The following is a 57671-nucleotide window of genomic DNA, read 5'->3' as shown; positions in this document are numbered from 1 at the left end:
TTCTAGCTTTTTTCTACAATCAGCTAGTATGTATTATTAACTGACAACCGGGTCTCGGCAGGAGTCTGGTTAGTCTGTGGTCAGCTGTTCACTTGTCGGGAGTTAAGGATGACTTACTCCGGGGGGGCTGGTGAATTGGTCGAAGACAGAAACGAAGGACTAAGAACTATGGTTCGCAAGCTTGTATTGGCTATGGCAGCAGCGGGAGCTTTGAGCTCTACGACAGCGCAGGCGCTAGGGTTGGGGGATATAACCCTGCGTTCTGGGCTTAACCAGCCACTGAGTGCAGAAATTGAACTGATCGAATTGAAAGGGCTCGGTCAAAGTGAGGTTTTACCCAGCCTGGCATCCCGAGAAGATTTTACGTTGGCGGGCGTTGAGCGTGACTTCTTCCTGACCAACTTAAAGTTCAAAACCATAGTGAGAGCCGATGGCTCAGCTTATGTTGAGGTGAGCAGCCGTAAACCGGTTCGTGAGCCTTACCTTAATTTCCTGCTTGAACTGCACTGGCCAAATGGTCGTTTGCTGCGTGAATATACGCTGCTACTCGACCCGCCTACGTTTACCGATGAGATTCCTGCACCAGTTGCACCGCCTGCAGCGAAACCTGTAGATCCGGTTGCATCCAGCAAACCAGCGATGCCAACAGCCAAGCCTGACTCCAAGCCAGCAATGAAGCCAGCGGAGCCCGCTAAGGCGATGACGCCCGAACAGCCTCGTGTTGATAGTGCGGATCTGGGTGGTGGAACCTACACAACATCTAGCAATGATACGTTGTGGGAGATTGCGGCAACGAATCGTCCTTCTAGAGACGTTAGTATTCAGCAGACAATGGTGGCGATTCAACAAATCAATCCGGATGCCTTTATTAAGCAGAATATAAACTTGCTTAAAAAGGGGCAGGTATTGCGTTTGCCGAACCTTGATGAGGTTGAGCGCTTAACGCAGCGCCAGGCAATTGCTGAAGTGGCCGTGCAAAATCAGCAGTGGCGTGATCAGCGCAATCTTGGTGCGCCGCAGCTTGATGCGTCACGTCGCGATTCAGTTGAATCTGAAACACCCAAAGAAACCGATGATGGCAAGCTGTCTTTGGCTAGTGCCAGTCAAACGGGCGAGAACACTTCCGGTAGTGATAGTGACAGCGCCATGGCTGGTGCCGACACCGAAGCGCTTCAAAATGAACTGGCCATTACTCAGGAAAAACTCGATAAAGCACTTCGTGAAAGCGGCGAAACCAGTAGTCAGCTAGGTGAGCTTGAAGAGCAGATTGAAACCTTGCAGCGCCTGTTGTCGCTTAAAGACGAGCAGCTGGCGGCTCTTCAGGCCCAATTGGCTACACAGAGCGAAAGCCCTGAAGAGGTTGATTATAATTATGCGGAAGAGCCAGTAGATGCTGGGCAGCAGCCAGCTGTGACACCAGAGTCTGGTGATTCTTCTGTAGCCGTTCCAATGCCTAAGCCAGAACCTAAGGTGGAGGAGCCGACTCCAGAGCCCAAACCTGAGCCAGTACCTCCAAAACCCGAAGTTGCTAAACCAACCCCTGTAGTGGAAGAACCGTCATTGCTTGATCAGGTTCTTCAGAACCCCATTTACCTGGCCGCAGCCGGAGGGGTTGTTGTTTTGTTGGTGGGCCTTGGTTTGATGGCTCGTCGTCGCTCAGCTGGTGGGGATGATCAGTCGGACGACCTGTCCCAGCCTGTCGAACAAATTGATGAGGTCGCGCCTGAACTTGATATGGCGGCCGATTCGGATGCAAGTGTTGATGAGCGTGGTGCTGAAGAAGAACTTTCCCTTGATGGCGACCTTGATGATGTCTCTGAAACAACCACCGCTCAAACAGGTGATGCCATCGGTGAAGCCGATATTTATATCGCTTATGGGCGTTACAATCAGGCCGTTGAGCTGCTGACTAATGCTATTGTGAAGGAGCCTTCTCGCTCTGATTTGAGAGTAAAGCTGCTTGAAGCTTATGCCGAAATGAAGGACGCGCCTGCTTTTGTCAAGCAGGAAAATGAGCTAAGTGCTCTGGGTGATTCCATCGCAATGCAGGAGGCGGAATCACTGAAGGCCAAATTTCCAGCAGGTGCTCTAGAAGCCGCGGGATCTGGTGTTGCCGGCGCTGAGGGGCTTGATGTAGATGATCTCGACGAAGCCTTGTCCCTGGATGATTTGAGTGCCGGTGAGGATGCCGCGGAATTTTCTCTCGATGATCTTGAGGTCGATACGGCTGAAGATGACTTTATGCAACTGGCGGGATCTGATGCTGAAGACTCGCTGGATTTTGGCCTGGATTCCAAGGAAGAGTTGTCACTTGATGATCCTCTAGAATTGGATTCGTCGCTGGATGTCGACATCAATAACCTCGATGAAGTCGATGATAATGAGTTTACCCTGGATAATGAATTAACCCTCGACGCTGAAAATGATGAGTTTGATCTGGGAGATCTCGAGGCGGGTATAACTGAAGAGCCGGATGCCGAGCTTGATCTGTCCTTGGGTGGCGAGCCGGAGGCGGATGATCTTGAGGAGTTGGGTCTGGATCTGACGGAGGATCTAGCAGCAGAAGCTGAGGTTCCGGCTGAGCTTGATGATGAGTTTGACCTGTCGCTTGATGACCCCGAAGCTCCTGCAGAGGAATCTCTAGGGGAGGAGCTTTTCGATGCGTCGGATGATAAGGGGCTTCCCGATATTGAGTTTGAGCTTGGTGATGCTGAAGAGGATTTGGCTGCTGATCTTGAGTTGGAGGCGGAGCCTGATTTGGAAGTAGCTATGGATGCAGACGTATCTGTGGCTGAAAATGTGGCCGAGCCAGCGAAGGGTGACCTCGATCTCAGTGAGATTGATTCCGACAGTGCTGATGATTTTGATCAGTTAGCTGAAGGTTTGGCTTCCGGTTCCGACATGGCAGCCTTAGATGCGGCTACTGAAAGTCTGGCATCCGAATTTGAGGTTGAGGGTGAAGATTCAATGGATGAAGAGTTCGATTTCCTGGCCGGAACCAATGAAACTTCTACCAAGCTGGACTTGGCTCGAGCCTATGTAGATATGGGCGATGTTGATGGTGCCCGAGATATTCTGGAGGAGGTGCTGAAAGAGGGTGATGAAGCACAACTGAAAGAAGCTCAAGGTCTGTTAGATCAAATCGGATAATGATCAATGAAGTGAATGAAGGGGCAGGGTCTGTAGACTCTGCCCTTCGTCGTTATGCTGCAAGCGTTCAGTATGATGGGGCTGATTATCATGGCTGGCAGGCCCAGCGCTCAGGAATTGCTTCTGTTCAGCGTCATGTAGAGTCTGCTTTTGGTTCGGTGGCCAACCATGAGGTGTCAGTAGTCTGTGCAGGACGTACTGATAGTGGCGTGCATGCGAGTCATCAGGTTATTCATTTTGACTCTCCAGCCAAGCGGACACCAAGGGGGTGGGCTTTTGGTGCCAATGCTAATTTGCCAGACGATATTGCCATCAACTGGGTTCAGGAAGTGGATCCTGACTTTCATGCTCGCTTTTCTGCCGTTTATCGACGCTATCGCTATGTGATTCTTAATCAGCCTACACGATCTGCTATTTTGCCGAGAGGCGTGACCTGGAATTACCGGCCCTTGGATGTCGATAAGATGGAGGAGGCGTCCCGTTGTCTGTTGGGAGAGCACGACTTTTCTTCTTACAGAGCTGTCGGTTGTCAGGCCAAAAGCCCGGTGCGAACGATTACGGATCTGAAGGTTCAGCGGTTTGGTTCGCTGATTGTGATTGATGTTCAGGCGAACGCATTTCTACATCATATGATTCGAAATATAGCCGGTGTATTAATGGCCATTGGTTCCGGTAAAGAGCCGGTTAGCTGGGCGCAGGAAGTGCTTGACCACAAGGACAGGGCTCGAGGGGGAGTAACGGCGCCACCCTATGGGTTGTATTTCGTTGATGTAGGTTATCCGGAGCAGTTTAGTCTGCCCAGGCCGGGTATTTTAGGACCCATGTTTCTAGGTCCCCTGCTGGCATAATTGCAATACTCAAAGAGAAATCAATCTGTTACTATCGCATCATTTGAGGCATTTCAATGGACGTTACGCGGGTCAAGGTTTGCGGTATTACCCGCCTTGAGGATGCTGTTGCGGCAATAAAGGCTGGAGTGAATGCGCTTGGATTCGTTTTTTATCCTCCAAGCCCTCGATATATATCGCCAATCGATGCGGCGGCTGTGATCCAAAAGCTACCTCCTTTCGTAACAACTGTGGGTTTGTTTGTCGATACACCTGAATTGGAAGTGCAGGCAGTAATCGATCAAACCCGATTGGATCTGTTGCAGTTTCATGGCAACGAATCAGCAAGTTATTGTAATAGTTTCTCACGTCCTTTTATCAAGGCGTTGCGAGTTCGCAGTCATGATCAAATTGCTGCGGAGATGACTTTATATCCAGATGCTCTTGGATTGCTATTAGATACTTATAAGAAAGGAGTTCCGGGCGGCACAGGAGAGGTCTTTAATTGGGACCTGGTTCCCCCAAGTCTCCAGCCAATTATTCTTGCCGGTGGACTTGATGCTGCTAATGTGGGGCAAGCTATTGCCTCAGTACGGCCCTATGCTGTGGATGTGAGTGGTGGTGTTGAAGCCGCACCCGGCATAAAGGATCACCAAAAAATTCTGGCGTTTACAAGAGAGGTAGCCAGTGTCAGATATTAAAATGAGTACCGAAGAGTTGTTGAACATGCCTGATGCGGGGGGGCATTTTGGTCCCTATGGCGGTCGGTTTGTATCCGAAACCTTGATGGCTGCGCTGGATGAGCTGGCGCTAACCTACGAGAAGCTTGCAAAAGATTCTGCGTTTCAAGCTGAATTTGATCGCGATCTGGCTTTTTATGTGGGCCGCCCATCCCCTCTTTATCTGGCTCAGCGATGGTCGGATAAAATTGGTGGTGCTCGGATCTTTCTCAAGCGTGAAGATCTCAATCACACCGGCGCTCATAAGGTGAATAACACCATTGGGCAAGCGCTTCTGGCCAAGCATATGGGTAAAAAACGGGTTATTGCTGAGACCGGAGCCGGTCAGCACGGAGTGGCCAGTGCCACTGTTGCAGCCCGTTTGGGTATGCAGTGCACGGTATTTATGGGAGCAGAGGATATTCAGCGCCAGGCCCTGAATGTTTACCGCATGAAATTGCTGGGTGCCGAGGTGGTCTCTGTTGAATCCGGTTCTCGAACTCTCAAGGACGCCATGAACGAAGCTATGCGTCATTGGGTCACCCATGTGGATGACACCTTTTATATTATTGGTACGGTGGCAGGCCCTCATCCTTACCCTAAACTCGTACGTGATTTTCAGGCGGTGATCGGGCGTGAGGCTCGTGAGCAATGTCTGGAGCAAAATGGTCGTTTGCCAGACGCTCTGGTTGCTTGTGTTGGCGGTGGCTCTAATGCGATCGGCCTGTTCCATCCTTTTATCGCAGATGAAACAGTCAAAATGTATGGTGTAGAAGCAGGGGGTAATGGTCTGGATACAGGTCAGCATGCTGCTCCGCTATGCGCGGGAAAACCTGGAGTACTACACGGTAATCGGACCTATCTGATGGCAGATGCGGCTGGCCAGATCATCGAAACCCATTCGGTTTCAGCGGGTCTCGATTATCCGGGCGTAGGGCCTGAGCATTCTTTGCTCAAAGATGTCGGTCGTGTTGATTATGTTGCTGTAACCGATGAAGAGGCACTTACAGCGTTTCGTGATCTGACACAGTTGGAAGGCATAATGCCTGCTCTGGAGAGTAGTCATGCGCTAGCCTATGCTGAAAAGCTAGCTGCAACTATGAGTTCCAATCAGATAATTGTTGTCAATCTGTCGGGGCGGGGAGATAAAGATATCCATACCGTGGCGGCTATTGACGGTATTCAGGTGCTGGATTAATCGGGGTGGAATGTAATCGTTATGAGTCGAATTAAAGATTGTTTTCAGCGCCTTGAACAGGCAGGACGTAAAGCCCTTATTCCCTTTGTAACTGCAGGTGATAGTTCGCCCGAGCTAACGGTTCCACTGATGCATGCAATGGTTGCTGAGGGAGCGGATATTATCGAGTTAGGGATACCTTTTTCAGATCCGATGGCGGATGGTCCAACTATCCAGTTGGCCAGTGAGAGGGCTTTATCACATGGTGTTACATTAGCTGACGTTTTCGCCATGGTGTCAGAGTTTCGCACCAAGGATAATCAGACCCCGGTTGTGCTGATGGGGTACCTAAATCCTATCGAAATTATGGGTTATGAGCTGTTTGCCAATCGCGCTGCCGAAGCGGGTGTTGATGGCATACTGACGGTTGATCTTCCTCCTGAGGAAACGGATCGTCTGAGTGTTTATCTTCGCGATAAGCAGATCGATACAATTTTTCTGGTGGCACCAACCACTACGAAGGAGCGTATTCGTAGCATCTGTAGCAAGGCCAGTGGTTATGTTTACTACGTATCGCTTAAGGGTGTTACCGGCTCGGCTGCGCTGGATACAACGGCAGTGGCTGAACGTATCAATATGATGCGTGAGCTTACTGATCTGCCTTTAGGTGTTGGATTCGGCATTCGTGACGGTCAAGCAGCGGCCAGTGTCAGTCAGTGTGCCGATGGAGTAGTGGTTGGCAGCGTTTTGGTTGACCAGATAGCCAATAATCTGCAGCAACCGGATAAGGCTATTGCTGGTGTTTCCGCTATTCTGAAAGATATGCGGGCGGCAATGGATAAGCTGAACAGTTAGTAAACAGACTGGAACCACAGATGAGCAACTGGCTTGTTGATAAACTGAAATCATCCCTGAGCGGTCGTGAAGCCGATAAGCGCAGTAACGTGCCAGAAGGGTTGTGGAAGAAATGTGTCAAGTGTCATTCGGTACTCTACCGTCCAGAACTTGAAAAGAACCTGGATGTTTGCCCGAAGTGCGAGCATCACATGCGCATTACAGCTCGAACCCGGATCGATTATTTTCTGGATAAAGAGGGTCGTGAAGAGCTTGGTGCCGAGTTTGTGCCTGAAGACCGTTTGCGATTCAAAGACAGTAAAAAATACAAAGATCGTTTGGTGACTGCGCAAAAGAGCACGGGTGAAACGGATGCTCTGGTCGCCAGTCGCGGTACGGTTAATGGTGTTCCGGTAGTGGTCGTGGCTTTTGAGTTCTCTTTTATGGGAGGCTCAATGGGTTCCGTTGTAGGGGCTCGCTTTGTCAGGGCTGTCGATGAGTGTCTGGAGCATAAGTTGCCGCTGATTTGCTTTTCCGCCAGCGGCGGCGCCCGTATGCAAGAGGCGCTTTTTTCCTTGATGCAAATGGCTAAAACGTCAGCTGCACTGGAGAAGATGAAACAGCTTGGATTGCCTTACCTGTCAGTTCTCACCGATCCGGTTTATGGTGGCGTATCTGCTAGCCTGGCTATGTTGGGTGATGTGAACCTGGCTGAACCCAATGCCTTGATTGGCTTTGCAGGCCCGCGAGTGATTGAGCAAACCGTGCGTGAAAAGCTACCTGAAGGCTTCCAGCGCAGCGAATTTTTACTTGAGCATGGTGCGGTCGATATGATTATCAATCGCTCCGACATGCGCAACACACTGTCAGGCCTATTATCCAAAATGCAAGGACTTGAAGCACCGCTGCAAGAGCAGCCTGTCGTCCTTGAGGAGACTAAGCCGGAGCCGGAAGCGGCAGAAGTAGAGGTTGATGAAGTCTGATCAGCTATCGGTTTGGCTTGAATATCTTGAGCGGTTGCATCCGGTAGAGATTGATTTGGGTCTGGATCGGGTAGCGAAGGTCGCCCAATCAATGGGTTTGCTCACAACGCCAGCTACAGTTTTCACTGTAGCTGGCACTAATGGTAAGGGTAGCACCTGCGCTTTCCTCTCTTCGATTCTAGAGGCCTCTGATTATCGGGTTGGGGTCTATAGCTCTCCACACCTTTTGCGGTATAACGAGCGCATGGTCATTAATGGGGTTGAGGCGACAGACCAGCAAATTGTCTCCAGCTTCAAGCGTATAGAAAGCGCTCGTGACACGACCTCTCTGAGCTATTTTGAATTTTCTACTCTAGCTGTGCTGGATATCTTTCAGCGCTCGAATCTCGATGTGTGGTTGCTAGAAGTCGGCTTGGGTGGTCGCCTGGATGCGGTCAATATTATTGATGCCGATGTCGCAGTAGTTACGTCGATCGCGCTTGACCATGAGGATTGGCTGGGCTCCGACCTTGATGTGATCGGGAAGGAAAAAGCCGGGATCTTTCGTGCCGCAAAGCCGGCTATCTATGGTGGTCGTCAACTCAATTCGGGGGTCGTTGATGAAGCCCAGCGGACAGGGGCTTTTCTGTTGTCCAGAGGGGAGGCGTTTACGCAAACCTCAACAGGTCAAGGTTGGTGTTACGAAGGCATAGATTTACAGGGCACTGCCCATATTCTGGAAAATTTACCTGAGCCCGTTTTGCCATCTGATAACGCCGCTACCGCTATTTGTGCGCTTCATAACTCTTCTTTATCGATTCCTGATTCAGCGGTATATCAGGGGATCCAAAATGCCCGTCTGTCTGGACGCTATCAACAGTTTACGGTGACCAATAGCTGCGGTTACACCATACCGCTTGTGCTGGATGTCGCTCATAACCCACAGGCTTCAGAGGCCCTCTGTCAGCGTCTGGAGGATCACCCTGTGGAAGGCCAGACCCTGTGTGTTTTGGCCATGCTGGCAGATAAGGATATAGAAGGAGTAATACAGTCCTTGGCACCTGTCTGTGATGCTTGGTTGCTGTCTCAGGTAGCGGTGCCCAGAGCCTGTCCTGTGTTACGGTTAGAACAAGCTTTGGCAGGGATCGCATCTGCTTCGGTGTCCTTGTATAGTAGTGTCGAGAACGCATTGATTGAGGCTGTTGAGTCCTCGTCCGGTAGCGATAGAGTGTTGGTGGTAGGGTCTTTTTTTACCGTTGCACAAGCGATTGAAGTCATTGGGCGGCTAGATGCCGACCCGGCTTAGGATGTTATAGAGCGGATTATTCATGGAGCAAAACATTCGACAGCGCCTGATAGGTGCCTGCGTATTACTGGCGCTGGGTATTATATTTCTGAGCTGGCTGTATGAGCCAGTCCCTCATCGCAGCAAGGCCAGTATTATCCCTGAACCTCCTCAGATGCCCGAGGTGCCTGAGTTTATTGCTGGAGAGCAGGAACGCGCTCAGCAAGTAGACTTGCAGGTGGCGATGGAAACTCAGTATCAGGAGCCGAAACCAGAGCCGGAATCCCGATTAAAGGAAAGTTCCAAGCCTGAACTCGAAGCTTCAGGTGTGCCAAAGTCATGGACCCTTCAGATGGGGGTTTTTGCAAATCAAGACAATGCCAAAGCCCTCGTAGTCAAGCTGCAGAAGTTAGGCTATAAGGCTTATAGCCGAACCTGGGTGCGAGAAGGTGAGCAGAGGGTGGAGGGTGTTTATGTTGGCCCTATGGTCGACCGGGACGACCTGTTCCCCTTGCGCGATAAGCTTCAGAAACAGGTTAAATTAAAAGGTGTTGTCGTTCGCTATCATCCCTAGTGGATCGTATGGGCAAGCTACAACCTCTCTGCTACAATTCCCGCCTTTGACGGACGTAGAGCTAAAGCGAATCTGATTGTGTCATTTACCTGGGTAGACTGGGCCATTCTGGCGATCATTGCCATTTCGGCGCTAATCAGCATCAGTCGGGGTTTTTTCCGAGAAGCGCTCTCGTTGGCGACCTGGATTGCCGCCGTGGTTATTGCGTGGACCTTCGGTGGAAGCCTGTCGTTGATGTTTACCCATTATATCGAGATTCCATCTGTACGTATTATTGCCGCTTGCGTGCTCTTATTTATAGCCACCCTGATGGTAGGCGCCATGATTAATCACCTGATTGCAGAGTTGGTTAAAATGACTGGGCTATCTGGCACAGATCGCGCTCTGGGTGTGATTTTTGGTGCCTGTCGCGGTGTATTACTTGTTGTGATCCTGGTCGGTGTAGTGGGTTTCGCCCCGGTGCAGAAAGACCATTGGTGGCAACAGTCCCAGTTAATTCCCCATTTTCAGATATTGGCTGAGTGGTCCAAACACTCGGTAATGAGGGTGGTGGGGCCTTTTATTAATTCCTCCAGTTAACGAAGCATAGCTTCGGGCTGGTCCTCAGCAGAGTAACCGAGGTATACGATTGTGTGTGGCATTGTAGGTATCGCAGCAAAATCCCGGGTTAATCAGGAGCTTTACGACGCCCTGACGGTTCTTCAGCATCGGGGGCAGGACGCCGCAGGCATAGTTACCGGGGAAGGTGATCGCTTTTTCCTGCGCAAGGAAAATGGGCTGGTGCGCGATGTGTTCCGCACCAGTCATATGCAGCGTCTGGTAGGTAATATGGGGATCGGTCATGTTCGTTACCCAACCGCTGGATCCTCGAGTTCAGCTGAAGCTCAGCCTTTTTACGTTAACTCCCCCTATGGGATTACTCTGGCCCATAACGGTAATCTAACCAATGTGGAGGAGATCAAGGAACAGCTGTTCAAGAGCGATCTCAGGCACATTAATACCAATTCTGACTCAGAAGTATTGTTGAATGTATTTGCCCATGAGCTGTACAAGCAGCAGAAGTTGAAACCTGCGGCCGATGATATTTTTCGCGCTGTCGAGCGTGTGCACCAGCGTTGTCGAGGTGGCTATGCTGTGATTTCAATGATTCTTGGGCATGGGATTGTTGGTTTCCGCGACCCCAATGGCATTCGACCGATGGTCTTTGGCAAGCGCGAGTCCGATCTGGGTACCGAGTATATGATCGCCTCAGAGAGTGTCGCACTGGATTCGCAGGGCTACACATTGATTCGTGATGTGGCACCTGGTGAGGCGGTCTATATTGATGCCGATGGTGAGTTGCACACCCACCAATGTGCTGAGAATCCCAGACTGGTTCCTTGCATCTTTGAGTATGTCTATTTTGCCCGTCCGGACTCCCGCATGGATGGCAGCTCTGTTTACAAATCTCGCCTAAAGATGGGGGAGAAACTGGCTGAAAAAATACTTCGCGAGCGTCCAGAACATGATATTGACGTGGTTATTCCGATCCCCGATACCAGCCGTACCTCAGCCTTACAGCTGGCAAACCGTCTGGGCGTGAAATTCCGCGAAGGTTTTATTAAAAACCGTTACATCGGTAGAACCTTTATTATGCCGGGGCAGGGCGAGCGTAAAAAATCGGTTCGGCAGAAGCTGAATGCTATCGACCTTGAGTTCAAGGGCAAGAATGTACTGCTGGTCGATGACTCTATCGTGCGTGGGACGACTTGTAGTCAGATTATTGAGATGGCGCGTGACGCCGGTGCCAAGAAAGTTTACTTCTGCTCGGCGGCGCCGGAAGTTCGCTATCCGAATGTATATGGTATAGATATGCCGGCAGCCAAAGAGCTGATTGCCAATGGCCGCACCAGCCAGGAAATTTGTCAGCTTATTGGTGCTGACTGGATGGTTTACCAGGATCTGGACGACTTGATTGACTCGGTGCAGGAGGGCGTTGAAACACCCTTTGCCGGTTTCGAGTGCTCTGTGTTCAATCACGAATACGTCACTGGCGATATTGATGAAAACTATCTTAATCGCATCGAGCAAGCCCGAAATGACGGCGCCAAGAATCAGCAGGAGCTGCGCGAGAACGCGATCATCGACCTGCATAATGATGAGTGATACAGACAAGAGAAGCGATATGGCCGGTAGTAACGACGATAGACTGGATTCTGATCTCGAGGGTGCACATTTAGATACACTCGCTGTGCGTGCCGGACAGCTCCGTACCATGGAAACAGAGCATGGGGAGCCGATCTTTACGACTTCGAGTTATGTCTTTCGCAGTGCGGCAGATGCGGCTGCTCGCTTTTCCGGTGAAGATCCCGGCAATGTGTATTCCCGCTATACCAACCCAACGGTTCGTACACTTGAGGAGCGTATGGCTGCTCTAGAGGGTGCCGAACAGGCTGTCGCTATGGCTAGCGGCATGGCAGGTATTCTAGGGGTCTGTATGGCTCTGCTGACTTCTGGTGACCATGTTGTGGTTTCACGCAGTGTCTTTGGCACCACTACTACCATTTTTACCCGCTACCTGAAACGATTTGGGGTCGAAACTACCTTTGTTGACCTTACCGATATTGCAGGGTGGCAACAGGCGATGACGGCTCGTACGGCCATGCTTTTTGTTGAGACGCCTTCGAATCCTCTTAGTGAAGTAGCGGACCTCAAACAGCTGTCGCAATTGGCCAGGCAGCATGACGCCATGTTGGTGGTCGATAATACATTTTGTACCCCGATACTTCAGCGGCCCATGGAATTGGGGGCCGATATCGTTGTGTATTCGGCGACCAAATACCTTGATGGGCAGGGGCGCTGTATGGGAGGACTGGTCGTTGGCCGCGCTGAGCAGATGAAGGAGATGGTCGCTTATCTTCGGGCGGCGGGACCTACCCTTAGCCCTTTTAATGCCTGGGTTATCCTTAAGGGCTTGGAAACCCTGCGCTTGCGTATGCAGGCTCATTGCGACGCGGCTAAGCAGTTAGCGCTCTGGTTGCAGCAGCAACCCAAGGTAGAGCGGGTTCATTACAGTGGCTTACCCGAACATCCTCAGCATGAACTGGCAAGCCAGCAGCAGCGAGGTTACGGGGGCGTTATCGCTTTCGAGGTCGCAGGAGCAAAGGCTGAGGCTTGGCGTTTCATCGATGCCACCCGCATGATCTCTATTACTGCCAACCTGGGGGATACCAAGTCCACTATTACCCATCCAGCGACCACAACCCACGGGCGGCTCAGCCAGGAAGAACGTGACCGTTCCGGTATTCGCGATAACCTGATTCGTGTTGCCGTAGGGCTGGAAACGGTTGAGGATATCATTGCTGATCTTGAGCGTGGATTAGCGGCGGTCTAGGACATATTAGAAGCGTAAAAGTAAGCTCGGGCGTCGAATGGCTCCCGAGCTTTTTTGTTGACGATATTTCTTGCTAATGTCTCGTTTTAAGGTAAGAAATTCTGGGCGCGCTTGTCGGGTCTGATATGCTGTGCACTTACATGCTCAAAGGTACTCAAGCTGCAATGGAAACAGTAATCAAAAACTGCCTGACTGAACTGGAAAAGGTGATGGTAGGTAAGCCTCATCAGCTGCGTCTTGCTTTGTGTTGCTTGATAAGTCGCGGTCACTTATTGATAGAGGACCTGCCGGGCATGGGTAAAACCACATTGGCTCAGGGCTTGGCCAGGGTGATGGGGCTCAGTTACAACCGGGTGCAGTTTACCAGCGATCTGTTGCCCGCTGATATTCTTGGCGTGTCGGTTTATGATCGTGAGCGAAGCCTGTTTGAATTTCATCCAGGACCAATATTCTCCCAGGTAGTACTGGCCGATGAAATCAACCGCGCTACTCCCAAGAGTCAAAGTGCGCTGTTGGAAGCGATGGAAGAAAAGCAGGTAAGCATTGAAGGCGAAACACGTCCGTTACCGTCTCCTTTCTTTGTTATAGCCACCCAGAACCCGCAATCTCAAGCGGGCACTTTTCCTTTGCCGGAGTCGCAGTTAGATCGCTTTTTAATGCGGCTTCAACTCGGCTATCCTGATGCCGAAGCCGAACGTCATATTCTGTTGGGTGATAGTGGCCGGATTAACATGCAACATATACAACCTTGTCTTGATAGTGATCAATTAGCTGAATTGCAACAGCAGGTGGCGAGCGTGCGCCCGAGTAGTGCGCTTATTGATTATTTGCAGAGATTGATCGCCTATACCCGCACCAGTGACCAGTTCGCCTGGGGACTTTCACCAAGAGCGGCCCAGGCATTGCTGCAAAGTGCAAAAACCTGGGCTTGTATGGATGGTCGAAATCATCTTTTACCGGAGGATATTCAAGCGGTTCTACCTTCAGTCGTTGAGCATCGGTTACGTGAGCAGTCTGACCAGAGAGGTTATTCCGGAGAAGCTCTGGGCCAACGTTTGCTGGCAGAGGTCGATGTGGTCGGCTAGGACGATTCAATGCCAGGAATACGAAACAAACTCAGAACTCTTTTTAACGGCTGGATCAGTCGGCGTATTCCTGCACATTCTCGTGTCACTCTGAATCATCGACGCATCTTTATTGTTCCGACGCGCACAGGCTATCTGTTTTTATTGTTAATAGCCGCCGTGTTTTTGGCCGGGGTAAATTATCAGAACAGTATGAGTTTTGCTGTCGCCTTCTTGTTGACCAGTTTGTTTGTTGTAGCAATTCACCATACTTACAATAATCTGGCCGGATTAACATTAATCGGCGTTCGCGCCGGGGCAGGGCACCTGGGTGATGATCTGCCCTTTCGTCTGGAGCTCAATGCAGGCGGCAAGGTTGATCGGTACGCTATTGAGTTGGGCTGGCCGCAAGGTATTCAGCAGTCGGTTACGGTTGTTCCTGGGGAAGCGTTACCCTTAACGCTGTATTTGCCGGCGCCGCGAAGAGGCATATTTCGCCCCGGCCGGTTACGGGTTCAAACCCGGTACCCGCTAGGGTTACTGGTCGCCTGGAGCTGGGTGGATCTCGATCTGGCAGCGTTGGTTTACCCAAGACCCTTATCGGCTGTTCTACCTGCCGGGGTCAGCAGTCATGGTGAGGGTGAATTAATGGATGAGGTATCCGGTGTCGATGACTTTTCCTCGATTCGTGAATATCAGCCTGGCGATGCACTTAACCATCTGGCATGGAAGCAAAGTTCGAGGCACCAACAACTCTTTACCAAGGAATTTGTCAGTTCCCGTGAGCGGCGTTTATGGCTTGATTGGGAGGTAACGACTGGTCATGTTGAGATCAGACTTTCCCATCTTTGTTATTGGTGCTTGCAAGCAGAGCGTGAGCAAGAAGACTATGGTCTTCGCCTGCCGGGTATTGAGATCGCACCTTCCCATGGTCAGCATCACCTTGAACACTGCTTAAAAGCGCTGGCGCTATGTCAACTCTGAACCCTAACCAGATACCTCGCACGGCTCTGTTCTGGCTGCTTGCTTGTCAGTTGTTGGCGGTGCTGCCGCACTTCGGTCGATTACCCATTTGGGTGTTGCTGTTAGCCATCGTTTGCACGAGCTGGCGCTTAATGATCTTTACGGGGCGCTGGAGCTATCCACCGTTTTGGTTAAAATCCATGCTGTTGCTGTCGGCGGTGGCGGCCATTCAATGGCGGTATCATTCGCTGGTCGGGCTGGATGCTGGAGGCTGTCTGTTGGTTGCAGCCTTTATCCTCAAGCTGTTGGAAATGAAATCCCCACGCGATGCTTATCTGGTAATTTTTCTTAGTTGCTTTGTAGTGGTGATTGCCCTTTTGTACGATCAATCCCTGGTCAGTTCCAGTTTTGCCATGCTCAATTTCCTGGTGATTGTTGCGGCCGCTGTAGGCTTAAATCAAGGTGGTTTGCGCGAGCGTCCGCTAGCGGCGGCAAGAAAAGCTACGGTGATGTTGCTGCAGGCGATTCCATTAGCCATTATTTTGTTTGTGTTGGTGCCGCGAGTCCCGCCTTTGTGGTCCGTTGAACCTCCTGGCTCGCAAGCTCGCACTGGATTGAGTAATAGTATGGCGCCGGGTGATATAGCGCAGCTGACGCAGTCCGATGAATTGGTGTTCAGAGCGACCTTTGAGGGTGCGGTTCCTGAACAGCGAAATCTGTATTGGCGAGCGTTGAATTTATCCTACTTCGATGGGCGGCGCTGGTCGGAGCGGCCTGTCAATCAAGGTCAAATCGAATACCGGTTAAAGGCTCCCCCCAGTGCTGCTCGCGATCGAGTGGCGTTGGGCTCGGCTGTCGATTATCGAGTGATTCTAGAACCAACAGATCAGCGTTGGTTGTTTGCCCTGGATATGGTTTCTTCCTCCGTGCAAGGGGCCACATTGACGAGAGATTCAAGGTTGTTGACCCCGGATACAGTAGAGCGGCGGTTTAGTTATGCGGTGCAATCGGCGCTTGATTATCGGCTTGATTCTGAACTGGATAGCTGGATACGTGAATTTTATCTGCAACTACCAGATGCTGGCGATCCACGTACACGTGAGTTCGCCAGGGATTTGTACCGGTCTGTTAACGAAGACGGTTTGCAGTTTGTTCAAAGTTTGATGACTCGCTTCAGGGAGCAGGAGTATTTCTACACTTTGCGACCTCCCGTGTTACGAGACGATACGATTGATGGCTTTCTGTTTGAAAGTCGTCGGGGCTTCTGTGCTCATTATGCGGGGGCTTTTGTTTTCCTGGCCAGAGCGGCTGGTATACCTGCACGAGTAGTGGTTGGCTATCAGGGTGGGGAGGTGAATCCTGAATTGAGTGTTGTTCAGGTTCGCCAGTTTGATGCCCATGCCTGGGCTGAAGTCTGGTTGCCTGAACAGGGGTGGTTGCGTGTTGATCCTACAGCGGCGGTGGCTCCCGATCGAATCGAACAAAATCTCCAGCAAGCGGTAGCGGAAGAGGGCAGCTTTCTGGAAAATGAGCTTTTTTCGGCTCACCGATATCAAGGTATTCCTCTGTTAAGCCGCCTCCGGTTGCAACTTGATATGCTGGAGTATTATTGGCATCAGAATGTTCTGGATTTTGATCAGCAACGCCAGCAAGGCTTTTGGCAAGATTGGTTAGGTGGCGTGGATATTGGTCGAGTAGTGATTGCCTTATTGGTTGCGGCGGCTATCACTCTGGGCGCTTTAGGTGGCTGGGGGTGGTGGTCGCAACGTTTGCCAGCGAGGGACCCTATTGTCAGTGCCTACCTGTTATTTTGTCGTCGATTGGAGCGTTATGGCTTAACAAGAGAGCAGGGGGAGGGTCCCTTGGATTTCCTCAAGCGCATTCAAGATCAACAACCGGACATTGCCAAAAATGCCGAGCATCTCACCCGTTTGTATGTGAATGCCCAATATGTATCATCGGCTCAACATAAAGCTGGTTGGAAGAAGCAAAGGGTAAAGGCAATGAAGCGAATTATTCGACGCTTATAGTTCAATAGTTTGATTAACTCTGACTGAATTTGACGCATAAAAAACCCGCCGAAGCGGGTTTTTTATGCCGGGTCAGAATCTACTGAACCTGAACTGCAGCAATGCGCTGGCCTTCATCCGCCGCTTTCTGATAAGACTCCATTTCATTGAAGTTCAGGTAGCGATAGACATCGGCAGACATGCTGTCGAGATCCTTGGCATAGTTCATATACTCTTCCGGTGTTGGCAGTTTACCCAGAATCGCAGCAACCGAGGTCAGTTCTGCAGAGCCCAGATAAACGTTGGCACCGGTACCCAGACGGTTCGGGAAGTTTCGAGTAGAGGTCGAAATTACCGTAGAGCCCGGAGCAACCCGTGCCTGGTTACCCATGCACAGCGAACAGCCTGGCATCTCGGTGCGAACACCCTTGGTGCCGAAGATGTTGTAGTAACCCTCTTCCATCAATTGGTCTTCATCCATCTTGGTCGGCGGTGCCATCCAGAAACGAGTCGACAGGGTGTCATTGGTGGATTCCAGCAGCTTGCCCGCGGCACGGAAATGACCGATGTTGGTCATGCATGAACCAACAAAGACTTCGTCGATCTGGGTGCCAGCAACGTCGGACAGCAATTTAACATCATCCGGATCGTTCGGGCAGGCAACCAGGGGCTCGGTCACTTCAGCCAGGTCGATGTCGATCACCGCGGCGTACTCCGCGTCGTTGTCACCTTCCATCAGCTCAGGATTCTGCAGCCACTTTTCCATGTTCTGGGCGCGGCGTTCGATGGTACGAACATCGCCATAACCCTGCTCGATCATCCAGCGTAGCATGGTGATGTTGGAAGTCAGGTATTCACGAATCGGCGCTTCGTCCAGCTTGATGCTACAAGCAGCAGCGGAACGCTCGGCAGCGGAGTCGGACAGCTCGAAAGCCTGTTCGACTTTAAGGTCTGGCAACCCTTCAATCTCCAGGATGCGGCCTGAGAAGATATTGATCTTGCCTTTCTTCTCAACGGTCAGTAGGCCCTGCTGAATGGCGTAATAGGGGATCGCATTGACCAGGTCACGCAGAGTGATACCAGGCTGCAGTTCACCCTTGAACCGCACCAGAACAGATTCGGGCATGTCCAGAGGCATAACGCCGGTAGCGGCGGCGAAAGCCACCAGTCCGGAGCCTGCAGGGAAGGAGATACCAATCGGGAAACGGGTATGTGAGTCTCCACCGGTGCCGACGGTGTCAGGCAGCAGCATACGGTTCAACCAGCTATGGATAACACCATCACCGGGGCGCAGAGAAACGCCGCCACGGTTCATAATGAAATCGGGCATGGTGTGCTGCATCTGCACGTCTACAGGCTTGGGGTAGGCTGCGGTGTGACAGAACGATTGCATGGTCAGGTCGGCAGAAAAACCGAGGCAAGCCAGATCCTTCAGTTCATCACGGGTCATAGGGCCAGTGGTATCCTGGGAGCCAACCGTCGTCATCTTGGGCTCGCAATAGGTGCCAGGACGAACGCCTTCAACGCCGCAGGCCTTGCCGACCATCTTCTGGGCCAGGGAGAAACCTTTGCCGCTATCGGCGGGTTGAGTCGGGACGCGGAACAGATCGGTGGGGCTCAGGCCAAGTGCTTCACGGGCTTTATCGGTCAATCCACGACCGATGATCAGAGGGATACGACCTCCCGCCTGAACCTCATCGAGAATGACGTCGGATTTGAACGTGAACTCGGATAATACTTCACCGCTTTCGGAAAGGATCTTGCCGTCGTAAGGGCGGATTTCAATAACATCACCCATGCCGAGCTTATCGACCGGGGCTTCGAACACCAGCGCACCAGCATCTTCCATGGTGTTAAAGAAAATCGGGGCAACCTTTGAGCCGATGCAGATACCGCCAGCACGCTTGTTAGGTACACCTTCAACGTCTTCGCCGAAGAACCAAAGCACAGAGTTGGTGCCGGATTTACGTGAAGAGCCAGTGCCGACAACATCGCCTACAAAGGCAACGGGCAAGCCTTTGGCTTTAACTTCGTTGATCTGGGCGATAGGGCCTTTGACGCCGTGTTCTTCAGGGGTTAAACCATCACGTTCCATTTTGTACATGGCGTTAGCGTGGAGCGGAATGTCGGGGCGCGACCAGGCATCTGGCGCTGGGGAAAGGTCGTCGGTGTTGGTTTCGCCGGTCACCTTGAATACAGCAACCTTGATGCTTTCGGCAACTTTGTCACGGGTGGTGAACCATTCAGCGGCAGCCCAGGATTCAAGCACAGCCTTGGCGTTTGCGTTGCCTGCTTTGGACTTCTCTTCCACGTCGTGGAAGGCATCAAAGACGAGCAGGGTCTTTTTAAGTTGCTCGGCAGCGATCTCAGCAAGAGCTGCATCGTCAAGCAGAGCAATCAGGGTTTCAATGTTGTATCCACCGAGCATGCCACCCAGTAGTGTTACTGCTAGTTCTTGATTAATAAGGGGGGAGCTAGCTTCGCCCTTGGCGACGGCGGATAGAAAGCCTGCTTTTACGTAGGCGGCTTCATCAACTCCGGGAGGCACTCGGTTGGTGATCAGGTCGAGGATGATCTCTTCTTCACCAGCGGGTGGGCTTTTCAGCAGCTCGACCAAAGCAGCAACCTGTTCTGCGTCCAGAGGTTTGGGTGGAACACCCTCTTTGGCGCGCTCTTCTACGTGTTTACGATAAGCTTCTAGCACTTTGAAATACCCTCATCAGTTATTCTGTCGCCCAAGCTGGAATCTGGTGTGATTCAGCCTCCAACAGGTATGCGTCACGGGCTGGTAACCCCTCAAATTGGCGGCGAAATTATAACGGAGGCGTGCTTGGAAGTTAAGTAAGACGTTGGATTAGAAGGGTATATCGAGCATTCATGGAATGAATGAAGGCCCCTCGGTTGAGGGGCCTGGACGCTAGCTTTCAAGTTGTGGGGTCTAGCCTTGAGTGACTACGGTCTCGAGGTGTTCCATAATGTCAACTGGCTTTAACGTCAGTACGTCGCAGCTGATGCTGTCGAGTATCAGCTCGGCAGTGTTGCCGATAATGGCCCCGCTAATTCCGGTACGTGCCACGGTGCCCATTACAACCAGTGAGGCATCGATTTGCTCTGCAAGCTGTGGAATGTAGCTCTGGGCTGGACCTTCTCCAATATGAACGCACTCGTCGGCTACTTTGTGCTGGCTGGCGTAAGGCGTGCAAGCGTCGCGATACAACTTTTCCAGGCTCTCAATGTTCTGGTACACCGGGTCCGGGGAGGAAAGCATGGGGGCGGGGTGTGCCGCTCCAATATGGCATTCGGCGTCTGCCAGGCCTGCGATATCGTGGGCATGGGTCATAATTACTTCGTTAAGGATCTGGTGATCCTGATCGGTGGTGTCGGCATCGATCGAGGCAAGAATATTGCCATCTTTCCAGGGGCGATCATTTTTGACCAATAACACTGGGCAGGGGCAGCGGCGTAATAGCTTCCAGTCCGCAGGGGCAAAAACGGCACGCTTTAGTTCATTTTCTTCTCGGGCATCTTTAATGACCAGAGCGCAACCTTCGGCTTGCTGTACCTGAATGATGGTGGTGGTCAGGCTTTCGTGCCACTCTTCATGGCCCTCGGCCTTAATGCCGCTTGAGTGAACATTTTCAACCAGGGTGTTCATCGCGGCTTGTGAGGAGGTATCGGAATTTTTGTTGCATGCAAGAAGGTGCAGAGTTGCGCCTGTCACCTTGGCGATCAGTTTGCCGCGCTTGAGTGCTGTGTGCTCAGCTTTCCTGGTATCAACGACTACCAGAATGTTATTTATACTATGCATTTAGCTTCATCCCCTAGTGGGCATCTATGCCCTTTGTTTGCGAGAGAACCTGTCCCTTTGTTGCGACTTTGCCACCTCGTTCGACTCGATCTCGATGGGGTGCAGGGCTCTAGTTATGGTGTCCGTAGGGACATTTATAACACTTGTTTGAATCATATCAAGCGTTTTGCCCGTGCATAGTTATAATTGCTGAGCCATGTCATGCTCAATCGCTCTAAATGGTTAAAAACACTGATATCCTATCGTTTCAGGATCTAAATCGTTGTAAGGGTGGTGAGAATAATGGCGTCGAGTGATGCGGATGTTTTGAAGGAAATTAATGCTTTTTTGGCTTGTGAGACTCCTCAGGCCTGGTTGCAGAGAGCCCTGTGTGAGCCAGAAATATTGTTAATCGACCATGCCAATTGCGAGAAAAAGGCAGCATCAACGGCGCTGCGAATGATGTTTCGCTATGTGGAGCATACTGACCTGCTGAATAAAATGTCGCGACTGGCCCGTGAAGAACTCCGGCACTTCGAGCAAGTGCTAGCCATTATGCAAGCAAGAGGTGTTGAGTACCGTCATCTGTCAGCCTCAGGTTATGCTTCCAGGCTGCATCAGCACGTCAGGACTTGGGAGCCTGCACGACTTGTTGATCAGTTAATAATCGGTGCCTTTATTGAGGCGCGGTCCTGTGAGCGCTTTGCTGCGTTAGCGCCTCTGCTGGATGAGGAGTTAAGCGCCTTTTATCTTTCGCTATTGCGTTCAGAAGGTCGCCATTATCGCGGTTACCTGGAGCTTGCTCGTAACAGCTCAAGTGAGCCTGTCGAGGACCGAATCGTGTTTTTTCGTGAGCTTGAGAGGGCGGCAATTGAGGAGGAAGATCCTGACTTTCGCTTTCACAGCGGTGTGCCCATCAGCACCCAGGCTGAGGATTTGGATGCCAGTGGGCAGTTTGTTGTTAGCTGAGCATTTTATGCGCTAGCTTGCAGCCTTCTCGCTGGCATCTGGTTGAGTTTCTTCTATCTCGAAGCTTTCCAGTTCTAGAGAGTCCGGGGTGGCCCTAATTAGCCAGCCTTGCTGTTCCCAGTCCCCCAGTACAATCCGCTCTGCCGCTTCTCCCTGAATGTTCATAGGGTGACGGGCTGGTCGATGGGTGTGACCGTGGATTAACCGTTTGCAACGATTCTTGGCCATAATTCGCTCAACCTCAGCAGGGGTTACATCCATAATTTCACGGGACTTTGTCGGGCCCTGTTGCTGGCTGTTGGTGCGCAGTTTCTGAATGGATGAGGTGCGGTAGCTTAGCGGCAAATGCAAAATCAGCCAGCGCATTATCGGGTTGCGGGTGACCCTTCGAAAGCGTTGGTACGCAATGTCCAGGGTGCAGAGACTGTCGCCATGCATAAGCAGAGTCGGCTCGCCGTACAGGTCGACTACCGTAGGGTCGGGCAGAATCGTGCAACCTGCCTTTTTGGCGAACTCCTTGCCGATCAGCAGGTCTCTGTTGCCATGCATAAAATACACCGGGGCAACATTCTTGCTGAACTGCTTCAGGGCATCTGCAATGCGCCCCTGGAAAGGGGTAATGCCGTCGTCGCCGACCCAGTATTCAAAGAAGTCGCCAAGAATGTAGAGGGCTTCGATGTCCTCGCCGCAATTCTCCAGCAGCTGTAAAAAAGCCCGACCAATGGCCGGGCGCTCTTCCTGCAAGTGCAGGTCTGAAATGAACAGCGTAGTCAATGACTATTCCTCAATCACCTCAGCGCTTTCGATCACGACATCCTCAACGGGGACATCCTGGTGAAAGCCCGCATTGCCGGTGCGTACCGCTTTAATGGCTTCGACTACATCCATACCGTCAACGACTTTGCCGAAAACCGCATAGCCCCAGCCTTGTTCCGTTTTGGCGGTGTGGTTAAGGAAGCCGTTATCGCTGACGTTGATGAAAAACTGAGCGCTGGCAGAGTGCGGGTCATTTGTGCGGGCCATGGCAATGCTGCCGATCTCATTGCTTAATCCATTATCCGCTTCGTTTTCGATGGGGGCATTGGTCGCTTTTTCTTTCATGCCAGGTTCAAATCCCCCCCCTTGAACCATAAAGTTACCGATAACGCGATGAAAGATTGTGCCATTGTAGTGTCCCGAGCGGACATAGCTTTCGAAGTTGGCCGCTGTTTTCGGGGCTTTTTCGTGATTCAGTTCAATTTTGATATCGCCATGGTTGGTGTGCAAAACAATCATTGCCGGTTCCTTATGTTAGAGCGACCTTTCGGGGCGCGATGCTAATTTGGTCAAGCAGGGCGTAGGTGCTTACGCTACGGCTCGTTTGGTAGGTATAATACGTTTTTTACCTGTGCTGAGAAAGCGGCTTCCCGAACGGAAACTGTTTTAGCTGTCTCCCCAGAGTCGAGTTTTCGCCAGGTAACTATTGCAATGCCTTACCCAGGGGTGAGGCGGACTCCCTATCTGCCAATATTAAGGGCTGAAATGAGCAACAGCGAACAGACCTCTGCGTCGAACTTTTTGCAACAGATTATTCGTGATGACCTTGCCGCCGGTCTCAATGACGGGCGGGTGCAGACCCGGTTTCCTCCAGAGCCGAATGGCTACCTTCATATTGGCCATGCCAAATCGATTTGTGTCAATTTTGGCCTTGCGCAGCAGTTCGGTGGTCAGTGCAACTTGCGTTTCGATGACACCAACCCGGAGAAGGAGGAGCAGGAATACATCGATGCGATTCAGGAAGATGTTCGTTGGCTAGGGTTCGAGTGGTCCGGGGAGCCTCGTTTTGCCTCCTCCTATTTTGATCAGTTTTATGAGTGGGCCTTGCACCTGATTCGTGAGGGTAAAGCCTATGTTTGTGATCTCTCCGCTGAGCAAGCAAGCGAGTATCGTGGTTGGGCGACCAAGCCTGGCCGCGAAAGCCCTTATCGGGGGCGTAGCGTAGAAGAAAACCTTTCCCTGTTTGAAAAAATGAGAGCGGGGGAGTTTGATGAGGGTGCTTGTGTGTTGAGAGCCAACATCGATATGGCTTCACCCAATATGAATCTGCGTGACCCGATTTTGTATCGCATTCGCAAAGAATCTCATCATCAGACCGGCGATAAGTGGTGTATCTATCCAAGCTATGATTTTGCCCATGGTCAGGAAGATGCCATAGAACGTGTGACTCATTCGATATGTACCCTGGAATTTCAGGATCACAGGCCGTTGTATGAGTGGTTTCATGAGAATCTGCCGGTCCCTGCGACACCCAAGCAGTATGAGTTTGCACGCCTTAATCTCAATTACACCGTCACCAGCAAACGAAAACTTAAGCGTCTGGTTGATGATGCGGTTGTTGATGGTTGGGATGACCCGCGTATGCCGACCATTTCGGGTATGCGTCGGCGGGGTTATACGCCAGCGGCTTTGCGCAAGTTTTGCGACATGATTGGTACCAATCGCTCTGACGGTATTGTGGATGTGGGTATGCTTGAATTCGCGCTGCGCGAAGATTTGAATGAAAATGCGGCTCGTGCCATGTGCGTGTTGAACCCGCTCAAGATTGTTATTACCAATTTTGAAGCTGACGAAGTGGAGGTGATGAAGGCCCCGGTTCATCCCAATCGCGAAGAGCTTGGTAGCAGGGAGTTGCCCTTCACTCGAGAGCTGTACATCGATCGCTCCGATTTTACTGAGGATACATCGCTTTCTCGTAAAAAGTTTAAGCGGCTAGTGTTGGGTGAATACGTTCGGTTGCGCAGTGCCTATGTGATACGAGCCGATGAGGTTATACGCGATGATACGGGTGAAATTGTCGAGGTGAAGGCTTCTCTGGTACCGGATACCGTGGGTGAAAATCCTCCCGAAGGCATCCGTCCACGCGGCGTGATCCATTGGGTTTCTGTGTCCCGTGGCAAGCAGGCTAAGGTACGTCTGTACGATCGTTTGTTTGCACATGAAGCTCCTGATCGCGGTGAGCAGGATTTTATCGAGCATCTCAACCCGGACTCCTTACAAGTACTTGATGCTTGTTGGGTAGAGCCTTCCGTTGCCGAGGCGGCGCCGGAAACTCGTTTTCAGTTTGAGCGCGAAGGTTATTTCTGTATTGATCGTTATGACTCTTCCGGGGAAACACTGGTGATTAACAAGACAATCGGTTTGAAAGACACCTGGGTACGCAAGGGGAGCGCTTGATGGATCAGGATCAGAGTAGCAGTCAACATAGTCTTACTCTCTACAACACTCTGAGTCGAAGCAAAGAGTTGTTTAAACCCCAGCAACCCGGGGTTATTCGAATGTATGTGTGCGGTATGACGGTCTACGACTACTGCCATATCGGCCATGCTCGGGTTCTGGTCGCATTTGATGTGATTACTCGTTATCTAAGATCTCAGGGTTGGCAGGTCGAATATGTGCGCAATATCACCGATATAGATGACAAGATCATTCGCCGGGCAACCGAAAATGGCGAGCACTATACCGAGCTTACGGGCCGGTTTATTGATTGCATGCACGAAGACGAGCGTACGCTTGGTGTTTTGCGACCGGATCAGGAACCACGGGCAACAGCCCACATCGAAGATATTATCAAAATGGTTCAAACCCTGATCGACAAGGGGTATGCGTATGCGGCTGATAATGGTGATGTCTATTATCGGGTAGCCAAGTTTGAGACCTACGGTCAGTTGTCGAATAAAAACCCCGAAGAGTTATTGTCCGGGGCACGTATTGAGGTAGGGGAAAGCAAGGAGGATCCTCGTGACTTTGCGCTCTGGAAGTCGGCCAAGCCGGAAGAGGCTCATTGGGACTCTCCTTGGGGGGCAGGTCGCCCGGGCTGGCATATCGAGTGCTCGGCCATGACCAAGCACTGTCTTGGGGATACTTTTGATATTCATGGCGGTGGACCCGATTTGCCGTTTCCTCATCATGAGAATGAAATTGCTCAGAGCGAGGCGGCCAATGGTTGTCGATTCGTCAACTATTGGATGCATGCCGGCGCGGTAAGGGTTGATGGTGAAAAGATGTCCAAGTCGCTGGGTAACTTTTTCACGATCCGTGATGTGTTGAAAAAGTACCACCCTGAGGTGGTCCGGTATCTGTTAATCAGCAGTCATTATCGCAGCCCTATCAATTATTCCGAGGCCAATTTGATCGAGGCTCGTAGCGGATTAGAGCGATTCTATAAGGCGCTTCGACCCTACGGGCAAGTGGCTCCAGCATCGGTTTCATCCTTAGGCCAAAGCACCACTTATAAGCGTTTTGTGGATGCGATGAACGATGACTTTAATACTCGAGTGGCTTTGGCGTCGATGTATGATCTGGTTCGTGAATTGAACAGTGCGGAAGGTGAAGCAGCGCTAAAAATAGCTGCAGAGTTGAAAGCGCTAGGGGCGATAATGGGGATCTTGCAGGTCTCTGCTGATGATATTCTGCAATCGGGTTCGGATGTTGATGAGCAGCACATAGAGGCGATGATCGAGGCGCGAGCCGCCGCCAAGAAAGCCAGGGATTTTGCTGAAGCCGATCGCATTCGACAAGAACTGTTGGATAGTGGCGTAGTGCTGGAGGATTCGAGAGAAGGTACCAGTTGGCGCATTGACTAGCAGGGTTTATGCCTTGAATGTTAAAAAAAGGGGCAATCAGGCCCCTTTTTATCTTGGTTGCATGCTGAGATAGTCGAAGTAGGGGTTAGTCGTGCAGTTCGTTAGCTGCATAGAGGGTGTTCTCGATCAGGGTGGCAACGGTCATCGGTCCAACGCCGCCCGGAACCGGTGTGATCCAGCCGGCTCGTTCGGCAGCGCTATCAAACTCAATATCCCCGACCAGTTTTCCGCACTCCAGTCGGTTGATGCCGATATCGATTACGATCGCGCCCGGTTTGATCCACTCTCCTTTGACCAGTCCTGGCTTGCCAACGCCGACCACCAGGATATCGGCTTTGCGTACCTCAGCCTCCAGATCTTTGGTGAAACGATGGGTGGTAGTAGTGGTGCAGCCGGCGATTAACAGCTCCATTGTCATAGGACGGCCAACGATGTTAGAAGCGCCGACGATAGTGGCATTCATGCCGCGAATCTGGATGCCAGTGGATTGAAGCAGGGTCATGACTCCTTTGGGAGTGCATGGGCGGAGCAGGGGAAGACGTTGGCACAGACGGCCCACATTGTAGGGGTGGAAGCCATCCACATCCTTGTCGGGGCGAATTCTTTCTAATACTTTCTCTGATTGAATCTGCGCGGGAAGGGGGAGCTGTACCAGAATGCCGTCGACTTCGGGGTCGTCATTGAGTTCGTCAATCAGTTCCAACAAATTTTCTTCGCTAGTATCTGCCGGCCAATCGTAGGATTTTGAGATAAATCCGGCACGATCGCAGGCGCGCCTTTTATTGGCGACATAAACAGAGGAAGCCGGGTCTTCTCCGACCAGAATGACCGCCAGGCCGGGGGGGCGAAGCCCTTTGCGGGTTCTTTCTTGGACGCCTGCGGCCACTTCATCAATCAGGTTGGCGGCGATCTTTTTTCCGTCTATTAATTGTGCGCTCATTGTCTCGCTTTGGGGCTGGTATTTAAGGTGCGGGGATTTTCGCATGGAAATGATGGTAGGCAAAGAGCGCTGAGCAGAAATGGGTCAGGGGCTTTGATCCGTCATGCAGGGCAAAAAAAGCCATGTGAAGCGTTGACGAGGTAGGGTCCTGTGAGTATTATGCGCACCACTCGTTGAGCGGTGCCGCACACCTGTGTATGCAGGCTTGAGGCATAACCTGTGCCGACATTGAGCGCCCGTAGCTCAGTTGGATAGAGCAACGGCCTTCTAAGCCGTGGGTCGCAGGTTCGAATCCTGCCGGGCGCGCCATTTTCCGGTGGGTAGAGCTTTAACGATATTGTGGTGGGCGTAGCTCAGTTGGTAGAGCACAGGATTGTGACTCCTGTTGTCGAGGGTTCGATCCCCTTCGTCCACCCCATTCCCTCTCTCAATACGATGCCTATTTTGAGGGTTGGATTGGTTAGAAGAAAGCGAGTCGTAGCAGTGTTCTGCTCAATTCTCGTAGCGATGCGGAAGTGGTGAAATTGGTATACACGCCAGATTTAGGTTCTGGTGCCGAGAGGCGTGAGAGTTCGAGTCTCTCCTTCCGCACCATATTTTTAAAATGGGGATAAGGCAACTTATCCCCATTTTTGCGTTGAGCGCGTACAAACGTTGGGCGATAACGTTGGTTGTTGACCCTGGATATTGAATAAGCCTGTATAAAAGTTAGGTTTAGCGAGGAAACATCATGCAAGTCTCAGTAGAAGCGACTTCTGGTCTGGAGCGTCGGCTGACAATTACCGTCCCTGCAGAGCGTATCGATAGCGAAGTAAACAAGCGCTTGCAGGAAACTGCGCGCAAGGCGAAGATCGACGGTTTCCGTCCAGGTAAAGTGCCTATGAGCGTCATCAAGCGTCGCTTTGGCCCATCTGCACGCCAGGAAGTTGTGGGTGAAGTGATTCAGTCCACCTTCTTTGAGGCGGTACAGAAAGAATCCTTGAATCCAGCCGGGATGCCAGCGGTAGAGCCTAAGGAAGTCAAAGATGGCGAAGATTTTGAATATACCGCTACTTTTGAAGTCTATCCTGAGATTGCGTTGGGCGATTTTGGTGCGATCGAAGTTAAGAAGCCAGTAGCAGAGATTGCAGACGCCGATATCGAAGATATGCTGAACACTCTGCGCGATCAGAATAAGGCATTTACTGAAGAGGTAGAGCGCGGAGCCGAGGACGGTGATCAGCTGACGCTGAGCTTTGTGGGTACTATCGACGGTGAAGCATTCGAAGGTGGTGCGGGTGATGATATGGACCTGGTTCTGGGTTCAGGTCGTATGATCCCGGGCTTTGAAGACGGTTTGGTTGGAGTTAAAGCCGCCGAAGAGCGTACGATTGACGTGACTTTCCCGGAAGATTATCAGGCGGAAGCCCTGGCTGGTAAGGCGGCGAAGTTTGCTTGCACCGTAAGTAAGGTGCTCGCGCCCGAAGTTCCAGAGCTGGATGACGAGTTCTTTGCCAAGTTTGGTGTTGCTGAAGGTGGTATCGAGGCATTCCGCGCCGAAGTTACCAAAAACATGCAGCGCGAACTGGATCAGGCCATCAAGAATAGCGTTAAAAACCAGGTAATGGATGGACTGCGCAATGTGCACGATATCGAATTGCCCAAGGCCCTGATCACTAACGAAATTGATGTGTTGCGCCAGCAAGCTGTACAGCAGTTTGGTGGTGGTCAAAATATTGACCTGTCTATGCTACCGGCGGAAATGTTTGAAGAGCAGGCGCAGAAGCGAGTTAGCCTGGGTCTTGTGGTTGCAGAAATCGTCAAGGTCAAAGAGCTAAAAGCTGACGATGCTAGCGTTCGTGCCATGATCGAAGAGATGGCTGCAGCGTATCAAGAGCCCCAGCAAGTGATTGACTGGTACATGAGCAACGAGAAGCAGTTGCAGGAAGTTCGCTCTGTTGTGTTGGAAGAGCAAGTTGTAGATACTGTTCTTGCTGACGCTAAAATATCGGAGAAGCAGTGCACCTATAAGGAAGCGATCGCGCCTGAAGCGCCAGCGACCGAAGAGGACGCTGAATCCGATAAGTAATCAAGCGATACTTAGTAAAAGGCCGGCATAGATGCCGGCTTTTTTATCTCGGCTGTAGACACCAGGAGTTTAGAAGAATATGTCCAAGCTTATCGATCAGGGTAATAGCGGCGATATCATCACCAACAGCGGGCTTGTCCCCATGGTGGTTGAGCAGACAGCAAGGGGGGAGCGCTCTTACGACATCTACTCTCGTCTGCTTAAGGAGAGGGTTATTTTTCTGGTGGGTCCGGTTGAGGACCATATGGCAAATTTGCTGGTTGCCCAGCTTCTATTTCTTGAGTCTGAAAATCCAGACAAGGACATTCATCTTTATATCAACTCTCCCGGGGGATCTGTGACCGCGGGTATGTCGATCTATGACACCATGCAATTCATCAAGCCGGATATTAGTACCATGTGCATTGGCCAGGCCGCCAGCATGGGGGCCTTGTTACTGGCTGGTGGGGCTGCGGGTAAACGTTACTGCTTGCCTCATTCTCGAGTGATGATTCATCAGCCGTTGGGTGGATTCCAGGGGCAGGCATCGGATATTGAGATCCATGCCCGGGAGATTCTCTCAATTAAGGATAAACTCAATAAGGTGCTGGCAGATCATACCGGGCAGCCTTTGGATGTGATTGCCCGTGACACCGATCGTGACAACTTTATGAGTGGTGAGGAAGCGGTTGAGTACGGCTTGATTGATGCGGTAATGAACAAGCGCGGTACGCAAGAATAACCTAAGATATAGTATGCGGGGTTATGCGCCCCGTATCTTTGTAGATACCCTTGAAAATTACGGCAAATAGCTGCATCTTGTAATCTAGGGTTTAAGTAGTGGATTTGTCCGGTAAGGTAGGATTCGAATGACCGACCAAAGCAATGGGAAGGGTGATGACGGCGGTAAACTGCTGTATTGCTCCTTCTGTGGTAAAAGCCAGCACGAGGTCCGTAAGCTGATTGCCGGCCCCTCAGTGTTTATCTGTGATGAGTGCGTAGATCTCTGCAACGATATTATTCGCGAAGAGGTTCAGGATGCTCCTGCCGAGAGCAGTAGTGAGACACTGCCTTCTCCCAGGGAGATTAATACCATTCTGGATGACTACGTCATTGGCCAGCAACGAGCTAAAAAGGTTTTGTCGGTTGCGGTATACAACCACTACAAGCGCCTTCAGAAAGACGACAAGAAGGGCGATGTTGAGCTGGGTAAGAGCAACATCCTGCTTGTCGGGCCAACCGGCAGTGGTAAAACCCTGTTGGCAGAAACCCTGGCTCGCCTCTTGAATGTGCCTTTTACGATTGCCGATGCAACCACGCTGACCGAAGCGGGTTATGTGGGTGAGGATGTCGAAAACATCATCCAAAAGCTGCTGCAAAAGTGTGATTACGATGTCGATAAAGCCCAGCGGGGCATTGTCTATATCGATGAGATTGATAAGATTTCCCGTAAGTCAGATAACCCTTCGATCACTCGTGATGTATCGGGTGAGGGTGTTCAGCAGGCACTGTTGAAGCTGATTGAAGGCACGGTAGCCTCTGTGCCCCCACAGGGTGGTCGTAAGCATCCGCAGCAGGAGTTCCTGCAGGTCGATACCTCCAATATCCTGTTTATCTGTGGTGGCGCTTTTGCCGGGCTGGAGAAGGTGATTCGTGACCGTTCTGAAAAAGGCGGTATTGGTTTCTCCGCTGAGGTCAAGAGCAAGGACTCCAGCAAGAATGTGGGCGAGACCCTGAAGGATGTCGAGCCGGAAGATTTGGTGCGGTTTGGTTTGATTCCTGAGTTTGTGGGCCGTTTGCCGGTGATTGCCACGCTTGAGGAATTGGATGAGGAAGCCCTTATTCAGATCCTGACCGAGCCTAAGAATGCATTGACCAAGCAGTATTCCAAATTGTTTGAAATGGAAGATGTCGAAGTCGACTTCCGTGATGATGCGCTGAAGGCCGTTGCCAATAAGGCGATGGAACGTAAAACCGGTGCTCGCGGCTTGCGTTCAATTCTTGAATCTGTACTGCTGGATACCATGTACGAGATACCTTCTCAGGAAGGTATCAGTAAGGTGGTTATCGACGGATCGGTTATTCGTGGTGATTCAGAGCCTCTACTGATCTATGAAAACAGTGAACAGCCTCCTCGCGCACTCCCTGAAGAGTAGCTCAGTAGTGTGAAGCAACAAAAAAGGCCCCATAGGGGTCTTTTTTGTTGCTGATAAACATAATCGTTGTCGACGCTTGTATTTTGCCATCATCGACCCCATCTTAGGGGCATTAGCCTTGTTTCTGTTTTCCCGGCTGCTTCACAGTGGCTGTTACTAGGAGTTATTCATGGAGAATGATCGCATCTCTGGAGATCAGCCCTCTGGAGCATCGATTCCCCTGCTGCCGTTGCGGGATGTTGTTGTATACCCTCACATGGTGATCCCGCTGTTTGTGGGTCGTGAGAAGTCCATTCAGTCCCTTGAAGCGGCGATGGATTCTGACAAGCAAATTGTGTTGGTCGCCCAAAAGCATGCCGCAGAGGATGATCCAGAGCGTGAAGACCTCTTTGATGTGGGAACCCTGGCAAACGTCTTGCAATTACTGAAGCTGCCTGATGGCACCGTTAAGGTGCTGGTAGAGGGTGGCGAGCGAGTTCTGCTAAAGGGGTTGCATGAACAGGATGATGTCTTACGCGTAGAAGTAGAAGATTTTGTCGAAGAGCAGCCTAATGAGCGTGAGGCGGAAGTGCTGCTGCGTTCGGCAATGAATCAGTTTGAGCAGTATGTACAGCTCAGCAAAAAGGTGCCGTCTGACGTGCTGACGTCGATGGGCAGTATCGCTGAGCCGAGCCGGCTGGCCGATACTATGGCGGCTCATATGACGCTTAAGATCGATGAAAAACAGGCCATTCTCGAAATTGCCGGGGTTCAGGAACGCATCGAGCATCTGATGGGGATTATGGAGTCCGAAATTGACCTGATGCAGGTTGAGAAGCGGATTCGTGGGCGCGTTAAAAAACAGATGGAAAAGAGCCAGCGCGAGTATTACCTCAACGAGCAGATGAAAGCGATCCAAAAAGAGTTGGGTGACATGGAAGATGTCCCCAATGAGATTGAGGATTTGCAAAATAAGATTGATGACTCCGGTATGCCTAAAGAGGCCCAGGAAAAGACTCTGGCCGAATTGGGTAAGCTTAAAATGATGTCGCCCATGTCAGCCGAAGCCACCGTGGTGCGTGGTTATATCGACTGGATGGTTGGCCTACCCTGGAAGAAACGCAGCAAGATTCGTAATGATATCGGTAAAGCGGAAGAGATCCTGGATGAAGACCATTATGGTTTGGAAGAGGTCAAAGAGCGGATTCTTGAATATTTGGCTGTGCAGCAGCGGGTTCGTAAACTCAAGGGCCCTGTGCTCTGTCTGGTGGGGCCTCCTGGTGTAGGTAAGACCTCTCTGGGTGAGTCCATTGCTCGAGCAACCAACCGCAAATTTGTTCGAATGGCCTTGGGTGGCGTGCGCGATGAAGCTGAAATTCGCGGCCACAGACGGACCTATATTGGCTCTATGCCAGGCAAGCTAGTGCAGAAGATGTCCAAGGTGGGGGTGAAAAACCCGCTCTTCCTGCTGGATGAAATCGACAAGCTTGGCTCGGACATGCGTGGTGATCCCTCTTCGGCATTGCTGGAGGTACTGGATCCCGAACAGAACAACACCTTTAACGATCACTATCTGGAAGTGGATTATGATCTTTCTGATGTGATGTTTGTCTGTACTTCTAATTCGATGAATATTCCCGGTCCCTTGCTAGACCGTATGGAAGTCATACGCATTCCGGGGTATACCGAGGATGAGAAGGTCAATATCGCCAAGCGGTATCTGGTTCCCAAGCAGGTTAAGAACAATGGCCTGCGTGCTGACGAGCTCAAATTGGAAGACGATACCCTGCGGGATTTGATCCGCTACTATACCCGAGAGGCGGGTGTGCGAGGGCTTGAGCGAGAAATTGCCAAACTGTGCCGCAAAGTTGTCAAGGAGCATGCCACAGACAAAGAGGCTGGGCCTGTGGTGGTTTCTCCTGAACTGCTGGAAACCTACAGTGGTGTACGCAAGTTCAAATATGGCCTGGCCGAAGACGAGGATCAGATTGGTCAGGTGACCGGTCTGGCATGGACGCAGGTCGGTGGTGAACTGCTCACGATTGAGGCGGTATCGGTGCCTGGTAAGGGGCGTCATAGTAAAACCGGCTCGCTGGGCGATGTCATGCAGGAATCTATTCAGGCCGCCCTGACGGTGGTTCGTAGCCGATCGCAAGTGCTCGGTATTCCATCCAATTTCCATGAAAAGAATGATATCCATATACATGTTCCCGAGGGTGCTACGCCTAAAGATGGCCCAAGTGCGGGTATTGGTATGTGTACGGCTCTGGTCTCGGTGCTGACTGGTATTCCGGTTAAGGCCAACGTGGCCATGACCGGAGAAATCACCCTGCGGGGGCAAGTGCTACCGATCGGCGGGCTGAAAGAGAAGCTGCTAGCGGCTCATCGTGGAGGCATCACTGTGGTGCTAATTCCGGATGAAAATATGCGGGATCTGAAGGAGATTCCGGATAACATCAAAGAGGATCTCGAAATAATTCCGGTTAAATGGATTGACGATGTGCTGCAGGTCGCACTTCAGTATATGCCGGAGCCTTTAGATAAGGATGAAGGCTTGACCACTGAGGAGTCTCGCGAGGACAATAGCGAGAGAATAAACACGCATTAGCGTGTGATCTCCTTGACAGTGATCGAAGCGAGTTGGTATAAAACCGGTTCGCTGTGGCATTGTCAGGCCATGGCACAAGATTGAGTGGAATCGCCGTGGTAGCGGGGTTTTCTGCCTAAAAAATGTACAAGACTTCGATCTCCTTTTGAGTTGACCATTTGTTGGCCGAGGGTTGAAGTGTTTCTTTTTACGAGTATAAGGGGATAGATAGTGAACAAATCCGAGCTGATCGATGCGATCGCAGCATCTGCCGACCTTCCTAAGGCTGCTGCCGGTCGTGCACTGGACGCCATGGTAGATTCTGTTACTAATGCGCTCAAAGAGGGTGATCAGGTTGTCCTGGTTGGCTTTGGTACTTTCTCAGTGAAAGAGCGTGCTGCTCGCACTGGTCGTAACCCACAAACTGGCCAACCAATCCAAATTGCTGCAGCCAAGATTCCTAGCTTTAAAGCGGGTAAGGCTCTGAAGGACGCCGTTAACTAAAACGCGTCACGCAGAAGAGCAGTGATTCTTGCTGCTCTTTGCAGGCATGCTTCAGGAGCGGTAGTTCAGTTGGTTAGAATACCGGCCTGTCACGCCGGGGGTCGCGGGTTCGAGTCCCGTCCGCTCCGCCAAAGTTGTCTAAAAGGCGCATCCAATGAGGTGCGCCTTTTTATTATTTAAGGTTTAGCCGGGGTATTAAACACCGGCTTGCAGAGGCTTATCTATGCTGCAGAATATCCGAGAAAATGCACAGGGTGTTGTTGCCAAAATCATCGTTGGATTTATTATCCTCACGTTTGCAATTTTTGGTCTGGAAAGTATCAGTGGAGGGGGAAGTGGCAACACGGCTGCCAGTGTCAATGGTGAGGACATTACTCAGCAAGCCCTCTATCAGGCAATGCAGATGCGCCGACAGCAGCTTTCTCGCGAGATGGGTGAAAACTTTAACCCCGCATTGCTCGATGAGCAGCGTATTCAGCAGTCCAGCCTGCAGGGATTAATCGATCAGACTTTGTTGCTTCAGCAAGCAGCCGACCTAGGGCTCTATTTTCCAGATGAAGCCATTGACCAAATGATCGTCAATACTGAGAGTTTTCAGGTTGATGGCAAGTTTAATCCAGACCAGTTTCAGTTGGCTTTGCGCAGTATCAGTTTGTCGCCTATCCAGTTCCGGCAGATGATTCAAGGCGAAATGTTGATCAGCCAACTGAGCTCCGGATTTGCCGCTAGCAATTTTGTAACACCCGCGGAAATGGAGGCTATCTCAGCACTCGAGCGTCAGCAGCGTGATATTCGCTACATCACATTATCCGCCGAAACAGAGCGTGCAAAGGTAAGTGTTGAAGCTCAGGAAGTTCAGGATTATTACGATTCCAATCCCGGCGAGTTTATGGCTGAGGAACAGGTTCGTGTTGATTATCTGTTGTTGAATAAAAATGATTTGATGTCGTCTGTCGAAGTCTCTGAAGATGATGTCGCAAATGCTTATCAGGCCTATTCTGAGCAACTGACTGGCGCAGGAAATGAGCAGCGCCGTGCCGCCCATATCTTGTTGGAAGTTAATGAGGAAAATCCGGATGAGACTGTTAGCCAGTTAGCGAATGAGCTGAAGCAGCGTATCGACGCTGGTGAAGACTTTGCCGCACTGGCTAAGGAATATTCTGCCGATGCATTCTCTGCTCAGCAAGGTGGTGACCTTGGTGTGGTAGAAGACGGTTTTCTAGGTGAAACTTTTGATGACACCCTGTCATCACTTGAGCCTGGTGAGGTGTCGGCACCGGTTAAAACCGAATTTGGTTATCAGTTGATCAAGCTACTGACCGCTGAAAGTGTTGAGGTGCCTGCACTTGACGAGGTGCGTGAGCAGCTTGTTCGTGAAATTAAACTGGATCGTGTTGAGCCTATTTTTGTTGAACAATCTCAGTTGCTTGCCGATATCAGTTTTGAATCTGCTGACCTGCAACAACCGGCCGAAGAGCTGGGGCTTACCTCTCAATCTACGGATCTGTTTGGCCGCAATGGCAGTCAAGAAGGACTAAGTTCTAACCCTGCCTTTATTGCTGCTGCTTTTGCGGAAGATGTATTGAGTGAGGGGGCTAATAGCCAACTGATTGAGCTCGATGGTGACCGCGTCGCCGTGCTTAGGCTGGCTCAGCATATTAAACCTGAGCCCCGTGCGCTTGTGGATGTAGAGAGCCAGATTCGTACGACTTTGGTGGCGGTTAAGGCAGAAGAGATGCTACAAGATCAGGCGCTAGCGCTCAAAGAGAAAGCGCTTTCTTCGGGTCTCGATTCGATCGTTGAGCAGGAATGGGTTGATCAGCCAGCTGTCAGTCGCCAACAGCCAGGCAATCTGGCACAGCAAATATTGCTTGATACCTTTAAGGCGCCTCATCCATCCGAAGGGGTTCCCAGTCTGCTTATCAGCGGCCTGCCAAATGGTGACAAAGTGCTGCTTGCCGTTACTGCGGTGAATACACCGGAAGTTGCCGATGCTGAGCTGGAAACTACTCGTAACCAGTTCCTGTCTCGCATGCTCTCTCAGCAGAAAGGCCAAGCTATTTTCGAGGAGTATCGGCAGTCGTTGTTGAACTCTGCCGACATTGAAACCTTCTAATCAATCTGTGCGCTGTTAAGCGCATATATTGAGCATAAAAAAGGCCGCTAATGCGGCCTTTTTTATGGGTTGCTGGAAAGCACTGGTGGAGGCGGGTTATTCCGCCTCAGGCTCTTCCAGAGAGCCCATGGCTGTAGTGTTAAAGCCGCCATCGACATAGGTGATCTCTCCGCTGACACCGCTAGCGAGATCGGAGCACAGGAAGGCGGCTACATTGCCAACCTCATCGATAGTAACGTTACGCTTCATTGGGGTTTGAGCTGCGTTATGCGACAACATTTTTCGGAAGCTGGCGATACCGGAAGCGGCCAGAGTCCGAATGGGGCCAGCGCTTATGGCATTAACGCGAATGCCTTCGGGGCCCATGCTACGAGCCATGTAGCGGACACTGGACTCCAGGCTGGCCTTGGCCAGTCCCATCACGTTGTAGTTAGGCATGGTGCGTTCGGCACCCAGGTAGGTGAGAGTTAATAGGGAGCCGTTACGGCCTTTCATCAGTTCACGACCTTCGCGGGCAAGGGCAACAAAACTGTAAGCGCTGATGTCGTGGGCAATGCGGAACCCCTCTCGAGTAGTAACATCGACAAAATCGCCAGACAGCTGATCGCCAGGGGCAAAGCCTACAGAATGAACAATGCAGTCGATGCCATCCCACTTTTTACCCAGCTCTGAGAAAACATTGGCTATGTCATCATCGTTGGCGACATCGCAAGGGAAGCAAAGATCTTCGGAAGATCCCCAGTTCTCAGCAAACCCGATAACACGGCCTTTCAGTTTGTCATTTTGGTAAGTGAAGGCGAGTTCGGCACCCTCGCGATGCATGGCCGCTGCAATACCTGAGGCGATGGATAATTTACTGGCGACTCCGACAATCAGGACGCGTTTTCCGGCGAGAAATCCCATGACGTTTTCCTTTTGTTGTAAACGCTTGTTGTGATCAATGGGTTCAGTCAACACTGAACCTGAATCTTATATACGAACCGTCTGAGTATAGAGAAAGGGTCTGTATAGTTCGATATAGGGTTGTTTGTATTTGTGTAAGTGCTGTCCTGGCTTAACCCAGGGCAGCGTTTAGAAGCTGCTGTGTATAGGCTTGGGTCGGTTGCGAAAAAATCTGCTCGGCTTCACCATACTCGATGCTTTTCCCGCCTTGCATAACCAACACTCTGTGGCTAATGGATTTAACCACGGCCAGATCGTGACTGATGAAAATGTAGGCGATACCATATTTCAACTGCAGGGATCTCAATAACTCCAGCACCTGAATCTGCACGGTTCTATCAAGAGCGGATGTGGGTTCATCGAGAATTATTAATCGGGGGCGCAGTACTAATGCCCGTGCAATCGCCACCCGTTGTCGCTGTCCGCCTGAGAATTCGTGGGGGTATCGATTGGCAGCGTCAGGATCCAGGCCTACTTCCAGTAAGGCATCCGTCACTCGTTGCTGTTGTTCCTGTTCCGGCAAACCATGAACGCTCAAGCCTTCGCTGATCACCTGGCCAATCGACATGCGCGGGTTCAGGCTTCCGTAAGGGTCCTGAAAAACAATCTGCATGCTTTTACGAAGCGGGCGGAAACCTTTTTGGTCGAGTTGGTGGATGGCTTGCTGATCAAACAGTATTTCACCCTGGCTTTCGACCAGTTTCAAGATGGCAAAGCCTAACGTGGATTTACCCGAGCCACTTTCTCCGACGATACCCAAAGTTTCCCCGGCGGCCAAACCAAAAGAGATGCCATCGACGGCCTTGATATGGTCTACGGTGCGTTGCAGGACACCTTTACGGATTGGAAACCAGACGCGAATGTTATGAGCGTTGAGTAAGGGTTCCAGCTCGTTGTTAATGGCAGGAGCCTTGCCCCTTGGGATGGAGCCGATCAGTTCTTTGGTGTACTCCTGCTGAGGGTCGTCGAAAACGCTATTGGTGTCCGCTTGCTCAATACAGACCCCTTGGTGCATAACGCAAACATGGTCGGCAATCCGCCGTACGATATGCAGGTCATGGGTGATGAGCAGAATCGCCATGCCCATTTTGCGTTGCAGCTCCTGAAGCAGATCCAGAATTTGCTGTTGCACAGTGACATCCAGCGCAGTCGTAGGCTCGTCGGCAATCAGTAGGTCTGGCTCATTCGCCAGGGCCATGGCAATCATGACACGCTGTCGTTGTCCGCCCGACAGTTCATGAGGATAAGCGTTGAGTCGCTTGTCAGCTTGCTGGATACCCACCAGATTGAGTAACTCAAGCGTACGTTGCTTCACCGATGTGCGGTCACCGCCCCGATGCAGCTGAATTACTTCGCCAATTTGACGAGAAATCGTATGCAGGGGGTTAAGTGACGTCATGGGTTCCTGAAAGATGATGCTAATTCGATCCCCACGAATTCTTTGCATGATCGCCTCATCGGCACCAATGAGTTCCTGGCCATCCAGCTTAATACTGCCGCAAGGATGCTCGGCGGTGGGGTAGGGGAGTAATTGCAATATGGAGTGCGCTGTTACCGATTTTCCGGAGCCGCTTTCACCCACCAGCGCCAGGGTTTTACCCTTATCGAGAGTAAAACTGATCTCTTTTACGGCCGCGATTGAGTCATCGGCACTACGAAAATTGACCGCCAGTTTTTCAACCTGAAGAAGCGGGGATGTCATGCGATCTGTTTCCTTGGGTCGAATGCGTCTCGTGCGGCTTCTCCGATGAAAACCAACAGGGTTAACATCAGTGATAACGTAATAAACGCCGATAGTCCTAGCCATGGGGCTTCCAGATTGTTCTTCCCCTGGGCCACCAGTTCCCCTAATGAGGGCGAGCCGACCGGTAAACCGAAGCCGAGGAAGTCGAGCGAGGTGAGCGTGGTGATGGCGGCGGTTAAAATAAAGGGCATAAAGGTTAGGGTCGCGACCATAGCGTTTGGCAGTATGTGGCGAAATATAATGCCACTATTGCCAAGTCCTAGTGCTCGAGCTGCGCGTACATATTCAAAATTTCGAGCCCGGAAGAATTCGGCTCTGACCAGATCTACCAACTGCATCCAGCTGAACAGCAGCATAATACCCAGCAGCCACCAGAAACTGGGATTGACAAAGCTGGATAAAATAATCAGCAGGTAGAGCACGGGTAAACCTGAAAAAACCTCAATCAGTCGCTGCCCTATAAGATCAATCTTGCCCCCGTAATAGCCTTGAATTGCCCCTACGGCAACCCCAATCACTGAGCTCGAAAGGGTAAGGGCAAGGGCGAAAAGTACCGAAATTCTAAAGCCATAAATGACTCGAGCCAATACGTCTCGGGCCTGGTCGTCACTGCCGAGCCAATTGTTGCCCGTGGGTGGAGAGGGAGCGGGAGTGGGCAAGTTGTATATGATCGTATCGTAACTGTAGGGAATTAACGGCCATAGTATCCAGCCTTTGGCTTCGATCAGCTGCTTTACATAATCATCACGATAATCGGCCTCGGTTTCAAATTCGCCACCGAAATCCGTTTCCGGATAGGCCTTTATTGCAGGGAAAAACCATTCGTTGTTATAGCTAACAATCAGAGGTTTATCGTTGGCAATAAATTCCGCAAACAAGGTAACAAAGAACAGGAAGGCGAAAAACCAAAGCGAGTAGTACCCACGTTTGTTGGATGTGAATATTTGCCAGCGGCGCTGATTGATAGGGCTTAGGGTAAACGTCATGGATTAACCCTCCCTGCTATCAAAGTCGATACGAGGATCAACCAGTGTATAGGTGACGTCGCCGATAAGTTTTAACAAAAGCCCGATCAGGGTGAAAATAAACAAGGTTCCGAATACCACCGGGTAATCACGGTTAAGCGCCGATTCGAAACCCAATAAGCCGAGCCCATCGAGGGAGAAAATCACTTCAATCAATAGTGAGCTGGTAAAGAAAATTCCGATAAGCGCTGCGGGTAATCCTGCGATGATAAGTAGCATGGCATTGCGGAAGACATGGCCATACAGAACCTGTCTTTCTCCCAGCCCCTTGGCTCTGGCTGTTAGTACATACTGCTTGTGTATTTCATCAAGAAAAGAGTTTTTGGTCAGCATGGTGAGGGTGGCAAAGCCCCCGATGACCATGGCCGTTACCGGCAATACCATGTGCCACAAATAATCCAGAAGTTGCTCGAAGGTACTCATCTGATCAAATTCCGGTGATGTCAGGCCGCGTAAAGGGAACCAGTTCAGATAGCTGCCGCCGGCAAAATAGACGATTAATAAGATGGCAAAAAGGAAGCCCGGTATGGCGTAACCGATAATGATCAGAGTGCTGGTACCAACATCAAAGGGGGTGCCATGCTTTACGGCTTTTTTGATCCCCAGCGGAATGGATATTAAATAGACCAGTAATGTGGTCCATAAGCCCAGGGATATAGAAACCGGGAGCTTCTCGGTAATTAAACCAATAACCGATTCATCGCGGTAAAAACTGTCGCCAAAGTCCAGCACGACATAACTTTTCAGCATCAACCAAAATCGTTCATGTGCGGGTTTGTCAAAGCCGTATAATTTTTTGATATCCTCAACCAGGTCTGGGTCAAGGCCTTGGGCTCCTCGGTAGCTGCTGTCCGAGTTTGTCGTAGTGACTTCGCCGCCCCCCCCCATACGTGTACCAATACCTGTCTCCATGCCCTGTAACTTTGCCATCATCTGTTCCACTGGACCGCCAGGGGCGGCCTGAATGATGGTGAAGTTGATCAGCATAATGCCGAACAACGTGGGTATGATCAGCAATAATCGTCGAATAATATAGGCGAGCATGGCGAGCGCTTAGTTGTCCTTGGTTTTGTTCTTTTTCGCATTATTGATACGGGCTAGCTTGGCGTCATCAATCCACCAGGTATCAAGGCTCACACCATATTTTGGCATGATTTCCGGACGTCCGAATTTATTCCAGTAGGCCAGACGGTCGTTAGTGATATGCCAGTTGGGGATGACATAGAAGTTCCAGAGTAGAACGCGATCGAGGGCGCGGGTAGCGGTGATTAAATCCTCACGGCTATGGGCGCTGATTACCTTTTCGATCAGGTCATCAATGACCGGGTTTTTGATGCCGATTTGATTTCGGCTACCTTGACGGTCTGCCTGACTGGAATGCCAGAAATCCCTCTGTTCATTACCGGGGGAACTGGACTGGCCAAAACCCCCGACAATCATATCAAAATCAAAACTTCTAATACGCTGAATGTATTGTTGGGTATCGACCATACGCACATTCATGGTTATGCCCAAGCGTTCGAGGTTTTTCTTAAAGGGCAAAACGATGCGTTCAAAGGCAGGGCTAACCAGAAGGACTTCAAAATTAAAGAGCCGTCCACTGGCTGTATGGGTAAGACGCTTATTGCGTATTTCCCAGCCGGCTTCTTTCAACAGTTTCATTGCCACGCCAAGGTTGCGGCGAACATTGCCATCACCACTGTTCTTGGGTGGATGATATTCTTCTGTGAAGAGCCGAGGGGGAAGTTGATTACGAAAGGGTTCCAATAGGTTCAGTTCTGCACCGGAGGGTAAGCCTGAGGAGGCCATATCGGAATTGGAGAAGTAGCTCTCAGACCGAGTGTAGGTACCGTAGAAGAGATTTCGGTTGGTCCACTCAAAATCAAAAGCATAGGCGAGGGCTTCTCGTACTAGAGGATCCGCAAAGAGTTCGCGGCGAGTGTTATACACAAAGCCCTGCATCCCGGTGGGGTTCTTGTTTGGCAGGGCTTCTCGAATCATTAAGTTGTTGTCAAATTGAGAGCCTTTGTAGCGTGTGGCCCAGTTGCGGGCGCTATTTTCTGAACGATAATCGTATTCGCCAGCACGTAGTGCTTCTATTGCGACGGTGTCATCTCGGTAGTAATCGAAGCGGATGTGATCAAAGTTGTAGTGCCCACGGTTGATGGCTAAATCGGCTCCCCAATAATCATCAACTCGTTGGTAAGTGATCGAGCGTCCTGCGTCGACGCTTTGAATCCGGTAGGGGCCGCTTCCTAGTGGGGGTTCCAATCCGGTTTTATTAAAGTCACGATCTTGCCAGAAGTGCTTGGGGAGAATAGGCATCTGGCCGACAATCAGCGCCAGCTCCCTATTATCGCCCTGTTCAAAATCAAAGCGAATGCTCAGGGTTTCGAGTACGGTGATCTTTTTGACATTCTTGTAATAGGTTCTGTACAGGGGGTGCCCTTCGCTGGTGAGCAAATTAAAGGTGAAATGGACATCTTCTGCTGTGATGGGCTTGCCATCGTGAAACCGGGCCTTGGGGTTCAAATGATAGGTGACCCAGGAGCGGTCTTCTGGCCATTCTATACGTTCGGCTAGACGACCGTATTCCGTAAAGGCTTCATCGTCAGCTCTAGAGGTGAGGGATTCATACAAATAACTGGTGCCGAGATAGCCCATGCCGGCGGCTGAAATACCTTTGACAATAAAGGGGTTCAGGCTATCAAAGCCACCGCTGCTTATTACGGCAAGCCTCAATGTTCCGCCTTTGGGGGCATCCGGGTTGGCGTAATCAAAATGATCAAATCCTGCCGGGTACTTTGGCTCTCCATGCATGGCTATGGCGTGGCTGCTGTGATACTCGGTAGCCTTTGAAACTTCTGCGGCCCAGGCAGCAGGAATGCTTATGAACAAAAAAAGACCAAGCAGGGCTTGATTGAACGCTGTAGATCTCATTACAGGAGAGTTCCTTCTAAAATAATTGCTCAGGGTTCGATCCACCAGGTACTCAGGCCAAGATCGTATGCAGAGGTAGACTCTGGATAACCGAAGCGGTTCCAGTAGGCTACTCGATGATAATCAATATACCAGTTTGGAACCATGTAGAACTGCCAAAGCAAGACCCGGTCGAGCATTCGGGCCGAAAATATGGCTTCGTTGTTGGTGCTAGCCGAAATCACCTGACTGATCAGGGTATCGACGGCGGGGTTCACAATGCCGGCATAGTTAAGTCCGCCGTTGAGGTTTGCATTGGCCGAATGGAAGTATTGCCTCAGCTCATTACCTGGGGTCAGGGACTGCCCCAGCGCAATGGTCGTCATGTCAAAATCAAAGTTATCCATACGATTCTTATACTGGGCGCTATCAATCAATCGAAGGTCGAGCTGAATGCCTATTTTTTTCAGGCTTTGCTGGAAGGGCACCATCACCCGACTCAAGGATTGCTGGCGAATAAGGGCCTCAAAACGAAAGGGTGTCTTGGTGCTGGTGTTTCGTAAAATGCCTTTGTCGAGCTCCCATCCAGCCTGTCGAAGGAGTGTTAAGGCGCGCCGCATTTCTGCTCGTTGGTTACCGTCACCCTGGGTTATGGGCAATTTGTATTGTTCTGTGAGAATTCGTGGATCCAGGCCATCGAACTGAGCGAGTGCCGTTTGCTCTTCTGGGGTAGGTAAGCCGGTGGCAGCAAGTGGGCTGTTTGCAAAATAGGAGTTGCTGCGTTTGTACGCGTTATGGAACAGCGAGCGATTGATCCACTCGAAGTCGAACATCAATGTTAAGGCTTCTCGAACTTTCGGCTCAGAAAACAAGGCGTTGCGAGTATTGAAGACAAACCCCTGAAGATTGGCTGGGTTGCCATGAGGGATCTCTCTTTTTATCAGTTCGCCGGGTTTGGATTCGGCAAAGCGGTAACCGGTCGCCCAATTTTTGGAGATGTACTCCAGGTGGACATCGTATTGCTGAGCCTTGAACGCTTCGAAAGCAACGGTCAGGTCGCGATAGAAATCAAATCGTACTTGATCAAAGTTATGTCGCCCCTGGTTAACGGCGAGGTCTTTCCCCCAATAGTCCTGAACCCGGTCAAAAGTGATGGAACGTCCGGGGTTTACATTGCTGATTTTATAGGGGCCGCTTCCCATCGGAGGCGTTAAGGTTGTTGCACTGAAATCGCGATTGCGCCAAAAGTCTTGTGACATGACGGGCAATTCACCCAGGGAGATAGCCAGTCGCCGGCGACTGTCACCTCGCAGGCTGAATTTGACGCTGAGGGTATCGGTCACTTCAACATTGGTAACATTTCGGTATCTGGTTCGAAATCGAGGATGCCCTTGGTCGATCAGTGTTTCGAAGGAGAATTGCACGTCGCTGGCTTGAATCGGAGTGCCGTCGTGGAAGCGGGCCTCGGGGCGCAGGTGAAACTTCACCCAGCTGAAATCTTCGGGGTATTCAATGCTTCCGGCAATCAGACCATAGGCGGTCAGGGGTTCATCTCCGGAGCGATTGAGAGCGTCGGTACCCATCATCAGGGTTTCATTGCTTTCGGATACTGAGTAAAGGATGAAACCGGGACTGTTTACCGGGCTCTGGCCTTTCAATGTATAGGGGTTGAGGGTATCGAAGGTACCCGTTGCCATATAGCGAACACTGCCACCCTTGGGGGCATGAGGGTTGACGTAGTCGAAGTGTTCGAAATCGGCAGGGTATTTAGGGGCATCATAAAGCGACAAGGCGTGGCTTTTTATTGAGGACGCTTGCAGGAAACCGCAGATAGGCAGAAGCAGCAGGGACAGGGTGATTACGAGGGTTTTAAACAAGGACAAAATAGCAAGGTATCCCTATATCAATTATCAAAACATTGACCGTAACAGGAAGCGGCAGTGCCATAAAGTTATTATACTGGGTTCAGCCTGATAGTTATCATGTGTCATAAGAGGTGTACGGGCGTCGAATTGCGTTGTGGCAGCGGCGTGGAAGTATTGTCTCACTAAGGGGTGGATCTGTTTTGGTAGATCGGGACAAGGGGCGAGCCTATTGGCTGCAACGTTTTGAAGAACTGAAAATGCCGGCTATCTCCTCGGTCTTACATGAGTTCGAGCAGCTGACGGATCATAAAGATTTGGCCACCATACAACAGATGGCCGATGTGATCATGAAAGATGCTTCCTTGACCGCCAGCCTGCTCAAGGCCGCTAATACGGTCTATTACAACCCGAGTAGAACACCGATCAACACGGTTAGTAGAGCGATTGTTCTGTTGGGTTTGAAAGCGGTCAAAATGCTCTGTGTCTCGGTGATGGTGATTGAGCAGTTAATGGGGGATGATCCGTCCGATCGCCTTTATTACTGTCTGGCGCTTTCCTTCCATGCCGCGGTACAAGCCAAAAATATCGCCTCTGAAGTTGAGCCTAACCGGCAGGAAGAGGTCTTTATTGCCGCTTTATTGTACAACCTTGGGGAGCTTTGTTTTTGGGCTCTCAAGGACCGGGTTGGGGTTCACCTTTACAGTCAGCTGATTCATGAAACCAGTGGTAATGATGATGTGGTGGTTGAGCGCCTCGGCGTCAGCTTTATCGAACTTTCGCAAGGTTTGGCAAAGCAGTGGGGCCTGAGTGAACTGCTGACACAGAGTTTCGCTCCTGCTGCTCGTGTAGGAGGCTTAGGCCGCTGTGTTGTGTTGGGCAATCAGTTAAGCCGTTCGGCGCTGGACGGTTGGGACAGTGCCGGGGTGCAGAGTCTGGTTAAGGATATAACCCGTTACACCGGCGCAGAAAAGGAGGCGGTTGAAGAATTACTGTTAAAGAGTGCTGAAGAGTCACAAAAGGTTGTCGCCAGCTTTGGGGTTGAGAAACTGGTTGAGCTGATTCCGATTCCGGACGACCAGAGCATACGGGAAAAGCTACAAGAGCGGTGCGCCCCACTGTTGAAACCCAATTTGACGTTGCTCAGCAAAACACTGAACAGTATCAGTCGTATGAAGGATGAAACCGTTGATCTGAACAAGGTATCCGAGGCCTTGTTAACGGCTTTGAATGAGGGGGCAGGCATCGAACGAGTGGGTGTTTTCCTGAATCTCAGGGAAAATCAGCCTCTGATGCTTCATTTCTCTCGGTTGGCTGAAAAGGCTGATGCTTTGCCGAAAGAACTGGTGCGATGCGATGATCTGTTTGACTATGTGATGCGTTACCGGGAAACGCTTTGGCTGGGAATTCCTGGCAGCGTCGGATTGCGTGATCTTTACGATTCTGAGCAGGCCAGACTGATTACCGGCGGTGAGCAGTGTTTTTGCGGAGTGCTCTACTCGGTGCGTCGTGTGATTGGTGTGGTATACGCAGATAATCGTGTCAGTGGAATGGGCTTGGAGCCAGTGCAGTTCCAGAACTTTCAGGAAACTTTGCGCTGTACCAATCGAGCCTTGTCTATCTGATGAGTTTTCTGCTTCAGCTCTAGCCCGGGTAGGCGCAGGGCTTGGATCGAGAGTTGGCTCTCTCCAAACCCGTATCGTGGAAGTTGATTACCGACTACCCTTGGTGACATCCACGTAGAGAGTGAGCATCTGCCCAGGTTGCAAGTATTTTGCATTCAGGGTGTTCCAGCGCTTGATTTGTCCAACCCCGACATTAAACCGGCTGGCGATTCGCGATAAGGAATCCCCGTTGCGTACTCGGTAATTGACCTTGCGGATAATGCCCGAGCTAGATGGGCTGCTAACAGTTGCTTGGGATCCCCAGATCACCAGCTGTTTGCCGATCTTCAATGGGTCTCCCGGGGCCATGTTGTTCCACTTGGCCAGTTCCCTAACCGACACTTTGTGGCGGCGGGAAATTGTCCAAAAGCTATCTCCGGAACGAACCCGGTATGTGGTTTTTTGTTTACCGTTGCCTCCACGTTGTTGTCGGCTCAGGGTGCGTTGGTGTGCGCTTAGGCTATAGGTAGACAGGTTGGCGGAGGGCTGGGGGATGAGCAGTGTTTGGCCGGCTCGAATCATGCTGCCCCGAAGCTGATTGATCTCTTTAATCAGGGCTACGGTTGTGTTTTGCTGGCGAGCTATACGGTTTAGGGAATCACCCTGTGCCACCTTGTAACGTTGCCATTGTACGCGGTGCTCCGGGGCGACCATGGCCAGTTTTTGTTTAAAATCATTCGCCTTGTCGACGGGAAGCAGCAGGCGATGAGGGCCGTCTGGATCGGTAGCCCATTGATTAAAAGCCGGATTCAGCTGGTACAAGCCTTTCATGTCGAGGCCGGCCATTTGGGCGGCTTGCGCCAGATCAAGTTGGCCGTCGATATCGACGATTTCAAAGTAAGGGGCGTTGTCGATAGGCGGTAAGCTGACATTGTACTGGTTTGGGTTTTTAACCAGTTTGCTCAGGGCAATCAGTTTGGGGACGTAAGCACGGGTTTCGCGAGGCAGGCTCAATGACCAGAAATCTTCACCTTTACCGGCCTTGCGGTTTCGACGCAGCGCTTTGGCGACCGTGCCCCCTCCAGAATTATAAGCGGCCAGAGCCAGCTCCCAATCACCGAAGCGCTTGTGCAGTTGTTGCAGGTAATCCAGGGCGGCGCCGGTTGAGGCAACGATGTCTCGACGTCCGTCATACCACCAGTTTTGCTTCAGGCCGAAATGACGCCCTGTGGATGGGATGAACTGCCAGATTCCCGATGCGCGTCCATGTGAGTAGGCAAAGGGGTCGAAAGCACTTTCAACAATGGGGAGAAGCGCGAGTTCTCTGGGCATATCGCGTTTCTCGAGCTCTTCGACAATAAAAAACATGTAGCGACTGGCCCGATTGCTGACCCGGTTCAGATACGACTGATGCGTCGCGTACCAGCGAAGTTGAGCTTTGATACGGGAGTTGTTTTGGTCCAGGTCGAGCTGGAAACCTTCACGAGTTCGCTGCCAAAGGTTGGTTTCTCGGGCAGGGAGAGTCTCGGTGGCTTCGGGGCCAGCAAGAGTCGCCTGATTAACTTCAGCCGGATCGCTTTCAGAGCTGTTTAGTTTGCTGTCTTCACTTGAGGCGCCAGGCAGCAGGCTTTGCTCCTGATTGCCGGTGATGGAAGCCGCAGCGCTATCATCGGAGGCGGCCTTGTTAACGGCGATTGGCTGGCAACCGATAAGCAGACTGCCGGAAAGCGCTAAAACACACGGCAGTAGTAAAGAAGGGTGCATCATGAGAAAGAGGAAAATACTCGAGTCGTAAAAGCGGGCAAGTGTACCACCATTGCCCGGCGGACCCTAGAAGCGATCCTTCCAGTTGCGAATAGCCGCAAAAATGGCGGCCTCATCGTTCAGCTCCTGCCCTTGCTGCTGTTGCGCTGCGTCGATAACGGCAGGGACATGGACCCTGAGAAAAGGGTTGCAGGCGAGTTCGTCTTCCAGGCTTGAAGGCAGGGTTGGCTGATGATCGGCGCGAAGTTGCTTGCATCGTTCGGTGCGATCGGACAGTTTTTTATTGGCGGGTTCGACGGCCGCCGCAAACGCGAGGTTGGCGAGAGTATATTCGTGGGCACAGCATACTTGAGTATTTGCCGGAAGGGCTGCCAGCTTCTGCAGTGAACGGTGCATTTGATCTGGGGTGCCTTCGAAAAGTCGACCACAGCCACCAGCAAATAGAGTATCACCACTTAAAAGGAACGGTTTCTCCCCTGGGGGCGTCGCAAAGTAACAAATATGATCCAGGGTGTGGCCTGGTGTTTCGATAATATCCAGATCAATGCCCAGAAGGTGGATTTGATCCCCTTCCGTTACCCGGCGTGTGAGCGTTTCAATGCGAGGGTTTTCAGGGCCAATAACCTCCAGGTCCGGGTAATCAGCCAATAATCGGGGAATGCCTCCTATATGGTCAGGGTGGTGATGGGTGACGAGGATGCCTTCGAGTTTAAGGTTGTGCTTTTTGATATGACGAATCACCGGAGCGGCATCTCCCGGATCCACGACCCATGAATGTTGTCCGTTGCACAGCATCCAGATGTAATTGTCGTTGAAGGCAGGGATGGGGGTAAAATCTAACATGGAGAAACCCTTTTCGCTTTAATTGGTGGGGTTGGGCGTGTCAGCCAATCCCATTCAAATGGTATGATACAGCCTACCGTATATGGGAAAGTCATAACATGGGTCGTTGGTTTACAAAACAGGGAAGAAACGATCTGGATCAGCTGCTGCCGTCTTTGCAACACTGGTTTGACGGAGAGCTTGGGCAGGAGCTGCTGGAGCAACAGCGGATTCTGATAGATCAAAGCCTTGCTCTGGTATTTGGCTATCATTGCGCCTATATCGGTATTGCAGATGCGGCTCAACTGTTGGCTAATTCCCGAATTGGGCATCATTTTACGATTTGCCCAAGCGCCAACGCGCGATGCGGTATTCAGCAGGTTCGTTGCGATTATGGGCAATGGGCGTTAGCGGATCGCAGTGTCGATGCGGTTGTTTTGCATCATGCGCTGGATTTTTGTCTGCAGCCTCAGCAGCTGCTTCGCGAGGCCTCTCGTTGTGTAATCCCTGGTGGTAAGGTGATTTTGACTGGCTTTAATCCTTACAGTGGAATGCACATGCTTAATCGATGTTTTCCGCGTCGTCGCCAACCCCTGTCTCAGGGGCGTTTTATATCAGCGCGTCGAATTCAGGACTGGTTGCAGCTATTGGGGTATTCGGTTGATGAGGTATCCTATGGTGCCTTTTTGCCCTTAACCAGCAAGCCATCACTGCAGTTGCTAGAGCAGCGAATGACCCATCTTGGTCGACGTTGGCATCTGCCTTTGGGCGGGTTTTATGTCATACAGGCCACGCGTGAGGAGCAGGTGGTCACGCCATTGCGTCCCAGATGGCGAGTGCCACGTAAACGGCTGGTGACCGGGGTGGCGGTAGAGAGAAACAGCAGGAGACGATTGGTTGAGTGAGGGGTGGGTTGAGATTTATACCGACGGAGCCTGTAAAGGGAATCCCGGTCCTGGAGGTTGGGGAGCTTTACTGCGCTACCAAGGCAAGGAAAAATCCCTCTTTGGTGGTGAATTGGATACTACCAATAACCGAATGGAGTTGATGGCTGCGATTAAATCCCTGGAAGCGCTCAAGAGACCTTGTCGGGTGAGGTTAACCACCGATTCCGAGTACTTGCGTAAAGGCATAACGGAATGGCTGGTAAACTGGAAGAAAAGAGGGTGGAAAACCGCCGGGAAGCAGCCGGTCAAGAATGCTGACCTTTGGCAGCAGCTTGATGAGGCGGTCAAAGGTCATGATATCCAATGGTTGTGGGTTAAAGGTCATAGTGGTCATCCCGGTAATGAGCTTGCAGATGCGTTGGCAAATGCTGGGGTTCAGCGAGTATTAGGAGCGTAATTCATGCGTCAAGTGGTACTGGATACCGAAACCACGGGCCTGGAGCCCAGGCAAGGGCACCGTATTATCGAGATTGGCTGTGTTGAACTGGTGGGGCGAAAGCACACTGGACGGCACTACCATGTTTACATTAATCCGCAGCGTGAGGTGGACCAGGGAGCTATGGCGGTTCATGGCATCACCAATGAATTTCTTGCCGACAAGCCCTTGTTTTCGGATGTTTGTGCTGACTTTGTGGAGTTTATCCGCGGTGCTGAGCTGGTTATTCATAATGCCCCCTTTGATGTGGGTTTCATCGACCATGAATTCCGCATGCTGGATGCCGGCTTGCCAAAGGTTGAGTCAATTTGTGGTGTCGTTGATACGCTCGTTATGGCTCGAGGACGTCACCCTGGGCAAAAAAACAACCTGGATGCCCTGTGTAAGCGCTATGGGGTAGATAACTCTTCCCGAGAACTGCACGGTGCGTTGCTGGATGCAGAAATTCTCGCCGACCTCTACCTGGTGATGACCGGGGGGCAGACGTCGCTTTCCCTGAGTGGTTCGGATCAGGACAATGCCGATGAAGCGATAGGAACTATTCGCCGGCTTGCAGCGAGTCGATTACCTTTGCCGGTTGTTCGTGCCAACGAATCTGAGTTGGCGGCACACGAAACCAAGTTGGATGAAATTGCAGGTAAAGGGCAATGTCTGTGGCGGGATATTGAGGCATCCTCTTGAGATAAACTCTTGGAATAATCTGTCCGCGGATATAAAAAAGGCGAGTCTCCTGGTCAGAGGCTCGCCTTTTTTGTACAGATTTTGCCTAGATCAGGAAACGTACTGCCAGTAAGCCTACGGTGCCCATAACCAGAGTATAGGGCAGTGCCATGATAACCATGCGGCCATAGGAAAGTCTGATCAAGGGTGCCAAAGCAGAGGTTAACAGGAACAGGAAGGCTGCCTGGCCATTAGGGGTCGCTACGCTGGGTAGGTTGGTACCGGTGTTAATGGCGATCGCCAGGGAATCAAACTGCTCTCGGGTGATTGCGCCATTGACGAAGGCGTCTTTGACCTCATTGATGTAAACGGTGGCCACAAACACGTTGTCGCTGATCATCGACAGAACACCGTTTGCGATAAAAAACATGGTGGGCTGTATTTCTGCATCCATTGCCAACACTGCATTGATAACCGGAGTAAACAGGTGCTGGTCATGAATAACAGCTACCACACCAAAGAAAACGACTAATAGTGCAGTAAAAGGTAGTGCTTCTTCGAAGGCTTTACCGATCTGGTGTTCTTCAATGATACCGTTGAAGGAGGTGACCAAAACAATGACGAGCAAGCCAATCAGGCCTACTTCGGCAATGTGGAAAGCCAGACCTAGCACCAATACCAGACCCACAAGGGCTTGAACAATCAGTGCGGCCTTGTCTCTGCCTGTGCGCTTTTTGTTCTGAATGTCATCAAACTCTTCCAGTACACCTCGTACCTTTTCCGGTAGTGTGGCGCCATAACCGAACCAGCCCGTAAGCTCCAGCGCAACCACGGTCAGCAGTCCGCAAAACAAAACGGGCATTGTTACGGGAGCCATGCGGATGAAGAATTCGACAAAGTCCCATTCCATTTTTTCAGCAATCAGCAGGTTTTGCGGTTCGCCTACCAGGGTGCAGACACCTCCAAGGGCAGTTCCAACCGCTGCGTGCATGAGCAGGCTACGCAGGAAGGCTCGAAACTGTTCCAGATCGCTGCGATGGAACTCAACCACGAGGTCATCTTGCAGGTGGTTGTGATCAGGGTGTTGAAGTTTCTTGCCGGAAGCCACTTTATGGTAGACGGAATAAAAGCCCACGCCGACACTGATTACCACGGCAGTGACTGTGAGCGCATCCAGAAAGGCTGACAGTACGGCAGCAACGATGGAAAAAAGCAGAGATAACAAAACCTTGGAGCGGACGCCTAATAAAATTTTGGTGAAGGCAAAAAGCAGGAGGCTTTGCATAAAGTAGATGCCGGCAACCATAAACATCAGCAGCAGAATGACTGGGAAGTTTTGAAAAACTTCGTGTTCAAGGGATTGAGGGCTGCTAAGGCCGATGAGTAATGCTTCCGCAACCAATAAGCCGCCGGGCTGGAGTGGGTAGCACTTTAGTGCCATGGCTAGCGTGAATATAAACTCTAGAACCAGCACCCAGCCTGCGACAACGGGGCCAGCCAGATAGAGGATAATAGGGTTGATCACAAGAAACGCGATGATCGTGTATTTGTACCAACCGGAGGTGTTGCCCAGGAAATTATTGGCAAAGGCCCCCTTTAATGACGCACTCATCTGGTGATTTCCTCTTGGATGACAAGAAAACCAGGGAGGCGTTGCCTGACCCTGCTATATCGATTTTTTTATGGTGTTGAGAGAACAACCCCAGAAACGAGCAATATTATACTCAGCTGCAGTGAAATTGTTACAGCTCCTGATTAAAACAGTCGCTTTTCTTGAGTTGGGTTAAATATAAAGGAAATAATGGTAATTAATGGCTCTATAACGATGAATCTGGGGTTGAATGCCGGTATGAATCCCATAAGCGTGATAACAATCCTGTTTTGCTGACAGAGCGTTGCATGAACTACTTAGCATTTTGCTTTAGGATTGATATAGTAAATCGAATGTATTGAACATCCCTGTAAATGGAGTACCTGATGCTGGAATTGAAAACCGTCACCGTAAAACAGGATGGCAAAGTTGCCCACCTGATGCTGAATCGTGGTGATAAAGCGAACGCCGTGAATCAACAAATGTGGGAAGAGTTGCAAAAGGCGTTTGACTGGGTTGCTGAAGAGGCCAGCGTCCGCGCCGTTGTCATCAGTGGCAGTGGGGCTCATTTTTGCTCGGGTATCGATCTGGCTCTGCTCATGGAAATTGGCACCAAGTTGGGTAAAGAAGTGGCTCGTAATGCCCAGAAACTAAAAAAGGTGATTCGTGACTCCCAGCAGTTGATGGATACGATAGATAGCTGTCCTAAACCGGTTTTGGCGGCGATACATGGCTGTTGCTATGGTGGCGGCATCGATCTGATCTCCGCTTGCGATATGCGCTACTGTGTTTCCGATGCCCGCTTTACCATCAAAGAGGTCGATATGGGTATGGCGGCTGATTGGGGAACCCTGCAGCGACTGCCCAACATTGTCGGAGACGGTGTGGTGCGTGAACTTGCCTACACAGGGCGGGTTTTTGATGGAGAAGAAGCACAGCGCATAGGTTTGGTGAATGAAAGCTTTGCTACCAATGAGCTTATGCTCGACAAGGTGTTCTCAGTAGCTCATCAAATTGCCGCCAAATCTCCCGTAGCCGTTCAGGGCACCAAAGAGATGTTGCGTTACAGCCGTGATCACTCTATCGAAGATGGCCTCAATTATGTTGCCACCTGGAATGCGGCTATGTTGCAGTCAAACGATCTCAAAGTGGCCGTGATGGCTGGTATGAGCAAGTCGACTCCTGAATTTGAAGACTAAGGCCGGATGGCGCTAATACAACCATGAAGAGGGAGCCTAATGGCGGGTGCTAGTTCATTAAATCTGGTTCGGGAAGAGCTGGAAACAACGATTCATGATGCTGAAAATAGCCTTGAGCACTTTATCGAAGAGCGTGATCAGGGTTCGCACATGCAAGCTTGTGTTAATTACATCAAGCAGATTAGGGGCACTCTTAGTCTGATTGAGATGAGTGCTGGAGAGTTATTGGCCGAGGAGATGTTTGAGCTTGCCACCGACATCCCGGAAGGTGCTGGCCATGACCGTGATGATTCTCTTGGTGCGCTAAGCAACTCCCTCTTTGTCTTGAGTCGATATCTTGAGTACTTGCAGCAAAGCAAGGAAGAGATCCCGGAAGTGTTGCTGCCGACCATAAATGAGCTGCGACGTAAGCGCGGGCAAGCCTTGTTGCCCGAATGTTATTTTTATTCGATTCGGACCCGGCTCCCCGAAGGTGATGAGCTGGGCAAGCTGATTGCCAATGAAGAAACGGGGCGCCGCTTACGCTTGATGTACCAGGTTGGCATGCTGGGTTTGTTCCGTGAAGAAAACACCATTTCCAGCATTAAGCTAATGGAGCGCTCAACCCAGCGTCTGCACGGCTTGATGGAGCCTGGTAAGGGCGCGCAGTTGCTTAGAGTGGCTTCTGCAGCACTGGAAAGCATGGCCGAAGCCGAGATGGGTACCTATATAGAGCGTAAGCGCTTGTTTGGTAGCGTTGATCGGCTGATTCGTTCATTGGTACAGGGTGACAATAAAGCGAGCATCAGCGATCAGCAATTCAAGGATCTTTTATACCTGGTTGTGCTCGGTGACAGCCAGAGCCAACTGGCGAAAGACGTGCGAAACGACTTTGGTTTGCTGCCCTTACCCTTCAATGATCATAGCCTGGCCGAAGAACGCTCGATTATGGCGGGGCCAGGTAACGAGGTATTCCGTTCGTTATCTGCGGCGCTGAAGGAAGAGCTCACCCGGTGTAAGGAAATGCTGGACTTGGTAGAGCGTGGCAGCGAGACCGATTTTAATGAAATGATTGAACTGATCGGCCGACTCCCCAAGACATTGACGATGGTAGGGCTGCATTCTGCGGCTAAAGCGCTGCATGCTAATCAGAAAACCGTGGCTGCCTGGAAAGAGAAAGGCGCGGTTGAAGATAAACAGCAGCTGTTGACCCTTGCCAATGCCATTCTTTATGTTGAGTCAATGGTGGCCAGTCTCGAGCAGCCAAGGGCTTCCAAGGATCTTAAATCATCAGAAACTGACCAGGCCAGCATAATGGCCTCTAACCAGCTGTTCGAAGCTCGAATTGTTGTTGTAGATGAAGCTCAGGCTGGTTTGGCAATGTTGAAGCGAGCCATCACTGCTTTTACCGAATCGGATTGGGATCAGATGCATTTGGCTAATGTCGATGTCACGCTTGACGGTTTGAGGGGGGGGCTGTTCTTTATCGATCAGGAACGCGCTTCAAACGCAATCGCGGCTTGCCAACGCTATCTGAAAACCAAAATACTGGGCCAGCAAGGAGCTCCAGCGCAGGGTGATCTGGAAACCTTTGCCGACGCTTTGACTGGGCTCGATTTTTATCTGCAAGGTCTTAGTGGTGGTAAGTACGAAGGTGAAGATGTGTTGGAAATGGCTGAGTCAGCGCTCAAAGAGCTCGGCTTTCCTGTCTGATTCATCCCATCCAGTTCTGCCAGACAAGTCGACAGGCGATACCTAGTACGACCAGGGTGAATACGGGGCGAATAAATCGGCTTCCCAAACTGATAGCCGAGCGAGCCCCGACATAAGCCCCGATCATGAGAGCAAAACCAAGCGATGCGCCTAGTAGCAAGTTGACGTGACCCAGGGCAGCAAAGGTAAGAAGGCTAACGACATTGCTTATGCAGTTCATTACCCTGGCAAGACCAGAGCTGTACAGCAGATTCATGCGGTACAATGCCATATTGCTGAGGGTCCAGAATGATCCGGTCCCGGGTCCTGCGACACCATCATAAAACCCAATACTGATTCCCTGTAGCCACTGGGCACGGGGGCGTCGCTTTTGAGGTATTGTGCCCTGGTTGTCATCGGTTAAGGGCTTTGATATCAAGGCGTAAATGGCTGTGATGATGATTATCAGTGGCAGTAATTGATTTAACCACTCTGCGCTGATCTGGTCGGCTGCGAGAGTTCCTGCCATCGCGCCGATGGCTGTGCCAATTGCAGCGGCAAGCCAGTAGCGAGGTTGAAAAATACCTCGCCGATAAAAAGTTAATGAGGCTGTTACAGAGCCAAAAGATGCGCAGAGTTTATTGGTGCCCAATGCCATGTGAGGTGGTAGGCCAGCCGTGAGCAAGGCGGGAATGGTCAGCATACCACCGCCCCCTGCGACGGCATCGATGAAGCCGGCCAGAAAGGCAACCAGTAGTAATAGCAGTAACACCGCTGGCGTTAATCCGAAAACGGTTTCTATCATGTCTAGTCCGTCACTCCGGCGCCAAAAAGGGCTGAGCATAACTGGCCAATTAGCCAATGACAACGCATAATCGAACGGTAAAAAAATCAAAGGGATAGGTGTCCATGATCTATGGGGGAGTTGCCGTTGGCGTCGGCTTGCTAGCGCTGTTGCTGTTGTTTGTTGCCTTCAAGCTACTAAAAGGCAGTTGGCTATTAGGGTGGTTGAGGGGCAGTGCCGGACTTTTTGTTCTTTTGACCTCAGGCGTGGTTGGGTTACTGGCTTGGGACCTTTCCAGTTATGTGCCTGTGGCAGGCATCGGAACGGTTGCAACGGTCAGTTTCAGCAAGCAGGGAGAGCAGCAGTTTAGCGCTTTGGTGGCAGATGCCAGTGGAGGGGAAACACTGGTAGACCTACAGGGCGAGTTATGGCGGGTTGATCTACGCCGTTTACGCTGGAATACAACATTGTCGGCGCTGGGGCTGGGCCCCGGTTATCGGCTTGCCGATATTCGGGCGCGTTATCTGTCCATAGAGCAGGAGCAGCAGGCGGATAGAGTCGCTATTCCCCTGATTCGCAGTCGCTATGGCGTCGATGGTTGGCAGTGGATTCATCGCTATGCTGGTAAAGAAGGCTTGGTAGAAGCTCAAATAGAACCTTCCGCTTATCTGCCTATGGTCGATGATGGGCTATATCAAGTCGAAATATCCGCAGAAAAAGTGGATATCGTTGCCGTTAATGAGCCTGCCAAGGCCGCTTTGGCAAAGTGGAAGTGATCGTTTGAGGGGGTTGTGAGGCAGGAAGGGGAAAAGGAGTGATGTCTGTTCAGGGTGACGAGCTGTCTCGCCACCCTGTTAAAGCAGCTTAAACCGGGAACAGGTCAGCCAGCTTGGTCGCCAGCATGATGTCGCCTTCGGCGCGCAATTGACCGCCCATAAAAGCCTGCATGCCGTCGGTTTCACCGGTCATGATGCCGACCAGAGTTTCGGAGCTCATGATCAGAGTGACGGAAGGTGCATCGTGAGCACCGTCAGCAATTTCACAAGCACCATCTTTA

Annotated in this window: 46 protein-coding genes and 4 tRNA genes (1 of these 50 only partly in view); 34 read left to right on the top strand and 16 right to left on the bottom strand. The window is 51.1% G+C overall.

What is annotated here, in order from left to right; translation table 11 throughout:
• Window positions 1–168: 168 nt before the first annotated feature.
• The 14 genes from MIB40_RS02690 (at window position 169) to MIB40_RS02625 (ending at window position 16958) form a co-directional block, all read left to right on the top strand.
• Window positions 169–3150: a FimV/HubP family polar landmark protein gene (locus MIB40_RS02690; protein WP_264758415.1), complete on the top strand. Its 2982-nt coding sequence runs from the start codon at window positions 169–171 to the stop codon at window positions 3148–3150.
• Window positions 3150–3998, top strand: coding sequence for a tRNA pseudouridine(38-40) synthase TruA (gene truA / locus MIB40_RS02685; RefSeq protein ID WP_249690495.1), 849 nt, complete (start codon window positions 3150–3152; stop codon window positions 3996–3998). Before MIB40_RS02690 ends, truA begins: the two co-directional genes overlap by 1 nt.
• A gap of 56 nt (window positions 3999–4054) precedes the next feature.
• The gene (locus MIB40_RS02680; protein ID WP_249690493.1) at window positions 4055–4678 is read left to right on the top strand and encodes a phosphoribosylanthranilate isomerase; all 624 of its coding nucleotides are present in this window, start codon (window positions 4055–4057) and stop codon (window positions 4676–4678) included.
• A 1-nt stretch (window position 4679) separates the two neighbouring features.
• Window positions 4680–5894, top strand: coding sequence for a tryptophan synthase subunit beta (gene trpB, locus MIB40_RS02675; RefSeq protein ID WP_249690782.1), 1215 nt, complete (start codon window positions 4680–4682; stop codon window positions 5892–5894).
• A 21-nt stretch (window positions 5895–5915) separates the two neighbouring features.
• On the top strand, window positions 5916–6728 hold the full coding sequence (trpA, locus tag MIB40_RS02670; protein ID WP_249690490.1) for a tryptophan synthase subunit alpha: 813 nt from the start codon (window positions 5916–5918) through the stop codon (window positions 6726–6728).
• Between the two features lie 20 nt (window positions 6729–6748).
• Window positions 6749–7690, top strand: a complete 942-nt coding sequence (gene accD / locus MIB40_RS02665; RefSeq protein WP_249690489.1) for an acetyl-CoA carboxylase, carboxyltransferase subunit beta — start codon at window positions 6749–6751, stop codon at window positions 7688–7690.
• Window positions 7680–8975 (top strand): bifunctional tetrahydrofolate synthase/dihydrofolate synthase, encoded by a 1296-nt coding sequence (gene folC / locus MIB40_RS02660; protein ID WP_249690487.1) that lies wholly within the window; start codon window positions 7680–7682, stop codon window positions 8973–8975. Before accD ends, folC begins: the two co-directional genes overlap by 11 nt.
• A gap of 22 nt (window positions 8976–8997) precedes the next feature.
• A complete protein-coding gene (locus MIB40_RS02655) occupies window positions 8998–9528 on the top strand; it encodes an SPOR domain-containing protein (protein ID WP_249690484.1) in 531 nt (176 codons plus the stop codon).
• A gap of 78 nt (window positions 9529–9606) precedes the next feature.
• Window positions 9607–10107, top strand: a complete 501-nt coding sequence (locus MIB40_RS02650) for a CvpA family protein (protein WP_249690482.1) — start codon at window positions 9607–9609, stop codon at window positions 10105–10107.
• A gap of 51 nt (window positions 10108–10158) precedes the next feature.
• Window positions 10159–11673: an amidophosphoribosyltransferase gene (gene purF / locus MIB40_RS02645; RefSeq protein ID WP_249690480.1), complete on the top strand. Its 1515-nt coding sequence runs from the start codon at window positions 10159–10161 to the stop codon at window positions 11671–11673.
• Between the two features lie 19 nt (window positions 11674–11692).
• Window positions 11693–12901, top strand: a complete 1209-nt coding sequence (locus MIB40_RS02640) for an O-succinylhomoserine sulfhydrylase (RefSeq protein ID WP_249690477.1) — start codon at window positions 11693–11695, stop codon at window positions 12899–12901.
• A 164-nt stretch (window positions 12902–13065) separates the two neighbouring features.
• Entirely contained in the window at window positions 13066–13986 is a 921-nt protein-coding gene (locus MIB40_RS02635) for an AAA family ATPase (RefSeq protein ID WP_249690476.1), read from the top strand.
• A gap of 9 nt (window positions 13987–13995) precedes the next feature.
• Complete coding sequence (locus MIB40_RS02630) at window positions 13996–14949, top strand: DUF58 domain-containing protein (protein WP_249690474.1); 954 nt, start codon at window positions 13996–13998, stop codon at window positions 14947–14949.
• Window positions 14937–16958 (top strand): transglutaminase TgpA family protein, encoded by a 2022-nt coding sequence (locus MIB40_RS02625; RefSeq protein WP_249690472.1) that lies wholly within the window; start codon window positions 14937–14939, stop codon window positions 16956–16958. Before MIB40_RS02630 ends, MIB40_RS02625 begins: the two co-directional genes overlap by 13 nt.
• A 79-nt stretch (window positions 16959–17037) precedes the next feature.
• Here the strand turns inward: MIB40_RS02625 and acnB are convergent, their stop codons facing one another.
• Both acnB and MIB40_RS02615 read right to left on the bottom strand, forming a co-directional pair.
• Window positions 17038–19641 (bottom strand): bifunctional aconitate hydratase 2/2-methylisocitrate dehydratase, encoded by a 2604-nt coding sequence (acnB, locus tag MIB40_RS02620; RefSeq protein WP_249690469.1) that lies wholly within the window; start codon window positions 19639–19641, stop codon window positions 17038–17040.
• Between the two features lie 234 nt (window positions 19642–19875).
• Entirely contained in the window at window positions 19876–20745 is an 870-nt protein-coding gene (locus tag MIB40_RS02615) for a universal stress protein (RefSeq protein ID WP_249690467.1), read from the bottom strand.
• Window positions 20746–21027: 282 nt separating this feature from the next.
• On the opposite strand from MIB40_RS02615, the gene miaE reads away from it, so the two are divergent.
• Entirely contained in the window at window positions 21028–21693 is a 666-nt protein-coding gene (gene miaE / locus MIB40_RS02610) for a tRNA-(ms[2]io[6]A)-hydroxylase (protein ID WP_249690465.1), read from the top strand.
• A 12-nt stretch (window positions 21694–21705) separates the two neighbouring features.
• On the opposite strand, the gene MIB40_RS02605 is transcribed toward miaE, so the two are convergent.
• Window positions 21706–22467, bottom strand: a complete 762-nt coding sequence (locus MIB40_RS02605) for a UDP-2,3-diacylglucosamine diphosphatase (RefSeq protein WP_249690463.1) — start codon at window positions 22465–22467, stop codon at window positions 21706–21708.
• Window positions 22468–22470: 3 nt separating this feature from the next.
• Complete coding sequence (locus MIB40_RS02600; protein WP_249690461.1) at window positions 22471–22968, bottom strand: peptidylprolyl isomerase; 498 nt, start codon at window positions 22966–22968, stop codon at window positions 22471–22473.
• Window positions 22969–23214: 246 nt separating this feature from the next.
• Between MIB40_RS02600 and MIB40_RS02595 the strand changes: the two genes are divergently transcribed.
• Entirely contained in the window at window positions 23215–24906 is a 1692-nt protein-coding gene (locus tag MIB40_RS02595) for a glutamine--tRNA ligase/YqeY domain fusion protein (RefSeq protein ID WP_249690459.1), read from the top strand.
• Window positions 24906–26315 carry a cysteine--tRNA ligase gene (gene cysS / locus MIB40_RS02590; RefSeq protein WP_249690457.1) on the top strand — a complete coding sequence of 470 codons (1410 nt, stop codon included), beginning with the start codon at window positions 24906–24908 and terminating at the stop codon, window positions 26313–26315. Before MIB40_RS02595 ends, cysS begins: the two co-directional genes overlap by 1 nt.
• Before the next feature lie 85 nt (window positions 26316–26400).
• Here cysS and folD read toward each other — a convergent pair whose 3' ends face one another.
• A complete protein-coding gene (folD, locus tag MIB40_RS02585) occupies window positions 26401–27255 on the bottom strand; it encodes a bifunctional methylenetetrahydrofolate dehydrogenase/methenyltetrahydrofolate cyclohydrolase FolD (protein WP_249690455.1) in 855 nt (284 codons plus the stop codon).
• A 232-nt stretch (window positions 27256–27487) separates the two neighbouring features.
• Here folD and MIB40_RS02580 point away from each other — a divergent pair.
• From MIB40_RS02580 to MIB40_RS02535, 10 genes are all read left to right on the top strand, one after another.
• Window positions 27488–27564 (top strand) — tRNA-Arg (locus MIB40_RS02580).
• Between the two features lie 33 nt (window positions 27565–27597).
• Window positions 27598–27673 (top strand) — tRNA-His (locus MIB40_RS02575).
• Window positions 27674–27764: 91 nt separating this feature from the next.
• Window positions 27765–27849, top strand: a tRNA-Leu gene (locus tag MIB40_RS02570).
• Between the two features lie 136 nt (window positions 27850–27985).
• Window positions 27986–29323 (top strand): trigger factor, encoded by a 1338-nt coding sequence (tig, locus tag MIB40_RS02565; protein ID WP_249690453.1) that lies wholly within the window; start codon window positions 27986–27988, stop codon window positions 29321–29323.
• A 79-nt stretch (window positions 29324–29402) separates the two neighbouring features.
• Window positions 29403–30044, top strand: a complete 642-nt coding sequence (gene clpP / locus MIB40_RS02560) for an ATP-dependent Clp endopeptidase proteolytic subunit ClpP (RefSeq protein WP_264758416.1) — start codon at window positions 29403–29405, stop codon at window positions 30042–30044.
• Window positions 30045–30171: 127 nt separating this feature from the next.
• A complete protein-coding gene (clpX, locus tag MIB40_RS02555; protein WP_249690451.1) occupies window positions 30172–31458 on the top strand; it encodes an ATP-dependent Clp protease ATP-binding subunit ClpX in 1287 nt (428 codons plus the stop codon).
• Between the two features lie 169 nt (window positions 31459–31627).
• Window positions 31628–34045: an endopeptidase La gene (gene lon, locus MIB40_RS02550; RefSeq protein ID WP_249690449.1), complete on the top strand. Its 2418-nt coding sequence runs from the start codon at window positions 31628–31630 to the stop codon at window positions 34043–34045.
• Between the two features lie 210 nt (window positions 34046–34255).
• On the top strand, window positions 34256–34528 hold the full coding sequence (gene hupB / locus MIB40_RS02545) for a nucleoid-associated protein HU-beta (RefSeq protein ID WP_249690447.1): 273 nt from the start codon (window positions 34256–34258) through the stop codon (window positions 34526–34528).
• Between the two features lie 54 nt (window positions 34529–34582).
• Window positions 34583–34659: transfer RNA gene (locus MIB40_RS02540), tRNA-Asp, on the top strand.
• 92 nt (window positions 34660–34751) lie between these two features.
• Entirely contained in the window at window positions 34752–36644 is a 1893-nt protein-coding gene (locus tag MIB40_RS02535) for a SurA N-terminal domain-containing protein (RefSeq protein WP_249690446.1), read from the top strand.
• Window positions 36645–36740: 96 nt separating this feature from the next.
• Here the strand turns inward: MIB40_RS02535 and fabI are convergent, their stop codons facing one another.
• The 6 genes from fabI to MIB40_RS02505 form a co-directional block, all read right to left on the bottom strand.
• Complete coding sequence (gene fabI, locus MIB40_RS02530) at window positions 36741–37547, bottom strand: enoyl-ACP reductase FabI (protein WP_249690778.1); 807 nt, start codon at window positions 37545–37547, stop codon at window positions 36741–36743.
• Between the two features lie 151 nt (window positions 37548–37698).
• The gene (locus tag MIB40_RS02525) at window positions 37699–39288 is read right to left on the bottom strand and encodes an ABC transporter ATP-binding protein (protein ID WP_249690444.1); all 1590 of its coding nucleotides are present in this window, start codon (window positions 39286–39288) and stop codon (window positions 37699–37701) included.
• Window positions 39285–40316, bottom strand: a complete 1032-nt coding sequence (locus tag MIB40_RS02520; RefSeq protein WP_249690437.1) for an ABC transporter permease — start codon at window positions 40314–40316, stop codon at window positions 39285–39287. Before MIB40_RS02520 ends, MIB40_RS02525 begins: the two co-directional genes overlap by 4 nt.
• A gap of 3 nt (window positions 40317–40319) precedes the next feature.
• Window positions 40320–41399: a microcin C ABC transporter permease YejB gene (locus tag MIB40_RS02515; RefSeq protein ID WP_249690435.1), complete on the bottom strand. Its 1080-nt coding sequence runs from the start codon at window positions 41397–41399 to the stop codon at window positions 40320–40322.
• 9 nt (window positions 41400–41408) lie between these two features.
• The gene (locus tag MIB40_RS02510; RefSeq protein WP_249690433.1) at window positions 41409–43295 is read right to left on the bottom strand and encodes an extracellular solute-binding protein; all 1887 of its coding nucleotides are present in this window, start codon (window positions 43293–43295) and stop codon (window positions 41409–41411) included.
• A 29-nt stretch (window positions 43296–43324) separates the two neighbouring features.
• Complete coding sequence (locus MIB40_RS02505) at window positions 43325–45157, bottom strand: extracellular solute-binding protein (RefSeq protein ID WP_249690431.1); 1833 nt, start codon at window positions 45155–45157, stop codon at window positions 43325–43327.
• 182 nt (window positions 45158–45339) lie between these two features.
• Between MIB40_RS02505 and MIB40_RS02500 the strand changes: the two genes are divergently transcribed.
• Window positions 45340–46761 (top strand): HDOD domain-containing protein, encoded by a 1422-nt coding sequence (locus MIB40_RS02500; protein WP_249690429.1) that lies wholly within the window; start codon window positions 45340–45342, stop codon window positions 46759–46761.
• Between the two features lie 87 nt (window positions 46762–46848).
• Here MIB40_RS02500 and MIB40_RS02495 read toward each other — a convergent pair whose 3' ends face one another.
• A complete protein-coding gene (locus MIB40_RS02495; protein ID WP_249690427.1) occupies window positions 46849–48507 on the bottom strand; it encodes a lytic transglycosylase in 1659 nt (552 codons plus the stop codon).
• A gap of 63 nt (window positions 48508–48570) precedes the next feature.
• Window positions 48571–49347, bottom strand: a complete 777-nt coding sequence (gene gloB / locus MIB40_RS02490; protein ID WP_249690425.1) for a hydroxyacylglutathione hydrolase — start codon at window positions 49345–49347, stop codon at window positions 48571–48573.
• Between the two features lie 98 nt (window positions 49348–49445).
• Between gloB and MIB40_RS02485 the strand changes: the two genes are divergently transcribed.
• The 3 genes from MIB40_RS02485 to dnaQ are packed head-to-tail and all read left to right on the top strand — an operon-like array spanning window position 49446 to window position 51390.
• Complete coding sequence (locus tag MIB40_RS02485; RefSeq protein WP_249690424.1) at window positions 49446–50231, top strand: methyltransferase domain-containing protein; 786 nt, start codon at window positions 49446–49448, stop codon at window positions 50229–50231.
• Window positions 50224–50670: a ribonuclease HI gene (gene rnhA / locus MIB40_RS02480; RefSeq protein WP_249690422.1), complete on the top strand. Its 447-nt coding sequence runs from the start codon at window positions 50224–50226 to the stop codon at window positions 50668–50670. The genes MIB40_RS02485 and rnhA overlap by 8 nt, the downstream gene beginning before the upstream one ends.
• A gap of 3 nt (window positions 50671–50673) precedes the next feature.
• Complete coding sequence (gene dnaQ, locus MIB40_RS02475) at window positions 50674–51390, top strand: DNA polymerase III subunit epsilon (RefSeq protein ID WP_249690420.1); 717 nt, start codon at window positions 50674–50676, stop codon at window positions 51388–51390.
• Between the two features lie 85 nt (window positions 51391–51475).
• Here the strand turns inward: dnaQ and nhaB are convergent, their stop codons facing one another.
• Window positions 51476–52981, bottom strand: coding sequence for a sodium/proton antiporter NhaB (gene nhaB / locus MIB40_RS02470; RefSeq protein ID WP_249690419.1), 1506 nt, complete (start codon window positions 52979–52981; stop codon window positions 51476–51478).
• Between the two features lie 365 nt (window positions 52982–53346).
• Between nhaB and MIB40_RS02465 the strand changes: the two genes are divergently transcribed.
• Together MIB40_RS02465 and MIB40_RS02460 are read left to right on the top strand one after the other, a co-directional pair.
• Window positions 53347–54159 (top strand): crotonase/enoyl-CoA hydratase family protein, encoded by an 813-nt coding sequence (locus MIB40_RS02465; protein WP_249690418.1) that lies wholly within the window; start codon window positions 53347–53349, stop codon window positions 54157–54159.
• Between the two features lie 39 nt (window positions 54160–54198).
• A complete protein-coding gene (locus MIB40_RS02460) occupies window positions 54199–55851 on the top strand; it encodes a hypothetical protein (RefSeq protein ID WP_249690417.1) in 1653 nt (550 codons plus the stop codon).
• Between the two features lies 1 nt (window position 55852).
• On the opposite strand, the gene MIB40_RS02455 is transcribed toward MIB40_RS02460, so the two are convergent.
• On the bottom strand, window positions 55853–56635 hold the full coding sequence (locus tag MIB40_RS02455) for a TSUP family transporter (RefSeq protein WP_249690407.1): 783 nt from the start codon (window positions 56633–56635) through the stop codon (window positions 55853–55855).
• A 104-nt stretch (window positions 56636–56739) separates the two neighbouring features.
• On the opposite strand from MIB40_RS02455, the gene MIB40_RS02450 reads away from it, so the two are divergent.
• Window positions 56740–57390 (top strand): hypothetical protein, encoded by a 651-nt coding sequence (locus tag MIB40_RS02450; RefSeq protein ID WP_249690405.1) that lies wholly within the window; start codon window positions 56740–56742, stop codon window positions 57388–57390.
• A gap of 88 nt (window positions 57391–57478) precedes the next feature.
• Here the strand turns inward: MIB40_RS02450 and MIB40_RS02445 are convergent, their stop codons facing one another.
• Window positions 57479–57671, bottom strand: partial view of an SCP2 sterol-binding domain-containing protein gene (locus MIB40_RS02445; RefSeq protein WP_249690404.1) — the 3' portion only. Its footprint extends 122 nt past the window's final position; only the last 193 of its 315 coding nucleotides appear in the window; its start codon lies beyond the right edge, outside the window; it ends in the stop codon at window positions 57479–57481.

This window comes from Aestuariirhabdus haliotis, assembly GCF_023509475.1.
Classification (GTDB): domain Bacteria; phylum Pseudomonadota; class Gammaproteobacteria; order Pseudomonadales; family Aestuariirhabdaceae; genus Aestuariirhabdus; species Aestuariirhabdus haliotis.
This window is presented reverse-complemented; position numbering and strand designations above follow the sequence as displayed.

Excerpts from the sequence above, each read along its gene's own strand:
- MIB40_RS02690 (WP_264758415.1), top strand. The coding sequence starts at position 169 with ATGGTTCGCAAGCTTGTATTGGCTATGGCAGCAGCGGGAGCTTTGAGC.
- truA (WP_249690495.1), top strand. The coding sequence starts at position 3,150 with ATGATCAATGAAGTGAATGAAGGGGCAGGGTCTGTAGACTCTGCCCTT.
- MIB40_RS02680 (WP_249690493.1), top strand. The coding sequence starts at position 4,055 with ATGGACGTTACGCGGGTCAAGGTTTGCGGTATTACCCGCCTTGAGGAT.
- trpB (WP_249690782.1), top strand. The coding sequence starts at position 4,680 with ATGAGTACCGAAGAGTTGTTGAACATGCCTGATGCGGGGGGGCATTTT.
- trpA (WP_249690490.1), top strand. The coding sequence starts at position 5,916 with ATGAGTCGAATTAAAGATTGTTTTCAGCGCCTTGAACAGGCAGGACGT.
- accD (WP_249690489.1), top strand. The coding sequence starts at position 6,749 with ATGAGCAACTGGCTTGTTGATAAACTGAAATCATCCCTGAGCGGTCGT.
- folC (WP_249690487.1), top strand. The coding sequence starts at position 7,680 with ATGAAGTCTGATCAGCTATCGGTTTGGCTTGAATATCTTGAGCGGTTG.
- MIB40_RS02655 (WP_249690484.1), top strand. The coding sequence starts at position 8,998 with ATGGAGCAAAACATTCGACAGCGCCTGATAGGTGCCTGCGTATTACTG.
- MIB40_RS02640 (WP_249690477.1), top strand. The coding sequence starts at position 11,693 with ATGGCCGGTAGTAACGACGATAGACTGGATTCTGATCTCGAGGGTGCA.
- MIB40_RS02635 (WP_249690476.1), top strand. The coding sequence starts at position 13,066 with ATGGAAACAGTAATCAAAAACTGCCTGACTGAACTGGAAAAGGTGATG.
- MIB40_RS02630 (WP_249690474.1), top strand. The coding sequence starts at position 13,996 with ATGCCAGGAATACGAAACAAACTCAGAACTCTTTTTAACGGCTGGATC.
- MIB40_RS02625 (WP_249690472.1), top strand. The coding sequence starts at position 14,937 with ATGTCAACTCTGAACCCTAACCAGATACCTCGCACGGCTCTGTTCTGG.
- MIB40_RS02615 (WP_249690467.1), bottom strand. The coding sequence starts at position 20,745 with ATGCATAGTATAAATAACATTCTGGTAGTCGTTGATACCAGGAAAGCT.
- miaE (WP_249690465.1), top strand. The coding sequence starts at position 21,028 with ATGGCGTCGAGTGATGCGGATGTTTTGAAGGAAATTAATGCTTTTTTG.
- MIB40_RS02600 (WP_249690461.1), bottom strand. The coding sequence starts at position 22,968 with ATGATTGTTTTGCACACCAACCATGGCGATATCAAAATTGAACTGAAT.
- MIB40_RS02595 (WP_249690459.1), top strand. The coding sequence starts at position 23,215 with ATGAGCAACAGCGAACAGACCTCTGCGTCGAACTTTTTGCAACAGATT.
- cysS (WP_249690457.1), top strand. The coding sequence starts at position 24,906 with ATGGATCAGGATCAGAGTAGCAGTCAACATAGTCTTACTCTCTACAAC.
- folD (WP_249690455.1), bottom strand. The coding sequence starts at position 27,255 with ATGAGCGCACAATTAATAGACGGAAAAAAGATCGCCGCCAACCTGATT.
- tig (WP_249690453.1), top strand. The coding sequence starts at position 27,986 with ATGCAAGTCTCAGTAGAAGCGACTTCTGGTCTGGAGCGTCGGCTGACA.
- clpP (WP_264758416.1), top strand. The coding sequence starts at position 29,403 with ATGTCCAAGCTTATCGATCAGGGTAATAGCGGCGATATCATCACCAAC.
- clpX (WP_249690451.1), top strand. The coding sequence starts at position 30,172 with ATGACCGACCAAAGCAATGGGAAGGGTGATGACGGCGGTAAACTGCTG.
- lon (WP_249690449.1), top strand. The coding sequence starts at position 31,628 with ATGGAGAATGATCGCATCTCTGGAGATCAGCCCTCTGGAGCATCGATT.
- MIB40_RS02535 (WP_249690446.1), top strand. The coding sequence starts at position 34,752 with ATGCTGCAGAATATCCGAGAAAATGCACAGGGTGTTGTTGCCAAAATC.
- fabI (WP_249690778.1), bottom strand. The coding sequence starts at position 37,547 with ATGGGATTTCTCGCCGGAAAACGCGTCCTGATTGTCGGAGTCGCCAGT.
- MIB40_RS02525 (WP_249690444.1), bottom strand. The coding sequence starts at position 39,288 with ATGACATCCCCGCTTCTTCAGGTTGAAAAACTGGCGGTCAATTTTCGT.
- MIB40_RS02520 (WP_249690437.1), bottom strand. The coding sequence starts at position 40,316 with ATGACGTTTACCCTAAGCCCTATCAATCAGCGCCGCTGGCAAATATTC.
- MIB40_RS02515 (WP_249690435.1), bottom strand. The coding sequence starts at position 41,399 with ATGCTCGCCTATATTATTCGACGATTATTGCTGATCATACCCACGTTG.
- MIB40_RS02510 (WP_249690433.1), bottom strand. The coding sequence starts at position 43,295 with ATGAGATCTACAGCGTTCAATCAAGCCCTGCTTGGTCTTTTTTTGTTC.
- MIB40_RS02495 (WP_249690427.1), bottom strand. The coding sequence starts at position 48,507 with ATGATGCACCCTTCTTTACTACTGCCGTGTGTTTTAGCGCTTTCCGGC.
- gloB (WP_249690425.1), bottom strand. The coding sequence starts at position 49,347 with ATGTTAGATTTTACCCCCATCCCTGCCTTCAACGACAATTACATCTGG.
- MIB40_RS02485 (WP_249690424.1), top strand. The coding sequence starts at position 49,446 with ATGGGTCGTTGGTTTACAAAACAGGGAAGAAACGATCTGGATCAGCTG.
- dnaQ (WP_249690420.1), top strand. The coding sequence starts at position 50,674 with ATGCGTCAAGTGGTACTGGATACCGAAACCACGGGCCTGGAGCCCAGG.
- nhaB (WP_249690419.1), bottom strand. The coding sequence starts at position 52,981 with ATGAGTGCGTCATTAAAGGGGGCCTTTGCCAATAATTTCCTGGGCAAC.
- MIB40_RS02465 (WP_249690418.1), top strand. The coding sequence starts at position 53,347 with ATGCTGGAATTGAAAACCGTCACCGTAAAACAGGATGGCAAAGTTGCC.
- MIB40_RS02460 (WP_249690417.1), top strand. The coding sequence starts at position 54,199 with ATGGCGGGTGCTAGTTCATTAAATCTGGTTCGGGAAGAGCTGGAAACA.
- MIB40_RS02455 (WP_249690407.1), bottom strand. The coding sequence starts at position 56,635 with ATGATAGAAACCGTTTTCGGATTAACGCCAGCGGTGTTACTGCTATTA.
- MIB40_RS02450 (WP_249690405.1), top strand. The coding sequence starts at position 56,740 with ATGATCTATGGGGGAGTTGCCGTTGGCGTCGGCTTGCTAGCGCTGTTG.